The 57,671-nt window shown below is 72.4% G+C and carries 36 protein-coding genes and 1 pseudogene (1 of these 37 only partly in view); 25 read left to right on the forward strand and 12 right to left on the reverse strand.

What is annotated here, in order from left to right; translation table 11 throughout:
- The 3 genes from ACFYXC_RS24605 to ACFYXC_RS24615 all read left to right on the forward strand — a co-directional run.
- On the forward strand, nt 1-1,185 hold the 3' portion of the coding sequence (locus tag ACFYXC_RS24605) for an ATP-binding protein (protein ID WP_388911510.1). 939 nt of this gene lie to the left of the window's left edge; only the last 1,185 of its 2,124 coding nucleotides appear in the window; its start codon lies off the left edge, out of view; it ends in the stop codon at nt 1,183-1,185.
- Nucleotides 1,186-1,344: 159 nt separating this feature from the next.
- Nucleotides 1,345-3,063, forward strand: coding sequence for a PucR family transcriptional regulator (locus tag ACFYXC_RS24610; RefSeq protein WP_389554053.1), 1,719 nt, complete (start codon nt 1,345-1,347; stop codon nt 3,061-3,063).
- A gap of 189 nt (nt 3,064-3,252) precedes the next feature.
- Nucleotides 3,253-4,698, forward strand: coding sequence for an aldehyde dehydrogenase family protein (locus ACFYXC_RS24615; RefSeq protein WP_389554054.1), 1,446 nt, complete (start codon nt 3,253-3,255; stop codon nt 4,696-4,698).
- Nucleotides 4,699-4,705: 7 nt separating this feature from the next.
- Here ACFYXC_RS24615 and ACFYXC_RS24620 read toward each other — a convergent pair whose 3' ends face one another.
- Nucleotides 4,706-7,561, reverse strand: a complete 2,856-nt coding sequence (locus ACFYXC_RS24620) for a glycoside hydrolase family 3 C-terminal domain-containing protein (RefSeq protein WP_389554055.1) — start codon at nt 7,559-7,561, stop codon at nt 4,706-4,708.
- A gap of 382 nt (nt 7,562-7,943) precedes the next feature.
- On the opposite strand from ACFYXC_RS24620, the gene ACFYXC_RS24625 reads away from it, so the two are divergent.
- The 5 genes from ACFYXC_RS24625 (at nt 7,944) to ACFYXC_RS24645 (ending at nt 14,660) form a co-directional block, all read left to right on the forward strand.
- Nucleotides 7,944-9,626, forward strand: a complete 1,683-nt coding sequence (locus ACFYXC_RS24625; RefSeq protein WP_389554056.1) for an extracellular solute-binding protein — start codon at nt 7,944-7,946, stop codon at nt 9,624-9,626.
- 97 nt (nt 9,627-9,723) lie between these two features.
- Nucleotides 9,724-10,692 carry an ABC transporter permease gene (locus ACFYXC_RS24630; RefSeq protein WP_388911513.1) on the forward strand — a complete coding sequence of 323 codons (969 nt, stop codon included), beginning with the start codon at nt 9,724-9,726 and terminating at the stop codon, nt 10,690-10,692.
- Entirely contained in the window at nt 10,689-11,657 is a 969-nt protein-coding gene (locus ACFYXC_RS24635; protein ID WP_389554057.1) for a carbohydrate ABC transporter permease, read from the forward strand. Before ACFYXC_RS24630 ends, ACFYXC_RS24635 begins: the two co-directional genes overlap by 4 nt.
- A gap of 117 nt (nt 11,658-11,774) precedes the next feature.
- Entirely contained in the window at nt 11,775-13,763 is a 1,989-nt protein-coding gene (locus ACFYXC_RS24640; RefSeq protein ID WP_389554058.1) for a beta-galactosidase, read from the forward strand.
- A gap of 183 nt (nt 13,764-13,946) precedes the next feature.
- Nucleotides 13,947-14,660: a hypothetical protein gene (locus ACFYXC_RS24645; protein WP_389554059.1), complete on the forward strand. Its 714-nt coding sequence runs from the start codon at nt 13,947-13,949 to the stop codon at nt 14,658-14,660.
- Nucleotides 14,661-14,735: 75 nt separating this feature from the next.
- Here ACFYXC_RS24645 and ACFYXC_RS24650 read toward each other — a convergent pair whose 3' ends face one another.
- Entirely contained in the window at nt 14,736-16,817 is a 2,082-nt protein-coding gene (locus ACFYXC_RS24650) for a TIM-barrel domain-containing protein (RefSeq protein WP_389554060.1), read from the reverse strand.
- Nucleotides 16,818-16,967: 150 nt separating this feature from the next.
- Nucleotides 16,968-17,981 carry a LacI family DNA-binding transcriptional regulator gene (locus ACFYXC_RS24655; protein ID WP_388911427.1) on the reverse strand — a complete coding sequence of 338 codons (1,014 nt, stop codon included), beginning with the start codon at nt 17,979-17,981 and terminating at the stop codon, nt 16,968-16,970.
- Between the two features lie 364 nt (nt 17,982-18,345).
- Between ACFYXC_RS24655 and ACFYXC_RS24660 the strand changes: the two genes are divergently transcribed.
- From ACFYXC_RS24660 to ACFYXC_RS24695, 8 genes are all read left to right on the forward strand, one after another.
- Nucleotides 18,346-20,292: an acyl-CoA dehydrogenase family protein gene (locus ACFYXC_RS24660; protein WP_389554061.1), complete on the forward strand. Its 1,947-nt coding sequence runs from the start codon at nt 18,346-18,348 to the stop codon at nt 20,290-20,292.
- A gap of 203 nt (nt 20,293-20,495) precedes the next feature.
- Nucleotides 20,496-23,234 carry a preprotein translocase subunit SecA gene (gene secA / locus ACFYXC_RS24665; protein ID WP_389554084.1) on the forward strand — a complete coding sequence of 913 codons (2,739 nt, stop codon included), beginning with the start codon at nt 20,496-20,498 and terminating at the stop codon, nt 23,232-23,234.
- A gap of 170 nt (nt 23,235-23,404) precedes the next feature.
- The gene (dxr, locus tag ACFYXC_RS24670) at nt 23,405-24,730 is read left to right on the forward strand and encodes a 1-deoxy-D-xylulose-5-phosphate reductoisomerase (protein WP_389554062.1); all 1,326 of its coding nucleotides are present in this window, start codon (nt 23,405-23,407) and stop codon (nt 24,728-24,730) included.
- The gene (locus ACFYXC_RS24675; RefSeq protein ID WP_388911437.1) at nt 24,727-26,031 is read left to right on the forward strand and encodes a M50 family metallopeptidase; all 1,305 of its coding nucleotides are present in this window, start codon (nt 24,727-24,729) and stop codon (nt 26,029-26,031) included. Before dxr ends, ACFYXC_RS24675 begins: the two co-directional genes overlap by 4 nt.
- Before the next feature lie 167 nt (nt 26,032-26,198).
- Complete coding sequence (gene ispG, locus ACFYXC_RS24680; protein ID WP_388911440.1) at nt 26,199-27,356, forward strand: flavodoxin-dependent (E)-4-hydroxy-3-methylbut-2-enyl-diphosphate synthase; 1,158 nt, start codon at nt 26,199-26,201, stop codon at nt 27,354-27,356.
- 268 nt (nt 27,357-27,624) lie between these two features.
- Nucleotides 27,625-28,473: a GNAT family N-acetyltransferase gene (locus tag ACFYXC_RS24685; RefSeq protein ID WP_388911444.1), complete on the forward strand. Its 849-nt coding sequence runs from the start codon at nt 27,625-27,627 to the stop codon at nt 28,471-28,473.
- A gap of 123 nt (nt 28,474-28,596) precedes the next feature.
- On the forward strand, nt 28,597-29,175 hold the full coding sequence (locus tag ACFYXC_RS24690; protein WP_388911447.1) for a GNAT family N-acetyltransferase: 579 nt from the start codon (nt 28,597-28,599) through the stop codon (nt 29,173-29,175).
- Nucleotides 29,176-29,290: 115 nt separating this feature from the next.
- Nucleotides 29,291-30,988, forward strand: a complete 1,698-nt coding sequence (locus ACFYXC_RS24695) for a proline--tRNA ligase (protein ID WP_389554063.1) — start codon at nt 29,291-29,293, stop codon at nt 30,986-30,988.
- Nucleotides 30,989-31,033: 45 nt separating this feature from the next.
- On the opposite strand, the gene ACFYXC_RS24700 is transcribed toward ACFYXC_RS24695, so the two are convergent.
- The 3 genes from ACFYXC_RS24700 to ACFYXC_RS24710 are packed head-to-tail and all read right to left on the reverse strand — an operon-like array spanning nt 31,034 to nt 33,019.
- A complete protein-coding gene (locus ACFYXC_RS24700; RefSeq protein ID WP_389554064.1) occupies nt 31,034-31,927 on the reverse strand; it encodes an aminoglycoside phosphotransferase family protein in 894 nt (297 codons plus the stop codon).
- Between the two features lie 28 nt (nt 31,928-31,955).
- Nucleotides 31,956-32,456 carry a ferritin-like domain-containing protein gene (locus tag ACFYXC_RS24705; RefSeq protein WP_389554065.1) on the reverse strand — a complete coding sequence of 167 codons (501 nt, stop codon included), beginning with the start codon at nt 32,454-32,456 and terminating at the stop codon, nt 31,956-31,958.
- The gene (locus tag ACFYXC_RS24710; protein ID WP_389554066.1) at nt 32,453-33,019 is read right to left on the reverse strand and encodes a hypothetical protein; all 567 of its coding nucleotides are present in this window, start codon (nt 33,017-33,019) and stop codon (nt 32,453-32,455) included. The genes ACFYXC_RS24705 and ACFYXC_RS24710 overlap by 4 nt, the downstream gene beginning before the upstream one ends.
- A gap of 208 nt (nt 33,020-33,227) precedes the next feature.
- Between ACFYXC_RS24710 and rimP the strand changes: the two genes are divergently transcribed.
- The 9 genes from rimP (at nt 33,228) to ACFYXC_RS24755 (ending at nt 46,141) form a co-directional block, all read left to right on the forward strand.
- On the forward strand, nt 33,228-33,737 hold the full coding sequence (gene rimP / locus ACFYXC_RS24715) for a ribosome maturation factor RimP (protein WP_389554067.1): 510 nt from the start codon (nt 33,228-33,230) through the stop codon (nt 33,735-33,737).
- A gap of 2 nt (nt 33,738-33,739) precedes the next feature.
- A complete protein-coding gene (nusA, locus tag ACFYXC_RS24720) occupies nt 33,740-34,774 on the forward strand; it encodes a transcription termination factor NusA (protein WP_388911465.1) in 1,035 nt (344 codons plus the stop codon).
- A 113-nt stretch (nt 34,775-34,887) separates the two neighbouring features.
- A complete protein-coding gene (locus ACFYXC_RS24725) occupies nt 34,888-35,169 on the forward strand; it encodes a YlxR family protein (protein ID WP_389554068.1) in 282 nt (93 codons plus the stop codon).
- Between the two features lie 162 nt (nt 35,170-35,331).
- The gene (infB, locus tag ACFYXC_RS24730; protein WP_389554069.1) at nt 35,332-38,517 is read left to right on the forward strand and encodes a translation initiation factor IF-2; all 3,186 of its coding nucleotides are present in this window, start codon (nt 35,332-35,334) and stop codon (nt 38,515-38,517) included.
- A gap of 369 nt (nt 38,518-38,886) precedes the next feature.
- On the forward strand, nt 38,887-39,183 hold the full coding sequence (locus ACFYXC_RS24735) for a DUF503 domain-containing protein (RefSeq protein WP_388926804.1): 297 nt from the start codon (nt 38,887-38,889) through the stop codon (nt 39,181-39,183).
- Nucleotides 39,184-39,242: 59 nt separating this feature from the next.
- Nucleotides 39,243-39,740: a 30S ribosome-binding factor RbfA gene (gene rbfA / locus ACFYXC_RS24740; RefSeq protein ID WP_388926801.1), complete on the forward strand. Its 498-nt coding sequence runs from the start codon at nt 39,243-39,245 to the stop codon at nt 39,738-39,740.
- Complete coding sequence (gene truB / locus ACFYXC_RS24745) at nt 39,737-40,642, forward strand: tRNA pseudouridine(55) synthase TruB (protein ID WP_389554070.1); 906 nt, start codon at nt 39,737-39,739, stop codon at nt 40,640-40,642. The genes rbfA and truB overlap by 4 nt, the downstream gene beginning before the upstream one ends.
- Nucleotides 40,643-41,428: 786 nt before the next feature.
- Nucleotides 41,429-45,046, forward strand: a complete 3,618-nt coding sequence (locus ACFYXC_RS24750) for a trypsin-like peptidase domain-containing protein (RefSeq protein WP_389554071.1) — start codon at nt 41,429-41,431, stop codon at nt 45,044-45,046.
- A gap of 135 nt (nt 45,047-45,181) precedes the next feature.
- Nucleotides 45,182-46,141, forward strand: a complete 960-nt coding sequence (locus ACFYXC_RS24755; RefSeq protein WP_388926791.1) for a bifunctional riboflavin kinase/FAD synthetase — start codon at nt 45,182-45,184, stop codon at nt 46,139-46,141.
- Between the two features lie 135 nt (nt 46,142-46,276).
- On the opposite strand, the gene ACFYXC_RS24760 is transcribed toward ACFYXC_RS24755, so the two are convergent.
- From ACFYXC_RS24760 to ACFYXC_RS24785, 6 genes and pseudogenes are all read right to left on the reverse strand, one after another.
- Nucleotides 46,277-47,302: an oligopeptide/dipeptide ABC transporter ATP-binding protein gene (locus ACFYXC_RS24760; RefSeq protein WP_388926811.1), complete on the reverse strand. Its 1,026-nt coding sequence runs from the start codon at nt 47,300-47,302 to the stop codon at nt 46,277-46,279.
- 731 nt (nt 47,303-48,033) lie between these two features.
- Nucleotides 48,034-49,026 (reverse strand): annotated as a pseudogene (locus ACFYXC_RS24765) (ABC transporter ATP-binding protein); the annotation flags it as partial.
- Nucleotides 49,023-49,964: an ABC transporter permease gene (locus ACFYXC_RS24770; protein ID WP_388926807.1), complete on the reverse strand. Its 942-nt coding sequence runs from the start codon at nt 49,962-49,964 to the stop codon at nt 49,023-49,025. The gene ACFYXC_RS24770 and the pseudogene ACFYXC_RS24765, both read right to left, overlap by 4 nt.
- 23 nt (nt 49,965-49,987) lie before the next feature.
- Nucleotides 49,988-51,055: an ABC transporter permease gene (locus ACFYXC_RS24775; protein ID WP_389554072.1), complete on the reverse strand. Its 1,068-nt coding sequence runs from the start codon at nt 51,053-51,055 to the stop codon at nt 49,988-49,990.
- A gap of 93 nt (nt 51,056-51,148) precedes the next feature.
- The gene (locus ACFYXC_RS24780) at nt 51,149-52,990 is read right to left on the reverse strand and encodes an ABC transporter substrate-binding protein (RefSeq protein WP_389554073.1); all 1,842 of its coding nucleotides are present in this window, start codon (nt 52,988-52,990) and stop codon (nt 51,149-51,151) included.
- Nucleotides 52,991-53,357: 367 nt separating this feature from the next.
- Nucleotides 53,358-57,413, reverse strand: coding sequence for an SCO5717 family growth-regulating ATPase (locus ACFYXC_RS24785; protein ID WP_389554074.1), 4,056 nt, complete (start codon nt 57,411-57,413; stop codon nt 53,358-53,360).
- Nucleotides 57,414-57,671 lie beyond the last annotated feature (258 nt).

Below are 57,671 nucleotides of genomic sequence, written 5' to 3' on the forward strand. Positions count from 1 at the left end.
GTCGTCCGGCCGCTCGCCGAGTCGCTGTGCCTGCACGCGCTCGCCGGACGGGCGGCCGTGGTCGTCGTCGGCGCCGCGGGGGCGGGGGTCGGCCCGGTGGACGCGTACGACGTCGTGGTGCGGATCGGCAACCCCGAGTCCGTGTACGACCTCGACCTGTACGGCGGCACCACCGACCCGGACGAGGCCGCGGCCGTGCTCGCCGAGGCACTCGTCGGTGATCTCGCCGACCCGCACCCCGGCGGGGACAGCCGGCGCTCCACCACCGTGCTCGCCCAGCTGCTCGGACCGTACCGGGCCGTCCACGGACACTTCCCGTCCGTGCCCGAGCTGCGGCAGCTCCTCGACGGCGCCCCCGGCCCGCTCGCGGCACTGCGCGACGCGCTCACCCGGAGCGGGCAGGAGTCGCTGCTGCGGGAACTCGACGCGCGGGAGCGGCAGCTGGCCCATCCCGGCGACGTGGGCGGGGTGCTCGCGGACCGGGTGGCACTGCTCGACCGGCCCGCCTTCGCCGGCTTCTTCGACACGTCCGGGCAGACCCGGCCCTTCTCGCTGCGCGCCCTCGACCATCCCGTACGCGTCCGGATCGACCTGCCCCAGCGCGGGCACGCCGACGCCTCGAAGATCCTGTCGCGGCTCGTGCTCGCCCAGTTCGCCGCCAGTGTCGCGGTGCGTGAGGACCGGTCCCTGTTCGCCTGCCTCGTGCTCGACGACGCCACCGGGGTCGTCACCCCCGAGGCCGTGCGCGGCATCCAGCGGCTGCGGTCCGCCAACGCCGGGGTCGTGATGACCCTGCGCACCCTCGACGACGCGCCCCGCCCGCTGCGGTCACCGCTGCTCGGCGCGATCGGGTGCCGGGTCGCGCTGTCCGGACTCACCCCGTGGGACGGGCAGGACTTCGCCGAGGTGTGGGGCAAGGAGTGGATCGAGGCGCGGGACGTCACCGACCGGCAGATTATCGCGGAGACACCGGCGGGCAAGGCCGTCCACATGCTGCGCCGGGTGATCACCGGTAACGCGCCCACCGCCCGGGCCGTGACCGTGCGGCAGGTCGAACGGGAGCGCTGGTCGGCGTCCGAGCTGGCGCACGCGGTGCCGGCCGGGCACGCGGTGCTCTCGCTGACCAGCGTGCGAGGGGAGCACGCGCCTCCGCTGCTGGTGGACCTGCGCGACCCGGGGAACTGAGCCGCGCCGCATCCCTCGGGGGCGTGGCGGGACGTCCGGACATATGGTCACCGGCCGACCGTACGGTGAGGCAGAATCGGCAGAGGCCGTTCATACATCACGGCCAAAAGATCACCCCGTCCGCGACCGTCGAAGAACCTGTGAAGACCTGAAGGCCCCATGCCCCCCACGCTCGCCTCGCTCGTCCATCACTCGGCGCTCAAGCTCACCGTGCGCGCGGGCCGGGACCGACTGGACACCCCCGTCCGCTGGGTGCACGCCAGCGAGCTCACCGACCCCGTGCCGTACATGGAGGGCGGGGAGCTGCTGCTCATCACCGCGCTCAACCTGGACGCCGAGGACCCCGACGCCATGCGCCGGTACGTGAAGCGGCTGGTCGGGGCGGGCGTGGCCGGGCTCGGATTCGCCGTCGGCGTGCACTACGAGCGGCTGCCCGAGGCGCTGGCCGACGCGGCGGCCGAAGAGGGACTGCCGCTGCTGGAGGTCCCTCGGCGCACCCCCTTCCTCGCCATCAGCAAGGCCGTGTCCGCGGCCATCGCCGCCGACCAGTACCGCGCGGTGACCGCAGGGTTCGCCGCACAGCGCGAATTGACGAAGCAGGCGCTGAACGACGGGCCCGAGGGCCTGCTGTCCGCGCTCGCCTCACAGGTCGACGGCTGGACCGCGCTGTACGACGCCTCCGGTGCCGTCGTCGCCACCGCGCCGGACTGGGCGGGGCGCAGGGCCGCCCGGATCGTCGCGGACGTGGAGCGGCTCCGGGAGCGGCCCGCGCCCGCGAGTTCCGTCGTCGGCGGCGGCCGTGCCGGGGGAGCCGACGGGGCCGGCGGCGCGGACGACGAGGACCGGGTCGAGCTGCACTCGCTGGGGACCGGACGGCGGGCCCGTGGCGCGCTCGCCGTCGGGACCGCGGCCGCGCTCGGTACGGCCGAGCGGTACGCCGTGCACTCCGCGATCGCCCTGCTGACGCTCACCACCGAACGGTCCCGGTCCCTGTACGCCGCCGAACAGCGCATCGGGGCGGCCGTGCTGCGGATGCTGCTCGCCGGGCAGCCCGACCACGCCCGTGGGGTCGCCGGAGACCTGTACGGCGGACTGCTGGACGCGCCCTACCGGATGATGCTCGCCGAGGCCGCCTCGGCGTCCGCCGGGCGGGCCCGGGCCGGGGGCGGCGCGGGGAGCGGTGACGGCGCCGACACGGTCGGCACGGCGGACGCCGGGGCGGCCGCGGCCGCGCTCGCCGACGCCGGGGGCGACCTGGTGGCCGGGCTCGTCGAGGTCGTGGAGTTCGAGGCCGCCCGGTCCGGCGAGGCCGTGCTGGTCGTACCCGACGGGTCGCGCGTCGTGATCCTCGCCGCGGACGGGGGCGCGGTGGTCGCCGCCTGCACGCGGTACGCGGAGACCGTAGGGATCGCGCGGAGCGGCTCGGAGTCGGGGACGGACGAGGACGAACTGGTCGTGGGGGTGTCCGCGCCGGCCGGCCCCGTCGCCGCCGGGGCCGCCTACAAGCAGGCCGAGCAGGCGCTGTCCGTCGCCCGAAGGCGGGGGCGGGTGCTGGTCGAGCACGAAGAGGTGGCCATGGGGTCGGTCGTGCCGCTGCTCGCGGACGACGCGGTGCGGGCGTTCGCCGACGGGCTGCTGCGGGCGTTGCACGAGCACGACGCGACCGGGCGGGGGGATCTGGTCGCCTCGCTGAGGGCCTGGCTGTCGCGGCACGGGCAGTGGGACGCCGCCGCGGCGGATCTCGGGGTGCACCGGCACACGCTGCGGTACCGGATGCGGCGGGTGGAGGAGATCCTCGGGAGGTCGCTCGACGATCCGGACGTGCGGATGGAGTTGTGGCTCGCCCTGAAGGCGACGTCCGCCCCTGCGGGGGGCTAGGCCGGCCGCCCTCGGGTGAGGGTGCAGGTGGGTGGGGGCTGGGGTTTTGCGCAGTTCCCCGCGCCCCTGAGCGGGTGTCCCTGGGTGGGTGCCCCATACGCGGTGTCCGACGAAGTGGAGTGGGGCTGGGGAGCAGTGCTCCTTCCTGGACAAGTGGGTCCTTGGGGGCCTGGCCCTACCGTGGACTTCATGACTTCCAGCCATGCCTTCTGGGTCGCCGGGCGCCAGGTCGCCGGCGAGACCGCCTTCGATGTCACGTCGCCCTGGGACGGGCGCCTCGTCGGCAGGGTCGGCGTGCCGGGCGACGCCGACGTCGAGGAGGCCGTCGCGGCCGCGTACGCCGTGCGGGACGAGTTCGCCGCCACGCCGGCCCATGTGCGGGCCGCCGCCCTGGACCACGTGAGCAGGCGCCTCGCGGAGCGGACCGAGGAGATCGCCCGGCTCATCTGCGCCGAGAACGGCAAGCCGCTCAAGTGGGCCCGCGGCGAGGTCGGCCGGGCCGTGTCCGTGTTCCGGTTCGCGGCCGAGGAGGCCCGCCGGTTCAACGGCGGGGAGGCCCAGCGGCTCGACACCGACCCGGGTGGCCAGGGGCGGCTCGCCCTCACCCGGCGCTTCCCGAAGGGCGTCGTGCTGGGCATCGCCCCCTTCAACTTCCCGCTCAACCTGTGCGCCCACAAGATCGCCCCGGCCATCGCGGCGGGCGCGCCCATCATCCTGAAGCCCGCGCCCGCGACCCCGCTCAGCGCCCTGCTCCTCGGCGAGCTGCTGGCCGAGACCGGGCTGCCGGCCGGCTCCTGGTCCGTGCTGCCCGTCCCCAACGACAGGATGCCCGCGCTGGTGCGCGACGAGCGGCTGCCCGTCATCTCCTTCACCGGGTCCGACAAGGTCGGCTACGCGATCATGGACTCCGTACCGCGCAAGCACCTCACCCTGGAACTGGGCGGCAACGGGGCGGCCGTCGTGCTCGCCGACTGGGCGAGCGACGAGGACCTGGAGTGGGCCGCGACGCGTATCGCGACCTTCAGCAACTACCAGGGCGGGCAGTCCTGCATCTCGGTGCAGCGGGTCGTCGCGGACGCGTCGGTGTACGACCGGCTGCTGCCCCGGATCGTCGCCGCCGTCGAGGCGCAGGTGACCGGGGACCCGTCCGACGACGCCACCGACGTCGGTCCGCTGGTGAGCGAGGACGCCGCCAGGCGGGTCGAGTCCTGGGTCGAGGAGGCCGTCGGCGCCGGCGCCGAACTGCTCGCCGGAGGCAAGCGCGACGGTGCCTCGTACGCGCCGACCGTGCTGGCCGGCGTACCGGACGGAGTGACGATCGCCCGCGAGGAGGTCTTCGGGCCCGTCCTGACCGTGCAGAAGGTGGCGGGGGAGGCCGCCGCCTTCGCCGCCGTCAACGAGTCCGCGTACGGGCTGCAGGCCGGGGTGTTCACCCACGACCTGCAGACCGCCTTCCGGGCCCACCGGGCGCTGGAGGTGGGCGGTGTGGTGATCGGCGACGTCCCCTCGTACCGTGCCGACCAGATGCCGTACGGCGGTGTGAAGCAGTCCGGCGTCGGACGGGAGGGCGTCCGGTTCGCCATGGACGACTACACCTACGAGCGGGTGCTGGTCCTCACGGGGCTCGCCCTCTGAGGCCGGCTCAGCCGCCGAAGCCGATGTGCGCGAGGCGCAGCGGGCCGCGCAGTGTGACGTGGAGGTCGTGCACCTCGGCGGCCGGTGAACGGAGCGCGGCCGTGACGGTGGTGTAGGCGTACGGTCCCGCCGTGGGCCCGACGGCCAGGTGTGCGAGCGTCCGGCCGTCGCCCAGGGTGAGGTCGAGGCTCCCCCCGCCGGACACCTCGACCGTGACGGACCGGGCGCCCGCACCGAAGTCGCAGGCCCGGTAGGTCAGTTCGGCCGTGCCCTCGCCGGCCGCCGGGCCCGCCGGTGTCACCGCGTCGCCCGACAGTTTCGTACGGTCGACGATCTCGGCGTCCCGCTGCTCGTCGAAGTCGGCGGCGCGCAGGCCCTGTTCGAGGACCGGGCGGGGGGCGGCGGGTGTGCCGTCCAGCTCGACCGTCCCGCGCAGCCGGATGTCCTCGCTGGACGCGCCCACGAGGAACTCGTACGCACCGGGTTCCCGTCGCCAGGAACCGTGCGCGACGTCCCAGAACGCGAAGGCGGAGAGCGGCAGTTCGAAGGAGAGCCGGGCGGTCGCGCCCGGGGCGAGGCGGACGCGGCGGTGGGCCAGCAGCGCGCGGCGGGGGCGCGGGACGGACGGGGCCACCGGACGGCCGTAGAGCTGGGCCACCTCGTCGGCCGCCGTGCCGCCGCGGTGGGTGACGCTGAAGCCGACCCGCACGGAGTCCTCCCCTGCGTGCGCCGCGAAGTCCCCGTACTCGAAGGACGCGTACGACAGGCCGTGGCCGAACGGGAACAGCGGGGTGCCCTCGAAGTACAGGTACGTCTGGCGGCTGCCGATCACGTCGTAGTCGAGCAGGCCGGGCAGGTCGGCGTCCGAGGCGTACCAGGTCTGGGGCAGCCGGCCCGCCGGGGAGACGTCGCCGGCCAGGACGCGGGCGAGCGCGGTGCCCGCCGCCTGGCCGCCGTGGGCCGTCCAGAGGACGGCGGGGAGGTCCGTCGTGTCGATCGCGTAGGGGTACGAGGACGTGAGCATCAGGGCGGTGCGCGGGTTGGCGGCCCGGGCCGCGTCCAGCAGCCGTCGCTGGTGGGCGGGCAGGGCGAGGGTGCTGCGGTCCTGCGTCTCGCGGCCGTTGATGTGCGGGTCGTTGCCCGCGACCACGAGGACGACGTCCGCCGAGGCCGCCACGTGCGCCACCGCCGTCTCGCCGCGCTCCGTGATCTCCAGCTCGACGACCGCCGGGTTCTCGTCGGCAACCTTCACACCGCCGGCGGTGACAGAGACGTGTCGACCCGTGCCGAGGTGCTTCAGGAGGTGCTTGTCCCCATCGGAGTCATGCGGTTCCAGACGGAACGTCTCCTGGACGACCCAGCCGCCCGGCTGGTTTGCCGAGGCGCGGACGAAGCCGTCCTCGGCGACCGAGAGGTAGCGGCCGTCGGGAGCGCGGAGCGTGAGGACGCCCCCGCCCCAGTCGGCGAGGGCGAACGCGGTGCCGACGGCGTCGGTGGTCAGCGGCGGCAGGTCGGTCCGGCCCGCGAGAAGCGCCGGGTCCAGGGCGCCCCCGGCCCCGCGGACCTCGTCGCCCGCCCAGTCGGCCGGCGGCACGCTCAGATACGTACCGTCGGAGGTCCGCAGGCGTACGCGGTCCACGCCCTCGGCGAAGTCGACGCGGTCGGCGCCGAAGCGTTCGTAGAGGCCCTCCAGCGGTGTGGAGCGGTGGATGAGGGTGCCGCTGTACCAGTCGAGCTTGCACTCGTCGGCGAGGAGGCCGACCACCGCGATCCGGGCGCCCTCACGGGTGAGGGGCAGCAGACCGTCGTTCCTGAGCAGGACGACGGCCTGCTCCGCCGCCTCCAGGGCGAGAGCCCGGTGGGCCGGGGTGTCGAAGTCCGTGCAGTCGGCGTACGGGCCCTGGCCGGGATCGAACTCGCCCAGGCGGAAGCGGACCGCGAGCTGCCGGCGGACCGCCCTGTCGACGTCGGCCTCACCCAACAGGCCCTGCTCCAGAGCCCCTTGCACCCGGCGGATGATCGTCGAGCTGTCCGTGCCGTGGTCCGTGAAGCTGTCGACGCCGGCGAGCAGCGCCGCCGCCGTGGCCTCCTCGTGGGTGGCGAAGTAGTGCTCGGAGTCGACGAGGTTCGAGGGCGCGCCCGCGTCGGAGCAGACCAGCAGGTCCTGGTCCGTCCAGGCGCGCAGGTGCTCGGCCAGGTACGGCGACACGTGGTTGGGGCGGCCGTTGACCAGGTTGTACGCGGGCATCACACCGGCCACCGAGCCCGCCTCGACCGTCTCCCGGAAGGCCCGCAGGTCGTACTCGTGCAGCACGCGGGGCCGCACGGAGCTCGACGCGGTGGCCCGGTCCGTCTCGTTGTTGTGCGCGAGCCAGTGCTTGAGGACCGGGGCCGTGCGCCAGTGAGCGGGATGGTCGCCGCGCAGACCGCGGGTGTACGCGGTGGCGATCGCCGAGGTCAGCTTCGGGTCCTCCGAGTAGCCCTCCTCGTTGCGGCCCCACAGCGGGTGACGCAGGAGATTCACCGTGGGCGCCCAGACGTTGAGGCCGACGCGGTCGTCGCGGGAGCGCATCGCGCGGACCTCGGTGGAGACCGCCTCGCCCACCCGGCGGACCAGTTCCTCGTTCCAGGTCGCGCCCAGCCCGACGGCCTGCGGGAACACGGTCGCGGGCCCCATCCAGGCCACTCCGTGCAGGGCCTCCTGGCCGGTGCGGAACGCGTTGATGCCGAGCCGCTCCACCACGGGCCCGAACTGGTGCAGCATCGCCACCCGTTCGGCCGGGATGAGCCGCGTCAGAAGATCGTCGACGCGCTTCGCGAACGGCAGCTGCGAGTCGCGGAAAGGCGGCGTTTGTGCAGTCACGCGAGGATCCCTTTACGGAGGACGGGGGGAGACGGCGAAAAGCTTTCGAAGCGCTTCGATGCTGATTCGACTGATGGCCGGGTGTCAAGACACCTCGACGCAACAACTCCGAATCTCCTCTGCCGTCACAGGGATTGCAGGTGCCCGGTGCGGGCCACGGATCCGCCGGGGAATGTTTGGAATCGACTCTTGTGCACCCCCGGGCGTTCACTTAACCTCGCAGCGACATCGAAGCGCTTCGACTGTCTTCGAACTGTCGAAGACGCCGCTCCCACGTGCGCATGCCTCCGGGGTCCGCTTCGGCTCGGCCGGTTCCCTTCGGGACCGCAGCCGACGGCCGCACCGGCGGGTGTCCCGCTGTGCGCCATGAAGGGTTGACGCAATGACGCCGAACACCTCCGCCCCCGGCCCCGGCCGGAGAAGCTTCCTGGCCTCGACAGCGGTCGCCACTGCCGCGGTGGCCGGCGGTATGCCGCTGCTGGCCGCCTGCGGCGGCTCCGACGGCGGCTCGAAGGAGGGCACGACCTCGGGCAAGGACGCGAAGAAGATCCTTCCCGCCTTCGTGGCGCAGAACGCCGTGACGCCGGACATCCCGTCGAAGAACGGGTCCTCCGTGGGGTTCACCGGCAAGCTCGTCCAGGACGAGCTCAAGACCTCGGTGTCCGGGAAGCTCGGCAAGGGCAGCACCATCAGGATCATGTCGCCGTTCTGGGGCTCACCGCCGAAGGGCGACAACCCCTACTACAGGGCGATGAACGAGAAGATCGGCGCGAACGTCGTCTGGCAGAACCAGGACGGCAACACGTACGACGAGAAGCTGGGCGCGGTCCTCGCCTCCAGCGACATGCCGGACGTCGTGGTGATCCCCGGCTGGAACATGGGCGGCAAGATCCCCAGCGCGATCATCAGCAAGATGGCCGACCTCGGCCCGTACCTGTCCGGCGACAAGGTCAAGGACTACCCGAACCTCGCGGCCGTCCCGACCGACGCCTGGCAGCGCTCCATCTTCGGCGGCAGACTGCGCGGCCTGCCGATGCCCAGCTCGTACGTCCCCAACATCGTGCCCTACTACCGCAAGGACATCTTCGACGACAAGGGGTACGAACTCCCCACGTCCGCCGCCGGGTTCCTCGCCCTGGCCAAGGACATCACCGCCGCCAGGGCGAAGGTGTGGGCCTGCGACGACATGAAGTGGACCGCCTTCAACATCTTCGGGGTGCTGTCCGGCAGCGAGAAGCCGCTCGGCTGGAACCGCGTCGACGGCAAGCTGGTCTACCGCGTCGAGACCGACGAGTACCTCGAAGCGCTGGAGTGGACGCGGAAGCTGTACTCCGCGGGCGTCGTCCACCCGGACGCCAGGGCACAGAACCAGGGCGACGCGGGGCTGCGTTTCACCTCCGGCGAAGTCCTCTTCTTCAACAACGACATCTCCACCTGGTGGGGCAAGACGACGGAACAGGCCACCCAGAACAAGAAGTTCCGCATCGACGGCATGGACATCTTCGGCCATGACGGCGGGGACCCCACCCTGTGGGCCGGTTCCCCCGCGGGCATCTTCGCCTTCGTCAACAAGAAGGCGTCGAAGGCCGTGATCCGTGACGTGCTGGCCGCCGCGAACGTCACCTCCGCCCCGTACGGCACCGAGGAGTACATGCTCACCAACTACGGGGTCGAGGGCACGCACTACACGGTCGAGGACGGCACGCCCACCAAGAACGACAAGGGCAACCAGGAGGTCCTGAACGCCTTCGTGATGCTGGCGAGCCCCGCCTCGACGATCGCGCACCCCGACCGGCCCGACATCGCCAGGGCCCAGGTCGAATGGCAGCAGCGGATGGGCGCCTTCACCAGGAAGTCGTCGTTCTACGGGCTCCAGATCATCGAGCCGGCCCGCTACACCAACCTGTCGAACGACTTCGAGCAGCTGGAGGACGACGTCGTCCGCGGCCGCAAGAAGATCGGTGACATGCAGCAGGCGGTGTCGGAGTGGAAGAGCCAGGGCGGCGACGGACTGCGGGACTGGTACGCGAAGCTGCTGGACGACAGCGGCTCCGCGCAGGGGTGACGAGGTGGCCCACAGCACCACTTCGCGCTCCGCCGCACCGGCGGACGCAGAGGTGACCGACACGGGGGCGACCGGCACGAAGGCGTCCGACGCCGGGGTGACCAGGGCCGAGCGGAAGGCCCTGAGGAGGGCGGCGAACGGCGGCACCCTCAAGGTCCGCCTCAGGCGGGACCGCACGCTGGTCCTGATGACCCTGCCGGCCGTCCTGCTGGTCCTCGTCTTCAACTACATACCGATCCTGGGCAACGTCGTCGCCTTCCAGGAGTACGACCCGTACGTCAGCGACAACGGCTTCGTCGCGATCTTCCACAGCCCCTGGGTCGGCGTCGAGCAGTTCTCCCGGCTGTTCGAGGACTCGGCCTTCTGGGACGCCGTCCGCAACACCCTCGTCCTCTTCGCGCTGCAACTGCTGCTCTTCTTCCCCGTCCCGATCCTGCTCGCGCTGCTCATCAACAGCGTGATCCGGCCCCGGGTGCGGGCGGTGTCCCAGGCGATCCTCTACCTGCCGCACTTCTTCTCCTGGGTGCTGGTCATCACCGTCTTCCAGCAGATCTTCGGCGGTGCCGGCATCATCGCGCAGACCCTGCGCAGGCACGGCCACCAGGGCTTCGACCTCATGACCGACCCGGGGATCTTCAAGTTCCTGGTGACGGCGGAGGGCGTCTGGAAGGACGCCGGCTGGGGCGTCATCGTCTTCCTCGCGGCGCTGGCCTCCGTCAGCCCCGACCTGTACGAGGCATCGGCGATGGACGGGGCCGGGCGGTGGCGCCGCATGTGGCACGTCACGCTGCCCGCGCTGCGCCCGGTGATCGCCCTGCTCCTCGTGCTGCGCGTCGGGGACGCGCTCACGGTCGGCTTCGAACAGATCCTGTTGCAGCGGGACGCGGTGGGGCCGGGCGCGGCGGAGGTCCTCGACACCTACGTGTGGTGGAACGGCGTCCGCAACCAGGACTTCAGCTACGCGGCGGCAGCGGGCCTGATCAAGGGCGTGGTCAGTCTCGGCCTCGTCCTCGCCGCGAACAAGGTCGCCCATCTCATGGGCGAGCAGGGGGTGTACAAGAAATGAGTGCCACGACCGTGACGGCGTCCGGGCAGGACCCGGGTTCGGCCGGCCGGGACCCGCGGCGGCCCGGCCGCTGGGCGGCCCCGCCGAGACCCGCCTGGGAGGAGGCGCCCGGCGGCGCCGGGCTCGCGGGCAAGGGCATCGTGCTGGTCGTCGCCTGCCTGGCCGTCCTGTTCCCGCTGTGGATCGTCGTCGTCACCAGCCTCTCGACGAAGCAGACCATCAGCGAGGCCGGCGGGCTGGTGGTGATCCCCCGCGGCGTCACCTTCATCGCCTACCAGGAGCTGCTGAGCGGCGGCCAGGTCACCCGGGCCACCGTCGTCAGCCTGGGCGTCACCCTCGTCGGCACGGTGTTCTCGATGACGGTGTCCGTCCTGTCCGCGTACGGGCTCTCGCGCATCGGGTCGGTCGGGCACCGCTGGTTCCTGATGCTGCTGCTCGCGACGATGTTCTTCGGCGCCGGTCTCATCCCCACGTACCTGCTGGTGCAGTCGCTGGGGCTGACTGACACGTACCTGGCGCTGATCCTGCCCAGCGCGGTCAGTGTCTTCAACATCCTGGTGCTGCGCGCGTTCTTCATGGGCATCTCGCGGGAGCTGACCGACAGCGCGCGGATCGACGGGGCGGGGGACTGGCGGATCCTGTGGCAGATCGTGCTCCCGCTCTCGCGGGCCGTCATCGCGGTGATCACGCTGTTCTACGCCGTCGGGTACTGGAGCGCGTGGTTCAACGCCTCGATCTATCTGAGCGACCAGGACATGATGCCGCTGCAGAACGTCATGATCCAGCTCGTGCAGAAGCAGGAACCTCCGGTGGGGCTGGGGCAGGCCATCAGGGCGGGCGAGCTGTCCGCGCTCGCCGTGCAGATGGCGGTGATGGTGCTGGCGCTGCTGCCGGTCGCGTTCCTGTCCCCCTTCGTCCAGAAGCACTTCAAGAAGGGGATGTTGACCGGCGCGGTCAAGGGGTGAGCCCGTGCCTTCGGCGCCGACCGGCGCAGGCCGTCTGCCGGCTGCGGGTTCCTCGTGGCCGGCCGCGCAGTTCCCCGCGCCCCTGACGGGGCGCCCCCCGACGGAACGAGGTGTGTCATGAGCGCGACCGGTGGGGACGGGCGGCCCGGGCTGGCCGATGCCACCCGCGGCCGGATCCTCTTCGGGGGTGACTACAACCCCGAGCAGTGGCCCGGGGAGACCTGGCACGAGGACGTACGCCTCATGCGGGAGGCCGGCGTCAACTCCGTCACCCTCGGGGTCTTCTCCTGGGCGAAGCTCGAACCCCGCCCGGGTGTGCGGGAGTTCGGTTGGCTGGACCGGCTGATGGAGCTCGTGCACGAGAACGGCATCGGGGTCGTCCTCGCCACACCGACCTCCTCGCCCCCGCCCTGGATGGGCCGGCTCCACCCGGACACACTGCCCCGCGACGAGGACGGCCGCACCGAGTGGTGGGGCGGCCGGCAGCACTTCTCGCACTCCAGCGCCACCTACCGCCGCTACGCCGCCGCCATCACCGAGGACCTGGCCGCCCGCTACGGAAGCCACCCCGCGCTCACGATGTGGCACATCAACAACGAGTACTGCACCTACGACTGGGGCGACGAGGCGGCCGGCACCTTCCGCCGCTGGCTCCAGGACAGGTACGGCACACTCGACGCGCTCAACACGGCCTGGGGCACCGCCTTCTGGAGCCAGGGCTACGGCGACTGGCAGGAGATCCTGCCGCCCCGCCACGCCCACTACCTGAACAACCCCACCCAGGTGCTCGACTTCAAGCGCTACACGTCCGACATGCTCCTGGAGTGTTACGCCGCCGAACGGGACATCGTCCGGCGGCACTCCCCGGGCATCCCCGTGACCACCAACTTCATGCCGCTGTGGGCGGGCCAGGACGCCTGGACGTGGGCGCGGCAGGAGGACGTCGTCTCCGTCGACCTCTACCCGGACCCGCGCGACCCCTTCGGCGCACAGGACGGCGCGCTCGTCCAGGACCTGACCCGCTCCCAGGCCCGCGGGCCGTGGATGCTGATGGAGCAGGCCGCGGGTCCCGTGAACTGGCGTGGCGTGAACCACCCCAAACCGCGCGGCCTCAACCGGCTCTGGTCCCTCCAGGCCGTCGCCCGGGGAGCGGACGCCGTCTGCTACTTCCAGTGGCGGCAGTCCCGGCAGGGCGCGGAGAAGTTCCACTCGGGCATGGTCGGCCACGCGGGGGAGCAGGGCCGCACGTACCAGGAGGTGCGACAGCTCGGCGCCGAACTCGCGCGCATCGGAGCGGAGGTGACCGGCCGCCACTCGTCCGCCGAGGTGGCCGTCCTCCACGAGTGGAACGCCTGGTGGGCGGGGGCACAGGACGGCCGGCCCTCCCGCGAGGTCGACCTCCCGCGGGTCCTGCGGGCCTGGCACCGCGCCCTGTGGGAGTCCCACGTCACCACGGACTTCGCGCACCCCGAGCACGACCTGTCCGGGTACCGGCTGGTCGTCGTGCCGCAGCTCTACCTGCTCACCGACACCGCGATCGACGGCCTCGTCGCGTACGTACGGGGCGGGGGCACCCTGGTCTGCGGCTTCCTCACCGGGATCGCGGACGAGGACGACCGGGTGCGGCCCGGCGGCATGGACGCGCGGCTGCGGGAGCTCTTCGGCATCCGCGTCCTGCACGAGTGGTGGCCGCTCGATCCCGGCGAGCACACCGAGTGCGAGGGCTTCCGCGGCACGCTGTGGTCGGAGGAGATCGAGGCCGGGGACGCCGAGACGCATTCCCGCTACAAGGGCGGCGAACTCGACGGACTGCCCGCCGTGCTGCGCAGGGAGCGCGCCTGGTATGTGTCCACCCTGCCCGAACCCGACGCGCTGCGCGCGCTGCTGGCGGGCGTCGCCGCGGAGGCCGGGGTGCGCCCGGTGCTCGACGGGCTGCCCGCGCGGGTCGAGGCCGTACGCCGGGGCGACCTGCTCTTCGTCCTCAACCACGGACGTGAACCGGTCACGGTGGCGGTGCCCGGGACGTACCGGGACCTGCTCGGGGGCCGGCCGGTGACGGACTCGCTCGAACTGGGCCGGTACGGGGTGGCGGTGCTCGCTCCATGAGCGTCGGCACCGGTGCCGACGGCACCCCTCGCCCGGCCGGCCGGAACCCCGGCCCACCACTCCCTCCGGAGCGCGGCGGCACTCCCCCGCGCGCCGGAGAGGGCCGCGGCCTCACCCCGGGGCCGCGGCGGACGCACCGCACATCCACCCCCCCCACATCCCCCCACCCATGGAAGGGACACCATGGCAACACGCTTGATGAACAGGGTCACCAAGGCCCTGCTGGCCCCCACGCTCGCCCTCGGCGCCACCGTCGGCCTGGCCTCCGCCCCCGCCTCCGCCGCGGTCTGGAACACCTGCGACCAGTGGGGCAACACGACCCTGAACGGCTACACGCTCTACAACAACATCTGGGGCTCCGGCGCCGGCAGCCAGTGCGTCTGGGCCAACTCCGGCACCAACTGGGGCGTCTGGGCCAACCACCCCGGCACCGGCGGCATCAAGTCGTACCCCAACTCCAAGAAGGTGATCAACAAGCCGATCACCGCGATCGGCTCGCTGTCCAGCAGCTACGACGTCACGGTCCCGTCGGGCGGCGCGTACAACACCTCGTACGACATCTGGGACACCGACTACGACTACGAGATCATGCTCTGGGTCAACTACAACGGGGCCGTCGGTCCGCTCGGCACCGCACAGGGCAACGTCACCCTCGGCGGCCACACCTGGTCCGTCTACAAGGGCAGCAACGGGGCCAACGAGGTCTTCTCGTTCCTGCGCACCTCGGACTCGAACTCCGGCACCGTCGGCATCCTGCCGATCCTGAAGTGGATCAAGGACACCAAGGGCTGGATGGGCAACGAGACCATCGGCGACGTCCAGTTCGGCTACGAGATCACGTCCTCGTCCGGTGGTCTGGACTTCGTCACCAACAACCTGACCGTCAGCAGCAGTTGAGCCACCCGCGGCGCAGGTGACCGTGCGGCCGGCCCCCTCCGGGGAGCCGGCCGCACCGGCGTCGTGCCCCGGCGGCTACTCCACCACGGGCAGCCGCGCGTCGTCCCGCAGGAACAGCGGGATGCGGTCCAGCGGGGCGTCGACGGTCACGGCCGCGCCGCCGCGGTACGACTCGCCGGTCCACGCGTCCGTCCACCGCGCGCCCGCCGGGAGGTACGCCGTACGGACCGTCGCCCCCGCCGTGAGCACCGGCGCGACCAGCAGGTCCCGGCCGAAGAGGTACGCGTCGTCCACCGACCAGGCCGCCTGGTCCTCGGGGAACTCCAGGAACAGCGGCCGCATCACCGGCAGCCCCTCCTCGTGGGCCTCACGCATCACCGCCAGCACGTACGGCTTCAGACGCTCACGCAGGTGGAGGTACTTCTCCAGGATCGGCCCGGCCACCTCACCGTACGACCACACCTCGTTCGGGCCGCCCGTCATCTCCGGACCGAGCGGGGTGCCCGGGTCGCGGAAACCGTGCAGCCGCATCAGCGGGGACAGCGCGCCGAACTGGAACCAGCGGATCATCACCTCGCGGTACGCCGGATCGTCCGGGTCGCCGCCGTGGAAGCCGCCGATGTCGGTGTTCCACCAGGGGATGCCGGACAGCGAGGTGTTCAGGCCCGCCGCTATCTGGCGGCGCAGGGTCGCGAAGTCGGTGCCGATGTCGCCGGACCACAGCGCGGCGCCGTAGCGCTGACTGCCCGCCCACGCCGAGCGGTTGAGGGTGACGACCTCGGTCTCGCCGGCCGCCAGCATGCCCTCGTGAAAGGCGCGGGCGTTCTCGCGCGGATACATGTTGCCCACTTCGAGGCCGGGGCCCGCCCAGTAACGCAGGTTCTCCTGGAAGCCAGGCTTCAGCTCCGGCTCGCAGGCGTCCAGCCAGAAGGACGTGATCCCGTACGGCTCCAGGTAGTTGTCCTTGATCTTCGACCAGAGGAACGCGCGGGCCCCGGGGTTCGTCGCGTCGTAGAAGGCGACCTGGACGGTGGAGGCGACCTCCTTGTCCGGCCAGTCGGCGTGCGCCATGGGGCCGTACTGCGTGCCGATGAACCAGCCGCGCTGCTCCATGAGCCGGTGGTTCTCGGAGAGCGGGGAGACGGACGGCCAGACGGACACGACGAGCTTGATGCCGAGCTCCGTGAGCTCCCGCTGCATCGCCGCCGGGTCCGGCCACTCCGCGGGGTCGAACTTCCAGTCGCCCAGGTGCGTCCAGTGGAAGAAGTCGCAGACGATGACGTCGATGGGCAGGCCGCGGCGCCTGTACTCCCGGGCCACAGAGAGGAGTTCCTCCTGGGTGCGGTAGCGCAGCTTGCACTGCCAGAAGCCGGCCGCCCACTCGGGCAGCATCGGCGTACGGCCGGTCACCGCGCTGTACCGGCGCTGCGCGTCGGCCGGCCGACCCGCCGTGATCCAGTAGTCGATCTGCCGCGCCGAGTCCGCCACCCAGCGCGTGCCGTTGCCCGCGAGCTCGACGCGGCCGATCGCCGGGCTGTTCCACAGGAAGGTGTAGCCGCGGCTGGACGTGAGGACCGGGACGCTCGCCTCGGCGTTGCGCTGCACCAGGTCGAGGACGGCGCCCTTCTGGTCGAGCAGGCCGTGCTGGTGCTGCCCCAGGCCGTACAGCTTCTCGCCCTCGTACGCCGCGAAGCGCTGCTCCAGCCGGTGGTACCCGTTGCCGACGGAGGTGTGCAGACGCGGGCCCGGCCACCAGAAGTGGGCGCGTTCCTCGGCGAGGAGTTCGCTCCCGTCGTCGGTGCGGACGAAGCGGACCAGCCCCTCGGTGTCGATCTCCACGGTCAGCGCGCCGACGGTCAGCAGGCCCCGCCCGCCCTCGATCTTGAGGGTGGTGGCGCCGGCGGCGGGCGGCTCGTCGAGCACGGCCGCGGGCAGGCCCTCCAGGACGGGCCCGCCGAGCCTGGCCCTCACCCGGATGGCGTCCGGGCCCCACGGCTCGACGCGTACGGTCTCCTGGCGGCCGCTCCACTCCAGCGCGCCGCCGCGCTCGCGGAACGTGCCGACGGTGGGGGAGGACTGGGCGAGACCGGCGGAACCGGAGCCGGACTGTCCCGGCTGTCCGGTCGGCCCGGGCTGGATCTCGGCAGGCTGATTCATACGGGGTGCTCCTGGAGGAAGGAGTGGCGACAGGACCCGACGGCATACGTGCGGGGCGGTGCCGGTCGGTGCGGTGCGGTGTGGTGCTCGGCGGTGCGGCCGGTCGGGGAGCGGCCGGCGCCCGGGTACGGGCGGCCCGGGTACGGCCGGTCAGGGGGTGGCCGGGGCCGGGCCCGTGCTCGCCCGGACCGTCAGCTCGGGCGCGATGAGGACGACCTCGTCCTCGCCGCGCCCCGCTAGCTTGGCGATCAGGTGCTCCACCGCGTTGCGGCCCATCTCCTGGGCGGGGATGGCGACCGAGGTCAGCCGCACCGACGCCTGGACGGCGACCTGGTCCGGGCAGATCGCGATCACCGACACGTCCTCGGGCACGGCCCGGCCCTGCCGGCGCAGCAGCGCGAGCAGCGGCTCGACCGCGGACTCGTTCTGCACGACGAAGCCGGTGGTGCCGGGGCGCTCGTCGAAGACCCGCGCCAGGGTCAGGGACATGGCGTCGAAGCCGCCCTCGCACGGGCGGTGCAGCACCCGCAGGCCGAGCTCGCGCGAGCGGGTCCTGAGTCCGTCGAGCGTGCGCTCGGCGAACCCCGTGTGCCGCTCGTACACCGCCGGTGCCTCACCGATGACAGCGATGTCACGGTGTCCGAGCGTCGCGAGGTGTTCGGCGCACAGGGCACCCGTCGCACCGAAGTCCAGGTCCACGCAGGTCAGGCCGCTGGTGTCGGCGGGGAGCCCGATGAGGACGGACGGCTGCTCGGTGTCCCGCAGCAGCGGCAGCCGTTCGTCGTCCAGCTCGACGTCCATCAGGATCATCGCGTCGGCGAGCCCGCTGCCGGTGACCCGGCGCACGGCGTCGGGGCCCTCCTCGCCGGTGAGCAGCAGCACGTCGTACCCGTGGGCGCGCGCGGACGTCGTCACCGCGATGGCGATCTCCATCATCACGGGTACGTACATGTCCGTGCGGAGCGGGATCATCAGCGCGATGATGTTGGAGCGGTTGCTGGCCAGCGCCCGCGCTCCCGCGTTCGGGTGGTACCCGAGCACCTGGATGCTCTGTTCGACCCGCTCCCTGGTGCCCGCGGAGATGGACCGCTTGCCGCTGAGGACGTAGCTCACCGTGCTCGCCGAGACTCCGGCGTGCTGGGCGACCTCGGCGAGGGTGACCATCCGCTCTCCAAGCTTTGTGTGAAGCGCTTCGACAGGGCGCGTCGGGGGTGAGGGGGAGTGTGGGTGGCTCGACAGTAGCTTGACGGGAGGTGGGTGTCCATAGGTTGTCGAAGCGCTTCGACTCCGTCGGTGCCGGGAGTGCCCACCGGGGTGGGGGACGGGGTGGGGTGGCGGGTGCCGGTTCGGTGGGGGTCGAGCGCGCAGTTCCCCGCGCCCCTGGGCAGGCGGCCCTGCTGTGCCCCGAACGGTGCGCCGGGGGTGGTGGGTGGGGTCGGAATCAGGTACATACGGACCAGTAGCACCGGTCGGTAAGTATGCGGAAAGTGTTGGAAAGTATCAGACCAGGATCCCTATTCGCGGCGAGGTGAGCCTCTTGTCCGCAACACCCCCCCAGCCCGCTGTCACCGAACGTGAGGCCCGTCAGGTCGCCGAGGCCGCGCGGGAGCAGGACTGGCGCAGACCCAGCTTCGCCAAGGAGCTGTTCCTCGGCCGTTTCCGGCTCGACCTGATCCATCCCCACCCGATGCCCCCCGACGAGGACGCCCGCCGTGGTGAGGCGTTCCTCGCCCGGCTGCGCGACTTCTGCGAGACCAAGATCGACTCCGCGCTCATCGAGCGGGAGGCCCGGATCCCCGACGAGGTGATCAACGGGCTCAAGGAGCTCGGCGCCCTCGGCATGAAGATCGACACGAAGTACGGCGGCCTCGGTCTGACGCAGGTCTACTACAACAAGGCGCTCGCCCTCGTCGGTTCGGCGAACCCGGCGCTCGGCGCGCTGCTCTCCGCGCACCAGTCGATCGGCGTACCGCAGCCGCTGAAGATCTTCGGCACCCAGGAGCAGAAGGACGCCTTCCTGCCGCGCCTGGCCCGCACCGACATCTCCGCCTTCCTGCTCACCGAGCCGGACGTGGGCTCCGACCCGGCGCGGCTCGCCACCAGCGCGGTGCCGGACGGGGACGAGTACGTCCTAGACGGGGTGAAGCTCTGGACGACCAACGGCGTGGTCGCCGACCTGCTGGTGGTGATGGCACGGGTGCCGAGGTCCGACGGGCACAAGGGCGGCATCACCGCGTTCGTCGTGGAGGCCGCGGCCGAGGGCGTCACCGTCGAGCACCGCAACGCGTTCATGGGGCTGCGCGGCCTGGAGAACGGCGTCACCCGCTTCCACCGCGTCCGGGTACCCGCCGCGAACCGCATCGGCCCCGAGGGCGCCGGCCTGAAGATCGCCCTGACCACGCTCAACACCGGGCGGCTCTCGCTGCCCGCCATGTGCGTCGGCGCCGGCAAGTGGTGCCTGAAGATCGCCCGCGAGTGGTCCTCCGTGCGGGAGCAGTGGGGCAAGCCGGTCGCCCACCACGAGGCCGTGGGCGCGAAGATCTCCTTCATCGCGGCGACCACGTTCGCCCTGGAGGCCGTCCTCGACCTGTCGTCCCAGATGGCCGACGAGGACCGCAACGACATCCGCATCGAAGCCGCCCTGGCCAAGCTGTACGGCTCCGAGATGGCCTGGCTGATGGCCGACGAACTGGTCCAGATCCGCGGCGGCCGCGGCTTCGAGACCGCCGACTCGCTCGCCGCCCGCGGCGAACGGGCCGTCCCCGCCGAGCAGGTGCTGCGCGACCTGCGCATCAACCGCATCTTCGAGGGCTCGACGGAGATCATGCACCTGCTGATCGCGCGGGAGGCCGTCGACGCGCACCTCTCCGTGGCCGGCGACCTCATCGACCCCGACAAGTCCCTCAAGGACAAGGCGAGGGCGGGCGCGAACGCCGGGGTCTTCTACGCCAAGTGGTTCCCCAAGCTCGTCGCGGGCCCCGGCCAACTGCCCCGCTCCTACGCGGACTTCCACCCGGCGGGCCATGTCGACCTGTCCGGCCACCTCCGGTACGTGGAGCGCTCCGCCCGCAAGCTCGCCCGGTCCACCTTCTACGCCATGTCCCGCTGGCAGGGCCGGATGGAGACCAAGCAGGGTTTCCTCGGCCGGATCGTCGACATCGGCGCCGAACTGTTCGCGATGAGCGCCACCTGTGTGCGCGCCGAGCTGCTGCGCACCACGGAGGCGCACGGCCGCGAGGCGTACCAGCTCGCGGACGCCTTCTGCAGCCAGTCCCGCGTCCGGGTAGAAGAGCTCTTCGGCCGCCTGTGGTCCAACACCGACGACCTGGACCACAAGGTCGTCAGGGGCGTCCTCGGCGGCGCCTACACCTGGCTGGAGGACGGGATCGTCGACCTGTCGGGCGAGGGCCCCTGGATCGCCGACGCCACCCCCGGCGCGTCCGGGAAGGAGAACGTCCACCGCCCCATCCGCTGACCTTCGCCCCAGGAACGCACTGCTGTCCCCGTCGCCGTCCTGCTGCTTGCCGCACGGAAACCGTGCGCCGACAATGAGCGCGATGGCGAACGGGGACAATTCACGCGCCACAGTGTGGAACTCCCCGTGGACGCGAACCGTGGCATTCCGTGGGGGCGATTCCCGTGCCGGTACTCGGTCTCGACAACATCACCGGCCGGATCATGCGGGCCGGCGAGGGAAGGCTGCTGCGCAGGCTGCAGCGCACGGCCGAACAGGTCGGCTCCCTCGAAGCGGAGTTCGAGCAGCTCACCGACGAGGAACTCCAGGCGCTCACCCCGGAGTTCAAGGAGCGGTACGAGGCCGGGGAGAGCCTCGACGACCTGCTGCCGGAGGCGTTCGCCGCCATGCGCGAAGCCGCCCGCCGCACCCTCGGCATGCGCCACTTCGACGTACAGCTGATGGGCGGCGCGGCCCTCCACCTCGGCAACATCGCCGAGATGCAGACCGGCGAGGGCAAGACCCTGGTGGCCACCCTGCCGGTCTACCTGAACGCCCTGACCGGCAAAGGAGTCCACCTCGTCACCGTCAACGACTACCTCGCCCAGCGCGACGCCGACTGGATGGGCCGTGCCTATCGCTTCCTCGGACTGTCCGTGGGCGTCATCAAGACCGGGTCGACCCCGGCCGAGCGGCGCGCGCAGTACGCCTGCGACATCACCTACGGCACCAACACCGAGTTCGGCTTCGACTACCTGCGCGACAACATGGCCTGGTCCAGGGACGAACTCGTCCAGCGCGGCCACCACTTCGCAATCGTCGACGAGGCCGACTCGATCCTCATCGACGAGGCGCGGACCCCGCTGATCATCTCCGGTCCGGCCGACCGGCCCACGCACTGGTACGAGGCGTTCGCCAGGATGGTCACCCGGATGCGCGGAGTCGCCGTCCAGGACGAGAACTTCACCACGCCGGCCGACAAGGAGCGCCTCGCAGGCATGCGCGCCACCCACGACTACGAGTACGACCAGAAGAAGCGCACCGTGGCGATCCTCGACCGCGGAGTCGAGTTCCTCCAGGACCAGCTCGGCATCGACAGCCTCTACGAGTCCGACCACACGTCCCTCATCGGGCACCTGAACAACGCGCTCAAGGCGAAGGAGCACTTCAGGAGGGACAAGGACTACGTCGTGGTGGACGGCGAGGTCCTCATCGTCGACGAGCACACCGGCCGCATCCTCGCCGGCCGCCGCTACAACGAGGGCCTGCACCAGGCCATCGAGGCGAAGGAGGGCGTGACGGTCAAGGACGAGAACCAGACCCTCGCCACCATCACCCTGCAGAACTTCTTCCGCCTGTACGAGAAGCTCGGCGGGATGACCGGCACCGCCATGACCGAGGCCGCCGAGTTCCACCAGATCTACCAGCTCCACGTGGTGCCGATCCCCACCAACCGGCCGATGGCCCGCGCCGACGACCCGGACCAGATCTACCGGACCGTCGACGCCAAGTACACGGCGATCCTCGACGACATCGCCGACAAGCACGAGAAGGGCCAGCCGGTCCTGGTCGGCACCACCTCCGTCGAGAAGTCCGAGCTCCTCGCCGCCCACCTGCGCGGGCGCGGTATCCGGCACGAGGTGCTCAACGCGAAGAACCACCGGCGCGAGGCGCAGATCGTGGCGCAGGCCGGCCGCCGGGGCGCGGTCACCGTGGCCACCAACATGGCCGGCCGCGGCACCGACATCATGCTCGGCGGCAACCCCGAGGCCATGGCGCTCGCGGAGCTGGACCGGCGCGGCCTCACACCGGAGGAGAACCCGGACGAGCACCGGGAGACCCTCGCCCGGATCAAGGAGTCCGTCGCGGCCGAGCACGGCGAGGTGAAGGAACTCGGCGGGCTGTACGTCCTGGGCACCGAGCGCCACGAGTCGCGCCGCATCGACAACCAGCTCCGCGGCCGCTCCGGCCGCCAGGGCGACCCCGGCGCCTCCCGCTTCTACCTCTCCCTGGAGGACGACCTGATGCGGCTGTTCCGCGCCCAGGTCGTCGACCGCGTGATGTCGATGGCGAACGTCCCCGACGACGTCCCCATCGAGAACAAGATGGTCACCCGGGCCATCGCCTCCGCCCAGTCCCAACTGGAGCAGCAGCACTTCGAGTCCCGCAAGGACGTGCTGAAGTTCGACGAGGTGCTCAACCGGCAGCGCACCCTCATCTACGCGGAACGCCGCCGGGTGCTGGCCGGGGAGGACCTGCGCGAACAGATCCTCCACTTCATGGACGACACCATCCGCGCGTACGTCGCCGTGGAGACCGCCGAGGGCTTCCCCGAGGAGTGGAACCTGGAGCGGCTGTGGAGCGCCTTCGAACAGCTCTACCCGGTGGGCGTCACCGTCGAGGACCTGGAGGACGCCGCGGGCGACCGGTCCGACCTCACCGCGGACGGACTCGCCGACGCCGTCATCGACGACATCCACGCCCGCTACGAGCAGCGCGAGGCCGAGCTCGGCGCGGAGACCCTGCGCGACCTGGAGCGGCTCGTCGTGCTGTCGGTCCTGGACCGCAAATGGCGCGAGCACCTCTACGAGATGGACTACCTCCGCGACGGCATCGGCCTGCGCTGGACGCTCGGCCGGGAGCCGATCGTCGAGTACGAGCGCGAGGGCTACGACATGTTCGTCGCCATGAACGACGCCATCAAGGAGGAGTCGGTCGGGTACGTGTTCAATCTGGACGCGTCCGGCAAGGCCGCCGGTCAGGAGGGTCTGGAGGTCGGTCGGCGCACCGACGGGCTGCACTTCAGCGCGCCCACGCTGGATACGGCGGAGGGGGTCGTCGAAGGGGACTTCGAGCCTGCCGACGCCGTGCCCGCGCCTTCGGCGGAGGGGGCGGCCGACGCGAAACCCCGGCCCCGCCGGGCCGCCGCCAAGTCCCGGAGCCGTCGCAAGCGCAAGAGGTAGAGGGCTTGCGGGTCAGGAGGCGACCGCGGGCCGGTGGGGGTTTGTCGCGCAGTTCCCCGCGCCCCTCAGGAGGCGCCCGGCGCCCGCGGAGGGCCCCGTGCGCCCCTGACAGGGCACCGCAGGGGGCGCCCCCGTCCCCTTCGCCGTGGCGTTGCGGCAACAATGGGGGGATGAGTGACCGTCCAGCGCCCCTCGCCAATCCGCATCTCGTCTTCGATCCCGTGGACGGAGGCCGGGATGTCGTGATCCTCGGTTCCACCGGATCGATCGGCACCCAGGCCATCGACCTCGTGCTGCGCAACCCCGGCCGGTTCCGGGTGACCGGGCTCTCCGCGGCGGGCGGGAAGGTGGGCCTGCTCGCCGAGCAGGCCCACCGGCTCCGCGTCCGGACCGTGGCCGTGGCGCGCGAGGACGCCGTACCGGCCCTGCGTGCGGCCCTGTCCGCGCGCTACGGGCCCGGGGAGCCCCTTCCCGAGGTACTCGCCGGAGCGGACGCCGCCACCCACCTCGCCGCCTCCGCCGGCCACACCGTCCTGAACGGCATCACCGGCTCCATCGGGCTCGCCCCCACCCTCGCCGCCCTTGAGGCGGGCCGCACCCTCGCGCTCGCCAACAAGGAGTCGCTCATCGTCGGCGGCCCCCTGGTGCGGGCGCTGGCCGCGCCGGGACAGATCATCCCCGTCGACTCCGAGCACGCCGCCCTGTTCCAGGCGCTGGCCTCGGGCACCCGGGCCGACGTACGCAAACTGGTCGTCACCGCCTCCGGCGGCCCCTTCAGAGGACGTACGAAGGCCGAGCTGGCCGACGTCACCCCGGAGGACGCCCTCGCGCACCCCACCTGGGCCATGGGTCCCGTCATCACCGTCAACTCGGCGACCCTCGTCAACAAGGGACTCGAAGTCATCGAGGCGCACCTCCTCTACGACATTCCCTTCGACCGCATTGAGGTGGTCGTGCACCCGCAGTCGTATGTCCACTCGATGGTGGAGTTCACGGACGGATCGACGATGGCCCAGGCGACGCCCCCCGACATGCGGGGACCGATCGCCATCGGTCTCGGCTGGCCCGAACGCGTCCCCGACGCGGCCCCCGCCTTCGACTGGTCGAAGGCGTCCAGCTGGGAGTTCTTCCCCCTCGACGACGACGCGTTCCCGTCGGTCGGGCTCGCCCGGCACGTCGGGGAGCTCGCGGGCACGGCCCCCGCGGTGTTCAATGCGGCCAACGAAGAATGCGTGGACGCGTTCCTGAACGGCACCCTGCCGTTCAACGGGATCATGGAGACCGTCACGGAGGTCGTCGCCGAGCACGGGACTCCCCCGACCCCGGCTTCGCCCGATCGGGGGGACCCCCACCGTACGGGAACCTCGCTCACCGTCGCGGACGTCCTCGAAGCGGAGACCTGGGCGCGCGCCCGGGCCCGTGAACTGACAGCACGGGCCACAGCCCGGACGACAACCCACACGACAGCCATGACAACGGCGGAGGCCCGTGCATGACGACCCTGATGATGATCCTCGGCATAGTCGTCTTCGCGGTCGGCCTGCTCTTCTCGATCGCCTGGCACGAGCTGGGACATCTCTCCACGGCCAAGCTGTTCGGCATCCGCGTGCCGCAGTACATGGTCGGCTTCGGCCCGACGATCTTCTCGCGCCGCAAGGGCGAGACGGAGTACGGGGTCAAGGCCATCCCGCTCGGCGGCTACATCCGCATGATCGGCATGTTCCCGCCCGGCCCCGACGGCCGGATAGAGGCCCGCTCCACCTCACCGTGGCGCGGCATGATCGAGGACGCCAGGGCGCAGTCCTTCGAGGAACTGCAGCCCGGCGACGAGAAGCGGCTCTTCTACACGCGCAAGCCGTGGAAGCGCGTCATCGTGATGTTCGCCGGCCCCTTCATGAACCTGATCCTCGCCGTCGCGATCTTCCTCGGCGTGATGATGACCTTCGGCGTCCAGACCCAGACCACCACGGTCGGCAAGGTCTCCGACTGCGTCATCGAACAGAGCGAGTCCCGGTCCGCGTGCCAGAAGGGCGACACGCCCGCGCCCGCCAAGGCCGCCGGCCTCCGGGGCGGTGACAAGATCGTCGCGTTCAACGGCGAGAAGGTGACCGACTGGTCGACCCTCCAGTCCGACATCCGCGCCAACCCGGGCAAGGACGTCACCCTGACCGTCGAGCGCGACGGCAAGCAGCTCGACCTCGGCGCACACCTGATCCGCAACCAGGTCAGCAAGACCGACGGCGACGGCGGCTACGTCGAGGGCAAGTACGTGTACGCCGGCTTCCTCGGCTTCACGCCCGCCTCCGGCATCGTCCAGCAGTCGTTCGGGCAGTCCGTGGACCGCATGGGCGAGATGATGCAGAACGGCGTCGAGTCGCTGGTCGCCCTGCCGTCCAAGGTCCCCGCCCTGTGGGACGCGGCCTTCGGCGACGGCGAGCGCGAGGCGGACTCCCCGATGGGCGTGGTCGGTGCGGCGCGCGTCGGCGGCGAGGTCTTCACCCTCGACATCCCGCCGGAGAACCAGATCGCGATGATGCTGTTCCTCGTCGCCGGCTTCAACCTCTCCCTGTTCCTGTTCAACATGCTCCCGCTGCTGCCCCTCGACGGCGGGCACATCGCGGGCGCCCTGTGGGAGTCGCTGCGGCGCAACGCCGCGAAGGTGCTGCGGCGCCCGGACCCCGGCCCGTTCGACGTGGCGAAGCTGATGCCCGTCGCGTACGTGGTGGCCGGGATCTTCATCTGCTTCACGATCCTGGTGCTGATCGCGGACGTCGTCAACCCGGTGAGAATCTCCTAGTCATACCCCGTTCATGACGGCCGGACACGATGTGTGTCCGGCCGTCCCTTATCGGATGGTCGTGTCCGGGGAATGTGCTCCCGCCTGCGGGGGTGCCGTAATCTCGATGACTGGAGCCCGTCAGCTTTCGGGACCGACCGAATCCTTACCTTGGGGTTGCACAGCAGATGACTGCGATTTCACTCGGCATGCCGTCCGTTCCGACCAAGCTCGCCGAGCGCCGCAAGAGCCGGAAGATCCAGGTCGGAACCGTGGCAGTGGGCGGAGACGCGCCCGTCTCGGTGCAGTCGATGACGACGACGCGTACGTCCGACGTCGGCGCCACGCTCCAGCAGATCGCCGAACTGACCGCGTCCGGCTGCCAGATCGTGCGGGTGGCGTGCCCCACACAGGACGACGCGGACGCGCTGGCCACCATCGCCCGCAAGTCGCAGATCCCTGTCATCGCGGACATCCACTTCCAGCCGAAGTACGTGTTCGCCGCGATCGACGCCGGCTGCGCCGCCGTGCGCGTGAACCCCGGCAACATCAAGCAGTTCGACGACCAGGTCAAGGAGATCGCGCGGGCCGCCAAGGACACCGGCACGCCGATCCGCATCGGGGTCAACGCCGGCTCCCTCGACAAGCGCCTGCTCCAGAAGTACGGCAAGGCGACACCCGAGGCGCTCGTCGAGTCGGCGCTGTGGGAGGCGTCGCTCTTCGAGGAGCACGACTTCCGGGACATCAAGATCTCGGTCAAGCACAACGACCCGGTCGTCATGGTCAACGCCTACCGCCAGCTCGCCGCCGCCTGCGACTACCCGCTCCACCTCGGCGTGACCGAGGCCGGCCCGGCCTTCCAGGGCACGATCAAGTCGGCGGTCGCCTTCGGGGCGCTGCTCAGCGAGGGCATCGGCGACACCATCCGCGTCTCCCTCTCGGCCCCGCCGGTCGAGGAGATCAAGGTCGGCATGCAGATCCTGGAGTCGCTGAACCTCAAGCAGCGCCGCCTGGAGATCGTCTCCTGCCCGTCCTGCGGACGCGCCCAGGTCGACGTCTACAAGCTGGCCGAGGAGGTCACGGCGGGCCTGGAGGGCATGGAGGTCCCGCTGCGCGTCGCGGTCATGGGCTGCGTCGTGAACGGCCCCGGCGAGGCCCGCGAGGCAGACCTCGGCGTCGCCTCCGGCAACGGCAAGGGCCAGATCTTCGTCAAGGGCGAGGTCATCAAGACGGTCCCGGAATCGAAGATCGTCGAAACGCTGATCGAGGAAGCGATGAAGATCGCGGAGCAGATGGAGGCCGCCGGCATCCCCTCCGGGGAGCCGTCTGTGTCGGTCGCGGGCTGAGGATTCAGTCTGCGGGTGCGTGGGGGCTGGTCGCGCAGTTCCCCGCGCCCCTGGGTAGTTCAGCCGGTCCGGCGTCTTGGGTGGTTCAGCCCGTCCGGCGTTTGAGGACGAGCGCGGAGCGCGACAGCGGGGGTCTGGGGGCGCAGCCCCCAGGGAAGGGTAGAGGCGGCGGGGGCGAGGAAAGCCGGCCAGCCCCACCGGGCGGCACACCACACCGCCGCCAGGTACAGTGCGGAGATCAGCAGACCTGATGGTGAAGGCCCCGCACGTGTTGACGCAGACAACCACCAGAGTCCTCGACCCGAGCGACCTGGACGCCGCGCTCGCCGTCCTAGACCGCGAGCCGGTGGCGAACGCCTTCGTGACCTCCCGCGTACAGGTCGCCGGCCTCGACCCCTGGCGCCTCGGCGGCGAGATGTGGGGCTGGTACGAGGACGGCATGCTGACCTCCCTCTGCTACGCGGGCGCCAACCTCGTCCCGATCTGCGCCACCCCCCGGGCCGTCCGCGCCTTCGCGGACCGCGCCCGCAGAGCCGGCCGCCGCTGCTCCTCCATCGTCGGCCCCTCCGAGGCGACGGCCCAGCTCTGGCGCCTCCTGGAACCCAGCTGGGGCCCGGCCCGTGAGGTCAGGCCGCACCAGCCCCTGATGGTCGCCGACCGGCTGCCCGCCGACATCACCCCGGATCCGTACGTCCGCCGCATCCGCAAGGACGAGATCGAGACGATCATGCCGGCGTGCGTGGCGATGTTCACGGAGGAGGTCGGTGTCTCCCCGCTCGCGGGCGACGGCGGCCTGCTCTACCAGGCGAGGGTCGCCGAACTCGTCGGCAGCGGACGCTCGTTCGCGCACGTCGACCGCGACGGCCGGGTCGTCTTCAAGGCCGAGATCGGCGCCGCCACGACACGCGCCTGCCAGATCCAGGGTGTCTGGGTCGCCCCCGAGTACCGCGGCAGGGGCCTCGCGGCCCCCGGCATGGCCGCGGTCCTGCGCTACGCCCTCGCGGACGTCGCCCCGCTGGTCAGCCTCTACGTCAACGACTTCAACACCGCGGCCCGGGCGACCTACCGCAGAGTCGGCTTCCAGGAGACCGGCGCGTTCATGAGCGTCCTGTTCTGAGCCGGCGGCCCGCGCCCCTGAGAGGGGCGCGGGGAACTGCGCGACCAGCCACTTCCGGCCCGCACCCGGAAGGCGACCCCGGCCCGGCCCACGCGGTGGGGACACCCCAGGTAGTCTCCGCACATGCTGCGCTTCCCCGGTCAGCCCGGTCAGGGCCCGCTCACCCCCGAAGACATCGTCATCGGCCCCCTGGACCTGGCCACCCGTATCGACGAGGCCCTGAACGTCCAGGCCGTCGCCTTCGGACTCGGCGCGGACGAGGTCGCCGTACGACGTCAGATCGTGCTCCGGCACCTCACCTTCCCCGGCGCCCGCGCACTCGGCGCGACCACCCCGGACGGACGGCTCGCCGGCTTCGTCTACGGCATGCCCAACGACCGCGCGCACTGGTGGTCCACCGTCGTCGAGCCCTACCTGCGCGGCCGCGGACACGACGAATGGCTGGACCACTCCTTCGTGATCACCGAACTGCACGTCCACCCGGACTTCCAGAACCGCGGGGTGGGCCGCGCCCTGATCACCACCATCACGGACGGCGCCGCCGAACCGCGCTCGATCCTCTCGGCCATCGACACGGACAGCCCCGCCCGCGGGCTGTACCGCTCGCTCGGCTACCAGGACCTCGCCGTCCAGGTCCTGTTCCCCAGCGCACCGAAGCCGTACGTGGTGATGGGCGCCCCGCTGCCCCTCGAACGCCGCTGACGCGTCCCTCCCGTACCGCTCTTCCCCAGGTCCGCCGATAACGGATTTCGGCGACGGCGACCGCCCGGCTAACCTCCTAGCCATCATCTATAAGCAGCAGCAGGAGTCGAGAACCATGGCCCAGGTCCAGCGCATGTCCCGTTTGATGGTCAAGACACTGCGTGACGACCCGGCGGACGCCGAGGTGCTCAGCCACAAGCTGCTGGTGCGCGCCGGCTACGTCCGCCGGACCGCCGCCGGCCTGTGGTCCTGGCTGCCGCTGGGCAAGAAGGTGCTGGCCAACGTCGAACGGGTGGTCCGCGAGGAGATGGACGCCATCGGCGCCCAGGAGGTCACGCTGCCCGCCCTGCTGCCGAAGGAGCCCTACGAGGCGACCGGCCGCTGGGAGGAGTACGGCCCCGAGCTGTTCCGCCTGAACGACCGCAAGGGCGGCGACTACCTCCTCGGCCCGACCCACGAGGAGATCTTCACCCTCCTGGTCAAGGACCAGTGCACGTCCTACAAGGACCTGCCCGTGATCCTCTACCAGATCCAGAACAAGTACCGCGACGAGGCCCGCCCCCGCGCCGGCATCCTGCGCGGCCGTGAGTTCCTGATGAAGGACTCGTACTCCTTCGACACGGCGGACGAGGGCCTCGCCGAGTCGTACGCCCTGCACCGTGAGGCGTACCAGAAGATCTTCGCGCGTCTCGGTCTGGACTACCGCATCTGCGCGGCCACCGCGGGCGCCATGGGCGGCTCCAAGTCGGAGGAGTTCCTCGCCCCGGCCGCCGCCGGCGAGGACACCTTCGCGGACTGCCCGAACTGCGACTACGCCGCCAACACCGAGGCGATCACCCACCCGCTGACGCCCGTCGACGCGGCCGGGGTCCCCGCCCTGGAGGAGATCCCCACCCCCGACACCCCGACCATCGAGACGCTCGCCGCGTACCTGGAGGTGCCCGCCTCCGCCACCCTGAAGAACCTGCTGGTCAAGGTGGACGGCGAGATCGTCGCGATCGGGGTTCCCGGTGACCGCGAGGTCGACATGGACAAGGTGGAGGCGCACTTCGCGCCCGCCGCCGTCGAACTCGTCACGGCCGAGGACTTCACCGGCCGCGACGACCTCGTGCGCGGCTACGTCGGCCCGCAGGGCCTGGAGAAGGTCCGCTACCTCGCCGACCCCCGCGTCGCCCCCGGCACCGCCTGGATCACCGGCGCCAACAAGGAGGGCGTGCACGCGAAGAACGTCGTCGCGGGCCGTGACTTCGAGGTCGACGCGCACGTGGACGCGGTCGTCGTGCGCGAGGGCGACCCCTGCCCCGTCTGCGGCACCGGTCTCACGCTGGACCGCGCCATCGAGATCGGCCACATCTTCCAGCTCGGCCGCAAGTACGCCGACGCCCTCCAGCTCGACGTGCTCGGCCAGCAGGGCAAGCCGGTCCGCGTCACCATGGGCTCGTACGGCATCGGCGTCTCGCGCGCGGTCGCCGCGCTCGCCGAGCAGCACGCCGACGAGCAGGGCCTGGTCTGGCCCGCCGAGATCGCCCCGGCCGACGTCCATGTCGTCGCGGCCGGCAAGGCCCTCCAGACCGAGCTGGCCCTCGACGTCTCGCGGAAGCTGGGCGAGGCGGGCGTACGGGTGCTCGTGGACGACCGTGCGGGCGTCTCGCCCGGCGTGAAGTTCACGGACGCCGAACTCATCGGCGTACCGCAGATCCTGGTCGCCGGACGGCGCTCGGCCGACGGCGTCCTGGAGCTGAAGAACCGCCGCACCGGCGAGCGCGAGGAGCTGACGGTGGACGAGGCCGTCGCCCGCCTCACGGCGAAGTAGTCCGCACACCGGGGGGCCGTCCGGGAACGGCCGACCCCCCGGGGCCTACAGCCAGGCGGCGAACTCGAGCAGCAGCTCGGCGTCCCTCGGCCGGCCCACGCGCCGGGCCCGTACGCCCGACTCCACGGCCCGGAACAGGGTCCAGCCACGCAGCCGCTCCTGGTCCACGTCCAGGGACTCCGCGAGGCGCTTCACCCGGCGGCGGGTGGTGGAGCCGCCGGACGGGGAGGCGATCAGGTCCTCGACCCGGTCGCGGACCAGCCGGGCCAGGTCGAAGGCGCACTCGCCGACCACGGGATCCGGTCCGACGGCCAGCCAGGGGCTGCGGTCGCCCGCCAGGACCTTGCTCTGCCGGAAGGTGCCGTGCAGCAGGCGGGCCCGCGGCGGGGACGCCAGGAGCTCCGCACGCACCGCGAGGGCCGCGTCGACCAGCGGCACCGCCTCGGTGTCGGCGCCCGCCCGCATCGCCTCGGCCTGCCGTCCCGTCCGCTCGGCCACGGTCTCGAAGACATGGTCCGCGGGCGGCTCGACCCACAGCCTGCGCAGCGCCCCGGCCGCCTCCAGCATCGACCTGGCCTCCGGCAGCGACCGCACCGACACATCGGGCTGCAGCCGCTCCAGCAGCAGGACGCCCTCGGTGCCGGCCGGCTCCAGGAGACGTACCGCACCCCGGCCGTCCCAGTGCGCCAGCGCGGCCCGCTCGCTCTCGGGGCGGGCCCGGCGCGGCGCCAGCTTCAGGACGGCGGGAGTGCCGTCCGGCAGCCGGACCAGGACCACCAGACTGCTGCGCCCGCCGGGAACCTGCACACGCTCCGCGGTCGACTCGCGTAGCACGACGGCCTGCTCGGCCGCCTGCGGCAGCTTCTCCAGCCAGTCGTCACCGCTTGGTGCCGTCTCGCCGAGCGCCTTCACCAGGCGCGGCGGCGGTTCGAAAGCCATGCGCGAGTCGTTCCCTTCCCTGGACGCGTTACGAGGACGGTGTCGCCGACGCGGTGGCGGTGGCCGACCGCTCGGCGAGACCAGGGAAGGCTACGCTCTCGCCGCGCCAGCGCACCGCGCGCACCGCGGCCTCCCGCAGGGCCAGGGCCGCCGCCCTCCGCCGTTCGCCCTCGGTGGCCCGGACGAGGTCGGAGTACACCCCGGCCACCCGGTCCTCCAGTTCGGCGGCGAGCCGCAGGGCCGACTCCGAGTCCGTCACGGAGAACGGCAGCGCATACGCGGCAGCCGCCGGCTCGGGCTTCCCGCCCAGGTCGCGCACGGTGCGCGCCAGCTCGTCCCGGCGCGCCCGGTGCCCGTCGTACGCGGCCCGCGCCTCGGTCCGCCGTTCCTCGCGGATCCTGCCGCCCACGACGCCGTAGCCGTACACGGCGGCATGCTCGGCCCCGAGCGCGGCCTGCGTGGCCGTCAGCTCCGCCGAGTTCTTCGACTGCGCCTGCACCTGCGCTCCAGCCGTGCCGGACCTGTTCACTTCATGTCCTCCGTCAGCAGAAACGCGTGCGCCCCGCCGGCCGCCGCCACCGAGGCCAGCAGCCGGGCCAGCTCTCCCGGCACGCCGAGCAGCGCCTTCATCCGCCGGTCGGCCAACTCGCGCTCGGCCGCCGCGAGTTCGCCGCGGGCCTCCTTCTCGCTCGCCGGCACCGAGGGGGAGGGGGACGGCGAGGCACCCACGGCGGGCTCGGCGGAGGAGCCCTCGGTGGAGCCCCCGGACGGGGTCGCCGCCGCCCGCCCGCCGCCCCCGAACGCCTCGGCGTGCCGCACGACCTCCGCCAGCAGCGGCGTCAGCCGGCCGCTCAGCGCGGGGTGCGCGGCGAGGACGGCCTCGTACCGCCGGGCGAGTCGCTCGCTGTCGCGGGCCGCACGCGCGCGTGCCCGCACGGCGGCGGGCGAACTCCCCTCACCGCCGGTCCCGGAGGTCGAGTCGGAGCCGGAGCAGCCGGTGAGCAGCGCGGCGGTGCCCGCCCCGGCGGCCCCGGCGAGCAGACTCCTTCGGCGCGGCCCCGAAGGGGTGCGCGACGGCAGGGTGAACGGCACGGCAGACGTCCTCGTCAGGGCTCGTACGGACGGAAAGGGGCGGCAGGCCCTTGATCACGGTACCTGTGTACCGCTCCGGCACCCACCAGCGGCGCCGGGCCGCAGCCGGGCGGGCCGCGGTGGACGGCAACACCCCCTGGGACCGGATACCCTTTGACCTGACACGCGACCTACCCACAACAGCACACGCGGCCGAGGAGTCACCCGGATGAGCACCACCCAGAGCGAGAGGCTGCGAGAGCTCCTGGAACCGCTCGTCAGCTCGCAGGGACTCGACCTCGAAGAGATCGCAGTGGACTCGGTGGGCCGTAAGCGTGTGCTGCGCGTCGTCGTCGACTCCGACGAGGGAGCCGACCTCGACGCCACCGCCGATGTGAGCCGCGCGCTCTCGGCGAAGCTCGACGAGACCGACGCCATGGGCCAGGGCGAGTACACCCTGGAGGTGGGAACGCCCGGCGCCGAGCGCGAGCTCCGGGAACACCGCCACTACGTCCGGGCCACCGGCCGTCTCGTGAAGTTCCAGCTGGGAAACGGTGACGAACTGGTCGCCCGGATCATGACCGTCGAGGACGAGGGCATGGACGTCGAGGTGCCCGGCGTGAAGGGGCGCAGGCCCACCGCCAGGAGGCTCGCCTTCGAGGACGTCGCCAAGGCGCGCGTCCAGGTCGAGTTCAACCGCAAGGACACGAAAGACATGAAGGAAGAGGAGGAGGCGTAGCCGTGGACATCGACATGAGTGCCCTGCGGGGTCTGGTGCGGGAGAAGGAGATCTCCTTCGACCTGCTGGTCGAGGCGATCGAGTCGGCCCTCCTCATCGCCTACCACCGCACCGAGGGAAGCCGCCGCCACGCGCGCGTGAAGCTCGACCGGGAGACCGGTCATGTGACCGTGTGGGCGAAGGAGGACCCGGACGACCTGGAGGAGGGGCAGGAGGCACGCGAGTTCGACGACACCCCGTCGGACTTCGGCCGGATCGCCGCCACCACCGCCAAGCAGGTCATCCTCCAGCGTCTGCGGGACGCCGAGGACGACGCGACGCTCGGCGAGTACGCGGGCCGCGAGGGCGACATCGTCACCGGTGTCGTCCAGCAGGGCCGCGACCCGAAGAACGTGCTCGTCGACATCGGCAAGCTGGAGGCCATCCTGCCCGTGCAGGAGCAGGTCCCCGGTGAGTCGTACCAGCACGGCATGCGACTGCGGTCGTACGTCGTACGGGTGGCGAAGGGCGTCCGCGGTCCGTCCGTGACGCTCTCCCGCACCCACCCCAACCTGGTGAAGAAGCTCTTCGCCCTGGAGGTGCCGGAGATCGCCGACGGGTCCGTCGAGATCGCCGCCATCGCCCGCGAGGCCGGCCACCGCACGAAGATCGCCGTCCGGTCCACCCGGTCGGGCCTGAACGCCAAGGGCGCCTGCATCGGCCCCATGGGCGGCCGCGTGCGCAACGTGATGGCCGAGCTGAACGGCGAGAAGATCGACATCGTCGACTGGTCGGACGACCCCGCGGACATGGTGGGCAACGCGCTCTCCCCGGCCCGGGTCTCCAAGGTCGAGGTCGTCGACCTCGCGGCCCGCTCCGCGCGCGTGACGGTCCCGGACTACCAGCTGTCGCTGGCGATCGGCAAGGAAGGGCAGAACGCCCGGCTCGCCGCCCGGCTGACCGGCTGGCGCATCGACATCCGCCCGGACACCGAGCAGACGGGTGACCAGGGCGGCGACCGGCCCGGAGACCGGCAGGCGGACCGGGCCGGCGAGTGACCGGGGAATAGATCCAAGCCGCGAGTGGTTTGGATCACGACAGTTTCGTCCGCGGCAACTGTTCGATACGTGCCCCAAAGGGGTGAGGTCGGTGCAGGGAGGTAGACTTAAGAGTGTCTGGCCGGACGCATGCCCGAGCATGCCCTGAACGCACCTGTGTGGGGTGCCGGGAGCGAGCGGCCAGGACCGATCTGCTGCGTACTGTGGCGAGCGAGGGCGAATGTGTCCCCGATCCTCGCGGTACGCTGCCCGGCCGGGGTGCGTATGTACACCCCGCCCTGGTCTGTCTCGACCTGGCGGTCCGCCGCCGGGCGTTCCCGCGGGCGCTGCGTGCCCCGGGTCAGCTCGACACAAAGGCGTTGCGCCGGTACGTCGAGCGGACAGACAGTTGCTGAGCAGGCAACACCGTAAGGAGTGTCGCGCGGAACCCCGCGCGGCCCTGGTACCCCGCGAGTTGGAAGTAGGTCGAGATTGCGATGAGCACTCGATGAGCACGCGATGAGTACGCCCATGAAGTAGCGACGGTCCGGACGCAACCCGGACCTAAAAGGAGCGAAGTGGCTAAGGTCCGGGTATACGAACTCGCCAAGGAGTTCGGGGTGGAGAGCAAGGTCGTCATGGCCAAGCTCCAAGAACTCGGTGAATTTGTCCGTTCGGCGTCCTCGACGATCGAGGCGCCCGTAGTACGCAAGCTGACCGACGCCCTCCAGCAGGGCAACGGCGGCGGCAAGCCCGCCCCGCGCAAGGCATCGCCGGCCAGGCCCGGCGCGCCCTCTCCGGCGCAGGCGGCCCGTCCGGGTCCCGCGGCACCGCGCCCGCCGGCCCCGAAGCCGGCCGCCGCCGAGAAGCCCGCGGCCTCCGCGGCTCCGGCGGCCCCGGCCTCCGGTACGCGTCCGACGCCGGGCCCCAGGCCCGCGCCGAAGCCCGCCCCGGTGTCCCCGGCCCCGGCCGCGCCCGAGTTCACGGCGCCGCCCGCGGCTCCCGCCGCTCAGGCTCCGGCGGCGGCCCCGGCCCCGGCTGCGAACCCGCGTCCGACCGGTGCCCGTCCCGGCGCCCCGAAGCCCGGCGTCCGTCCGGCCGGCCCCGCACAGGGCGGCCAGGGTGGTCCCGGCCAGGGCCGTGGCGAGCGCACCGACCGCGGCGACCGTCAGGGCGCCCCGCGTCCCGGCGGCCAGGGCACGCGTCCCGGCGGCCGTCCCGCCGGACCGCGTCCCGGCAACAACCCCTTCACCTCGGGTGGCTCCACCGGCATGGCGCGTCCGCAGACGCCCCGTCCGGGCGGCGCCCGTCCCGGTCCCGGTGGCCCCGGTGGCGCCGGTGCTCCGGGTGGCGCTCCGCGTCCCCAGGGCGCGGGAGACCGCGGTCCCCGTCCGCAGGGCGGCCCCGGCGGCGCTCCGCGTCCCGGTGGCGGTCCCGGTGGTGCCCGTCCTACCCCGGGCGGCATGCCCCGTCCGCAGGGTGGTCCCGGTGGCGCTCCGCGTCCCGGCGGCGGCCCCGGCGGTAACCGTCCGAACCCCGGCATGATGCCGCAGCGTCCGGCTGCGGGCCCGCGTCCCGGCGGCGGTGGCCCCGGTGGCCGCGGTCCCGGTGGCGGCGGCGGTCGTCCCGGCGGTGCCGGCGGCGGTCGTCCCGGTGGCGGTGGCTTCGCCGGCCGTCCGAGCGGTCCCGGTGGCGGCGGTGGCGGCTTCGCCGGCCGTCCCGGTGGTCCCGGTGGCGGTGGCGGCGGTTTCGCCGGCCGTCCGGGTGGTCCCGGTGGTGGCGGCGGTGGCCGTCCCGGCTTCGGCGGTCGTCCCGGTGGTCCGGGTGGCCGTGGTGGCACACAGGGCGCCTTCGGCCGTCCCGGTGGTCCCGCGCGTCGCGGTCGCAAGTCGAAGCGGCAGAGGCGCCAGGAGTACGAGGCCATGCAGGCCCCGTCGGTCGGCGGCGTCATGCTGCCTCGCGGCAACGGACAGTCCGTCCGCCTGTCGCGCGGTGCCTCGCTCACCGACTTCGCCGAGAAGATCGGCGCCAACCCGGCGTCGCTCGTCGGCGTGATGATGAACCTCGGCGAGATGGTCACCGCCACGCAGTCCGTCTCCGACGAGACGCTGAAGCTCCTCGCGGACGAGATGAACTTCGTCCTCGAGATCGTCAGCCCCGAGGAGGAGGACCGCGAGCTGCTCGAGTCCTTCGACATCGAGTTCGGCGAGGACGAGGGTGGCGAGGAGTTCCTCGTCGCGCGTCCGCCGGTCGTGACCGTCATGGGTCACGTCGACCACGGTAAGACCCGCCTCCTCGACACCATCCGCAAGACGAATGTCGTCGCGGGCGAGGCCGGCGGCATCACCCAGCACATCGGTGCCTACCAGGTCGCCACGCTGGTCAACGACGAAGAGCGCAGGATCACCTTCATCGACACCCCGGGTCACGAGGCGTTCACCGCCATGCGTGCCCGTGGTGCCAAGTCGACCGACATCGCGATCCTCGTGGTGGCGGCCAACGACGGTGTGATGCCCCAGACGATCGAGGCGCTGAACCACGCCAAGGCGGCCGGTGTGCCGATCGTGGTCGCGGTCAACAAGATCGACGTCGAGGGTGCCGACCCGACCAAGGTGCGCGGTCAGCTCACCGAGTTCGGTCTGGTGGCCGAGGAGTACGGCGGCGACACGATGTTCGTCGACATCTCCGCCAAGCAGGGCCTCAACATCGAGAGCCTGCTGGAGGCCGTGGTCCTCACCGCGGACGCCTCGCTCGACCTGCGGGCCAACCCGGAGCAGGACGCGCAGGGCATCGCGATCGAGTCCCACCTCGACCGCGGCCGCGGCGCCGTCGCGACCGTCCTGGTCCAGCGAGGCACCCTGCGGGTCGGCGACACCATGGTGGTCGGCGACGCGTACGGCCGTGTCCGCGCGATGCTCGACGACAAGGGCGAGAACGTGGAAGAGGCGGGTCCCTCGACCCCGGTCCTCGTCCTCGGTCTCACCAACGTCCCGGGCGCCGGCGACAACTTCCTCGTCGTCGACGAGGACCGCACGGCCCGCCAGATCGCCGAGAAGCGCGCGGCGCGTGAGCGCAACGCCAACTTCGCCCGGCGCGGAGTCCGGTTCTCCCTGGAGAACCTGGACGAGGCGCTCAAGGCCGGTCTGGTGCAGGAACTCAACCTCATCATCAAGGGCGACGCGTCCGGTTCGGTGGAGGCCCTCGAGTCCTCGCTGCTCCAGCTCGACGTCGGCGAAGAGGTCGACATCCGCGTCCTGCACCGCGGTGTGGGTGCGGTCACCGAGTCGGACATCGACCTGGCGACCGGATCCGACGCCATCGTCATCGGCTTCAACGTCCGCGCCGCGGGCCGCGCGGCGCAGATGGCGGAGCGCGAGGGCGTCGACGTCCGCTACTACTCGGTGATCTACCAGGCCATCGAGGAGATCGAAGCGGCCCTCAAGGGCATGCTCAAGCCGGAGTACGAAGAGGTCGAGCTCGGCACGGCGGAGATCCGCGAGGTCTTCCGCTCGTCCAAGCTGGGCAACATCGCCGGTGTGCTGGTCCGCTCCGGCGAGGTCAAGCGCAACACCAAGGCGCGGTTGCTGCGCGATGGCAAGGTCATCGCGGAGAACCTCACCATCTCCGGTCTGCGTCGCTTCAAGGACGACGTCACCGAGATCCGCGAAGGGTTCGAGGGCGGTATCAACCTCGGCAACTTCAACGACATCAAGATCGACGACGTCATCGCGACGTACGAGATGCGCGAGAAGCCGCGCGCGTAACGCCTGCGGCTCGGCTCGACCGTGTGGGGTTGGTCCACAGGAACTGCTTCCTGTGGACCGGCCCCCACGGGGTTTTTCGCCCCCGCCGCCCCTTCCCGTCCCGTCCCTGGGGGCTGCGCCCCCAGACCCCCCTGTCGCGCTGCGCGCTCGTCCTCAAACGCCGGACGGGCTGGTTTTTCAGCCCGTCCGGCGTTTGAGGACCGGGGGGTCGGGGGCGGAGCCCCCGAGGAAGTGACGGGAATGGGTAGGGGCGGCGGGGGCGAAACCCCGTCGAGGGGGACCAGGGGTTCGGGGTACCGTTCACGTGCCCCGGCAGGAGCCTGGCCGGGCCATCTACCCCGTACCGGCGGGACATCCGGACACACACATATGTACGTGGGGACTCTGTCCTTCGACCTGCTCCTCGGCGACGTACGGTCGCTCAAGGAGAAACGCTCCGTCGTCCGCCCGATCGTGGCCGAACTCATCCGCAAGTACGCGGTGAGCGCGGCGGAGGTGGAGCACATGGACCTCCACCGCAGGGCCGTCATCGGACTGGCGGTGGTCTCCGGGGACACCGGGCACCTGACCGACGTACTCGACCGGTGCGAACGCCTGGTCGCCGGGCGTCCCGAGGTGGAACTGCTGTCCGTGCGACGGCGGCTCCACGGGGAAGACGACGAATGAGCGTGCGGCGGCAAGGATCGCCCGTACACGGATCAGCAAGGAAGTAGGGAGACGGACCAGTGGCCGACAACGCGCGGGCGAAGAGGCTGGCGGACCTCATCCGAGAGGTGGTTGCCCAGAAGCTGCAGCGTGGGATCAAGGACCCGCGGCTCGGTTCGCATGTGACCATCACGGACACCCGGGTCACCGGGGACCTCCGGGAGGCGACCGTCTTCTACACGGTGTACGGGGACGACGAGCAGCGTGCGGAGGCCGCAGCCGGCCTGGAGAGCGCCAAGGGCGTGCTGCGCTCGGCCGTCGGCGCGGCGGCGGGCGTGAAGTTCACCCCCTCGCTCACTTTCGTGGCGGACGCCCTGCCGGACACCGCCAAGACCATCGAGGACCTGCTCGACAAGGCACGGGCCAAGGATGCCCAGGTCCGCGAGGTCTCGGCCGGCGCCACCTTCGCCGGTGAGGCCGACCCGTACAGGAAGCCGGAAGACGACGACGAGCCCGAAGACGTCACGGACGCCGACGAGACGGACGCCGACGAGACGGGCGGCGACGCCGCCAAATGACGCAGAAGCAGCAGACGCCCGACGGCCTTGTCATCGTCGACAAGCCGTCGGGCTTCACCTCGCACGACGTGGTCGCCAAGATGCGCGGGATCGCGAAGACCCGCCGCGTCGGCCACGCGGGCACCCTCGACCCCATGGCGACGGGCGTGCTCGTCCTCGGCGTCGAGAGGGCGACCAAGCTCCTCGGTCACCTCGCGCTGACCGAGAAGGAGTACCTGGGCACCATCCGGCTCGGGCAGAACACCCTGACGGACGACGCCGAGGGCGACCTCACCTCGTCGGCCGACGCCTCCAAGGTGACCCGGGACGCCATCGACGCCGGGATCGCCGAGCTCAGCGGCGACATCATGCAGGTGCCGTCCAAGGTCAGCGCCATCAAGATCAACGGCGTGCGCTCGTACAAGCGGGCGCGTGAGGGCGAGGACTTCGAGATCCCGGCCCGGCCGGTACGGATCTCGTCGTTCGCCGTGTACGACGTCCGGGAGGCCGTCGCCGAGGACGGCACGCCCGTCCTGGACCTGATCGTCTCGGTGGTGTGCTCCTCCGGTACGTACATCCGCGCCCTCGCCCGTGACCTGGGCGCCGGCCTCGGTGTCGGCGGCCATCTGACGGCGCTGCGGCGCACCCGCGTGGGCCCGTACAAGCTCGACGCCGCCCGGACTCTCGACCAGCTCCAGGAGGAGCTGACCGTGATGCCGGTCGCGGAGGCCGCCACGAGCGCGTTCCCCCGGTGGAACGTGGACACGAAGCGCGCGCAGCTGCTGACCAACGGCGTGCGGCTGGAGATGCCCGAGGAGTACACCGGGGCCGGGGCCGTCGGGGTGTTCGACCCCGAGGGGCGGTTCCTCGCGCTGGTGGAGGAACAGAAGGGCAAGGCCAAGAGCCTCGCCGTCTTCGGCTGAGGTGATTCCCGACCGGCCCCGGTCCGGCGGATCACTCCGACCGCTTGGGCGGTCGGTGCGGTCGGTGCGGTCTGCGTGCTTGAGGTGGTCGTGACGGCCGTAACGGTCGTGGAGCGGCGTCCACGGGGTCGCCCGTGTGCGCCGCTCCACTGTTCCCCCTGGGTTCCCCCATCCAGAGGTGTATCCATCCGCCGTCCCACATTCACCCGTCCGGCCAGGCGCTCGGAGTGAACCGGGGGAGCGGAAGGGGGCTTGTTGGGCCCGCGAGCTGTCGCGTCCGATCATCGGGCGCCTACCGTCGGAAATCGAAGCGCCGAAGGCACGGTACGGCGCGCGCGGCGGGGAGGTTCGGAGATGGCGGGACGGGACCCGGAGGCCGGGGGCCGTCATCGGACACCGGCCGTCTCAGCCCCCGGCACGGCTGACGAATCCGGCGCGCCCCGGCCCGGGTCTGGCGCCGGGTCCGGGTCCAGGGCCGGGGCCGGGGCACCATCCGGCCGGCCCGAGGAGCCGCTGCCCGCGGCCGCCGGGGAAGCGACGGCTTGGACCGTGGGCGTGTCGGCCTGGGCCGGAGCGGGAGTGAGCGGGTCCGGGGCTGTGCCGTCCCGGGAGGGTGCGGCGCGGGTCCGGTCCGGGGATGTGTCGGTCTGGGCCGGAGTGGGGGCGAGTGGGTCCGGGGTTGTGTCGTCCCGGGAGGGTGCGGCGGGGGTCTGGGGCGAGAACGTGTCCGCCTGGGGTGGTCCGGGGTCGAACAGGGGCGGGACAGCGACCGTTCGGGTCGGTGCGGTGCCGAGCGCGGCCGGCAGGGTGCCGGGGTGGGGCGCCGTGGTGTCCGGCCGTCACCCGGACGCGTCGGACCGGTGCGTCGACGCGGCGGAACAGGGCGCGGACGCCGCCGCGCGGCGCGTGGAGGCGTTCGACCGGAGCCTCGTGCGGATCCGCGATCTCGCCGGGCGCCCCCGCGGCACCGGGTTCGTCGCTGATCACCACGGCACCGTCGTGACCAGCCACGAGGCGGTCGACGGCCTTCCCGGCCTCGTTCTGGACGCGCCCACGGAAGGCCGCGTCCGCCCGGTCCCGGCCGACTCGGTCACCGCTCTTCCGGCCCTCGGCCTCGCCCTCGTCCACTGCGACGGCCTCGCCCCCGGCCTCGACCCGCTCCCGGTCACCGTCCGGAACCGCGTGGAGACCGGCACGTACGTCCGTATCGCGGCGGGCGGCTGGCGGGAGGCCCGCGTACTGGGCTCGTCCGCCGTGACGTACACCGCGACCGACCGCTCCCATCTCCTCCACGACGCACTGGAGCTGGCGATCGGCACGGCCGGCCGCGACGCGCTGCGGCCCGGTGGCGGGGCGACCGGCGGGCCCGTCATCGACGCGGAGACCGGCGCGGTGGTCGCCGTCCTGGGCACGGCCCTCCACTCCGGCCGACCGCCCGGCGGCTTCGCCGTGCCGCTGCTGCCCTCCGGCGGCACCGCTCCGGACGGCCCCCTCGCCGAACTGCTGGCCCGCAACGCCTCGACGGTGCCCGCCTACGGCGCCGACCTCAACCTGGCCGGCGTACTGGAGCTCACGGCCACCGTCGCCTCCCCGCCCTGCACCGGCGGAGTCACGCCCGTCGAACGACCCACGGTCGCAGCGGAGTTCACCGCCTTCACCGAAGGTCCGTACGGCGTCCTCGGGCTCGTCGGCGCGCCCGGCAGCGGCCGTACGACGGAGCTGGCCGCCCTGGCCGCCCGGCGCAACCAGGGCGCGGAGCCCGCTCCCACCCTCTGGCTGCGCGGCGCCGACCTGCTGGACACCGACGCCTCGGTGGCCGACGCGGCCCGGCGGGCGCTGCGCCGGGCAGGGCGGATCGTGGCAGCCGCGGAGGCGGTGGGCGGGCCGGGCCCGCTCGGAGACGTCGGGCCCGAGCGGCTGGCCCGCCTCGCCGGGGACGCCGGGCGGCCCCTGCTGCTTCTCCTCGACGGCCCCGAGGAGATGCCGCCGGGCCTCGCCGACCGCCTGCCCGAGTGGGCCGCCGGTACGGCCGACTGGCTGCGCGAGCACGGGGTGCGGCTCGTCGTGGCCTGCCGGGACGAGTACTGGGAGCAGGCGGGGGTGCGGTTCCCGCCGGAGCTGCTGTACGGGCCGCGGGGTGCCGGGGACGGGGCGGGCGCCGGGTCGCCCGCCTGCGTACGCCTCGGGGACCTGGAGGAGGACGAGGCACGCGAGGCACGGACCCGGCACGGGATTCCGGAAGGGGCACTCGGCGGAGCCGACGCGCGGCATCCGCTGACGCTGCGGCTGCTGTCGGAGGTGCGGGCCGCGCTGCCCGGCGACCGGCCCGGCCGGGTGGCGCGGGACGAGGTCTTCGCCGCGTACCTCGACCTGATGTGTCTGCGGGTGGCCGTCCGGCTCGCGGCGGCGAACGGGCTGCGCGGGACGGCGGTGCGGCGCCTCGCGGCCAGGGTCGCGGGGCAGGTGCACGTGGCGGCCCGGCGGTGTCTGGGCCCGGGGGAGGGAGAGCTGGACCAGGCGGCGTTCGAAACCCTGTTCCCGTGGGGGCCGGTGCCCGACCGGCGGCTGGGCGGGTGCACCGGGTGGGCCTCCGCCGTGCTCACCGAGGGCCTGCTCGTGCCGGCGGGGGACGGCTACCGCTTCGCCCACGAGGAGTTCGCCGACTGGATCCAGGGCCTGCACCTCGACCTGGACACGGCACTGGGATCACTGACGCACCACGACGGCCCCGACCGTGCCGGGCACTTCGTCGTCCCCCGTCACCGCATCGGGCCCGTTCTGCAGGCACTGCTGCTGGTGCCGCGTCAACACGGGGGCGACCACCTCACCCTCCGTCTGCGTGAGCTGCTCCGGGTGATGGACGGCCTCGTCACAGGACCCGACGCCGACGCCGACGCCCATGCCCATGCCCATGCTGGTTCTGGTTCCGGTTCTGGTTCTGGAGCCGGAGCCAACGCCGACGGCTGGTGGCCCACCCGGCTCCTGCGTGGCGTACTGCTCCGCGTACCCGACGCGACTCCGTATCTGGGCGTGCTGCGGCACCTCGCCGAGCGTGTGGTGACGTGGCGGGCCGAAGGGCGGCCCGTGCCGGGGGAGTTCGGCCCCGGATTCTGGCTCGCGCTCTCCCTGCCGCAGGCACACCGCTTCGACCTGCTGAGGCGGCTCGTCGTGGCGGACGAGGCGCCGCCCGCCACCGAACCGCGCTACCTGGACTCCGTGGCCGCGCTCCTCGCCGCCGACCCGGCCGGCGTACAGCCGCTCCTGACCCACTGGTTCGACGACGACCGTCCGCTGCCCGCGACCCCCGACGCCACCGTCGCGACCGCCGCCCAGGTCCTGTTGCACACCCACCGGCACCGCGCCCCGGACGATCTCACCGAGGCGCTGGTCGACAGCGGGCACGCCCGCGCGGACGAACTGCTGGACGTTCTCGCGGAGGAGGAGCCCTCCGCGCTCTGCCGCGCGGTCGCGCGCTGGGTGCACGATCAGCGCCCGGCCCGGCGGACGGCGGCGGCGACGTACGCGCTGCGGGCCGCCGCGCACGTGCGCGGCGAGACCGACCGCGAGCTGGTACGCCGTACCGCGCTCGCGCTGCTCGCCCGCCCCGGCGACTGCACCCTGCACGGAAGCGCTCTGGCACTTCTGGTCAGTGATCCGCACACCCGCGCCCGCCACCTGCCGCAGGCCCTGGCCCGGTTCAGGGCCGCCGACCCGCGGCTGCCGGCGAGCGCGCTGGCCGCCGCGCTGGCGACGCACCCGGACCCGGTGCTCGCCGCCTTCCAGGACCGACTGCGGCAACCGGACGACGGGACGGTGCTGCGCACGCTCGCCGAGATGACGACACCGGCGCTCGCCCACCGCGTCGCGGCGCTCGTGCACGAGGCCGAGGAACGGCGCCCGGAGACGGCGGCCCACCTGGCGGCGCACGTCGACCGGCGGCTGGCACACGGACCCGGCGCCCGAGCGGTCCTCCGGCCCCTCGTCACCGCACTTCTCGACGGGGGCGGGCCGCACCTGCGGGCCACGCTCGCCGAGGTGTTCGCGGCGCCGGGCACGCCCCGGTCCCGCCCCCTGCGGCACGAGTTCCTGGACCTGCTGCTGACGCGCGAGCACGATCCGGTGGTGCTGGCCGCGCTCGTACGGGCCGCCGGGGAGGGCGCCGTCGACAACGGCGAGGACCACACCCGCGCCCTGCTGCACACCGTGGGCGGCCTGCTCGTGCGTACCCCGGACGGTGCCGCCCGCTTCGACCGCGCGCTCGTCGACCTGGGCCGCCGGGTGCCCGGCTTCGCCCCGCTCGTCGTCCGCTGGCTGACCGCCACGCCCGAGGACTGGTCCACCCTGGTCGGACCCGGCACGGGCCGCATGATCGAGCACCTCGCGGAGGTGCGGGTCCCGGTGTGACCCCCGGCCCGCGCCGCCGTCACGTGCCACCGGTCACAGGGTCCATGCCGATGCGGGCCGAGAGGACGCGGCATGGCACCCTTAGAGCTGCGTATGAGGCAGACACGGACACAGGTTCGACGAGGAGCGGTCACAGTGCAGCGCTGGCGTGGTTTGGAGGACATCCCCCAGGACTGGGGGCGCAGCGTCGTCACCATCGGCTCGTACGACGGCGTCCACCGCGGGCATCAGCTGATCATCAGGCATGCCGTGGACCGGGCGCGCGAGCTGGGCGTTCCCTCGGTCGTCGTCACCTTCGACCCGCACCCGAGCGAGGTCGTCCGCCCCGGCAGCCATCCGCCGCTGCTCGCCCCGCACCACCGCCGGGCCGAACTGATGGCCGACCTGGGCGTGGACGCGCTGCTCATCCTGCCCTTCACGACCGAGTTCTCGAAGCTGTCGCCCGCCGAGTTCGTGGTGAAGGTCCTCGTCGACAAGCTGCACGCCAAGGCCGTCGTCGAGGGCCCCAACTTCCGCTTCGGGCACAAGGCCGCGGGCAACGTCGCCTTCCTCGCCGAGCAGGGCAAGACGTACGACTTCGAGGTCGACGTGGTGGATCTGTACGTGACCGGTGAGGCCGGCGGCGGTGAGCCCTTCTCCTCGACCCTCACCCGGCGGCTGGTCGCCGAGGGCGAGGTCGAAGGGGCCCGTGAGATCCTCGGCCGCCCGCACCGCGTCGAGGGCGTCGTCGTCCGTGGCGCCCAGCGAGGTCGTGAACTCGGCTTCCCCACGGCCAACGTCGAGACGCTGCCGCACACCGCGATCCCCGCCGACGGGGTGTACGCGGGCTGGCTGCACGCGCAGGGCGAGGCGATGCCGGCCGCGATCTCGGTCGGGACGAATCCGCAGTTCGACGGGACCGAGCGGACGGTCGAGGCGTACGCCATCGATCGGGTGGGGCTCGATCTGTACGGGCTGCATGTCGCCGTCGACTTCCTGGCCTTCGTGCGCGGGATGGCGAAGTTCGACTCCATCGAGGGGCTGCTCGAGGCCATCTCGGACGACGTGAAGCGGTCCCGGGAGCTTGTCGCCGCGTACGACGCCGACGCCGGGTGACTGTAGGCACGCCGTCCGTGACGCGTCGCGTCACGCCACGTCGTGCCGTGGGGGCCGGTCGGGTGCGTCGTTCGTCCGCGGGCCCGGTGGGGGCCTGTCGCGCAGTTCCCCGCGCCCCTGACGGGGCCCTGCTTGCTAGGGAGCGGCCTCGGCTCTCGTTCGGGCCCAGTGGCAGGCCACCTGGGAATCGCCGGTGCCGTTCAGTATCGGCAGGTCCTCCGTACGGCAGGCGGTCGCGACGCCCGCCCGCTCGGCCTCGCCCGTCGCCAGGATGTGACAGCGGGCGTGGAAGCGGCAGCCCGCGGGGACGCGGGACGGGTCCGGGGGCTCGCCGGTCAGCACGACCGGGTCGCCGGGAGCCTCGGGCAGGACCGACAACAGCGCCTGCGTGTACGGGTGCTGCGGCGCCCGCAGGACGTCCTCCACCGCTCCCGTCTCGATGATCCGGCCGAGGTACATCACCGCGACCCGGTCCGCGATGTTCCAGGCGAGCCCCAGGTCGTGGGTCACCACCAGGGCGGACAGGCCGAGTTCGGCGCGGAGCCGTAGCAGCAGGGCCAGGATCTCGCCGCGTACCGACGCGTCCAGCGAGGCCACCGGCTCGTCCGCGACGATGAGTTCGGGCTCCAGGACGAGCGCGCCCGCGATGACGACACGCTGGCGCTGGCCGCCCGAGAGTTCGTGCGGATAGCGCAGGAAGAACCGCTCGGGCGGCCGGAGTCCCGCCCGCGAGAGGGCTGTTGCCACCGCCTCGCGCTCGTCGCCCGGGTACGCGTGGATACGCAGCCCCTCCGCCACCGCGTCGTAGACGGTGTGCCGGGGGTTCAGTGAGCCACTGGGGTCCTGGAGGACCAGCTGGACCCGCTTGCGGTACGCCTTGAGGGCGCGCGAGGAGTAGTCGAGGGGCCGGCCCGCGAACGTGACCCGGCCTGCCGTCGGCGGGACGAGTCCGAGCAGCGAGCGCGCCAGCGTCGTCTTGCCGCACCCCGACTCGCCGACCAGCGCGACGATCTCACCGGCCCGGATGTCGAGGTCCACCCCGTCGACGGCACGGGCCCGGGCGGACTCACCGCGCCGGGCGGAAAAGGTCACCCGAAGCCCCTCGGCGCTCAGCAGCGGCCCGGAGGCCCGCGCCCCCGCCGAAGACTCCGACGCACTCACCGTCACGACCCACCCCTCACTTCTCCATTACCGTCCAGGGGCCCCACGGGCCCGGCGGGCCGCACGGGCCTGGCGGGCCGCACGGAATCGGCCGACCCCAACGGCCCGGCTGTCTCCAACGGCTCGTCTGTCTCCAACGGCTCGGCCGGCCCCGGCGGCCCCGGTGGATCCGCGGAACCTGCGAGCTCGGCCGAACCGGGTGGTTCCGCAGACCCTGCGGGGTTCGCCGGGGCTGTGGGGATCGTATGAGCCGCGAAGCTCGTCGGGTCCGCCTGACCAGGCGGCCCCGCGAGGCCGGCAGCCTCCGCAGGGCCGGCCGGAGCCGCCGACCCTGCGGGACCCGCCGACCCTGCGGGAGCCGCCGACCCTGCGGAACCTGCCGACCCTGCGGGAGCCGCCGACCCTGGGGGATCTGCCGACCCTGCGGAACCTGCCGACCCTGCGGAACCTGCCGACCCTGCGGAACCTGCCGACCCTGCGGGACCCGCCGACCCTGCGGAACCCGCCGACCCTGCGGAACCTGCCGGGTCCGTGGAACCTGCCGGGCCTGCGGAACCTGCCGGGTCCGCGGAACCTGCCGACCCCGCAAGGTTGGCCGGAGTCGCCGACCCCGCCGACCCCGCCGACCCCGCCGACCCCGCCGACCCCGCGGGACCCGCCGGGCCCGCCGACCCCGCAGAGTCCGCAAGGCTGGCCGGAGCCGCCGGAGCCGCCGGAGCCGCCGGAGCCGCCGGAGCCGCCGGAGCCGCCGGAGCCGCCGGAGCGGCGTGTACGCAGGCCGCTCGGTGGGACGGAGTGGTCGGGCGGAGCGGCTGGTCCTCTACGGCGCACGTGTCCAGTGCCACCGGGCACCGTGGGTGGAACGTGCAGCCGGACGGCAGCGCGGCCGGGTCCGGCGGATCTCCGGGCAGCCCGCGCGGCGCGAACCGGGACGCGGGGTCCCCGATCCGCGGGAAGGCCGCCGACAGCGCCTGCCCGTACGGATGCCGGGCGTCCTCGTACACCTGCCGGGCGGGCCCCTCCTCGACCACCCGCCCCGCGTACATCACCGCGAGCCGGTCGCAGGTGTCGGACAGGACCGCCAGGTCGTGGCTGATCATGACGAGGCCGAGTTCCTGCTCGGAGACGAGCTGTTGCACGAGCCGCAGGATCTGCGCCTGGATCATCACGTCGAGCGCGGTGGTCGGCTCGTCGGCGACGACCAGCCGGGGACCACAGGCCAGCGCCATGGCGATCATCACGCGCTGCCGCTGTCCGCCGGACAACTCGTGCGGGTACGCGGACGCCCGCGCCGCCGGCAGACCCACCTGCTCCAGGAGTTCGCCGGTCCTGCGCCGCGCCGCCGCCGCGGTGGTCTTCTGGTGCAGCAGGACCGGCTCGGCGATCTGGTCCCCGACGCGGTGCACGGCGTTCAGCGAGTGCATCGCGCCCTGGAAGACGATGGAGGCACCGGCCCACCGGACCGCCCGTACCCGGCCCCACTTCATGGTCAGGACGTCCTCGCCGTCGAGCAGTACCTCCCCGCTCACCCGGGTACCGGCCGGCAGCAGCCGCAGCAGCGCGAGCGCCAGCGTGGACTTGCCACAGCCGGACTCGCCCGCGATGCCGACCTTCTGGCCCGCGTCCACGGTGAGGTCCACGCCGCGCACGGCGGCCACCCCGCCCGCGTACGTCACCTGCAGGTTCCGCACCTCCAGCAGGCGCGGTGCGGTCGGCGCACTCAACGCGTCACCCCCAGCTTGGGATTGAGGACGGACTCCACGGCCCGGCCGCACAGCGTGAACGCGAGGGCCACGACGGCGATCGCCACACCCGGCGGCACGAGGTACCACCACTTCCCGGCGCTCACCGCACCCGCCTCGCGCGCGTCCTGCAGCAGACCGCCCCAGGAGACGACCGTCGGATCGCCGAGGCCGAGGAAGGCGAGTGTCGCCTCGGCGAGGATCGCGGAGGAGATGATCAGGGTGGTCTGGGCCAGCACCAGCGGCATGACATTGGGCAGCACATGCCGGGACATCACGTGCCAGTGCCCGCCGCCGAGGGCCTTCGCGCGCTCGATGTACGGCCGTGACTCCACGGCGAGGGTCTGCGCACGCACCAGCCGGGCCGTCGTCGGCCAGGTCGTGACACCGATCGCCAGGATGATCGTGCCCAGCGACCGCGACAGCACGGTCGCGAGCACGATCGCGAGCACCAGCGTCGGCATGACCAGGAACCAGTCCGTGATCCGCATCATCACCGTGGCGAACCAGCCGCGGAAGTGACCGGCGGTGATGCCGATGAGCGCGCCGATCGCGACCGAGAGGACGGCCGCGAGAAGGCCCACGAGCAGCGAGACCCGCGACCCCCACACCACGAGCCCGAGCAGGCTGCGCCCGAACTGGTCGGTGCCCAGCGGGAAGTCGGCGCTCGGGCTCTCCATGGGCCGCCCCGGCGCCTCGGTCACGCTCTGCACGTCGGAGCCGACGGTCAGCGGTGCGGTGAGCGCGACCAGGGCGAAGAGCGCGAGCACGCCCAGCCCGAGGAGTCCGGAGCGATGGGCCCGGTACCGTGCCCAGAACCGGGCGGCGGAGGCGCGCCGGCGCCGGCGCGCGAGGGAACGGGGGCCGGCCTTCGCCGGGACCGGCCGGGACGTCACCGGCTCGTCCGGGCCCGTCGTCATCGGCTCGTCCGGGTCTGTCGTCGTCATCGGGCCACCCGGGGGTCGAGCAGGGGATAGACCAGGTCGGCGAGGGTGTTCATCACGATCACCGCGGCGGCGAAGACGAAGAACAGGCCCTGCACCAGCGGGAGATCGGGCACGCTCAGCGCCTGGTAGAAGAGCCCGCCGAGACCGGGCCAGGAGAAGACCGTCTCGACGAGGATCACGCCGGCCACGGTCCGGCCGAGGTTGATGGCGACCAGCGTCATCGTCGGCAGCAGCGCGTTCGGTACCGCGTGACGCCGGCGTACCAGATCGTCCCGCAGCCCCTTGGCCCGCGCGGTCGTCAGATAGTCGCTGCCCATCTCGTCGAGCAGCGCCGAGCGAGTGACCAGCAACGTCTGCCCGTACTCGACCGCCACCAGCGTCACGACGGGAAGGACGAGGTGATGGGCGACGTCCAGGACGTACGCGAAGCCCTCCTCGCCGCCGGACTCCATGCCGCCCGTCGGGAAGAGGCCCGGGACCGGCCCGACCCCGACCGAGAAGACGATGATCAGCAGCAGGCCCAGCCAGAACGACGGGATCGAGTAGAGGGTCAGCGCGAGACCGGTGTGCAGGCGGTCACCGAGGCCGCCGTTGCGCCAGGCGGCCCGGGTGCCGAGGAAGACGCCGATCGCCGTGTAGAGGACGAACGACGTGCCGGTGAGCAGCAGTGTGTTCGGCAGCGCCTCGCTGATCTTGTCGATGACCGGCGCCCGGAACTGGTACGAGGTGCCGAGGTCACCGGTGAGCGCCTTGCCGCAGTAGTCCGTGAACTGCTCCCACAGCGGCAGATCCAGCCCGAACTCCCGCCGGTAGGCGCCCAGTTGCTCGGTCGACACCTGGCGACCGCCCGTCATGAACTTCACCGGGTCGCCCGGGATCAGCCGGAACAGGAAGAAGCTGGTGACCAGGACGGCGAGCAGGGAGACGGCCGCGCCGCCCAGCTTCCCGGCCACGTACCGGGGGTACGCGGTGCCGCGTCCCCGTGCTCCGCGGCCCGCCGGCGGCCCGGCCCCGGCCGGACCACCGGTCCTCCCGACCAGCGAGGGTGTCGCTTCAGCGGTCATGAACGGCTCTCATCCCAGCGGTCATGAACGGCTCTCGTCGCTCGGCCACGCTCGGCTGATGCGGCGGTGCGCCGCACGGTCGGACAAGGGGTCCTACTCGCGGTCCTCCGCGGTGGCGCGGCGGCGCATCGCGAAGAACACCCCGAGACCCGCGAGGACCACGACGCCCGCGACGATGCCGATGATGACGCCTGTCGGGCTCGAGTCGTCGGAGGACTCGCCGGAGGCGGCCGGAGTCGCCGACCACCAGCTCCAGTAGCCGTCCTGGCCGTAGATGTTGCCCGCGGCCTCGGGCATCCTCGTGATCGACGCGATCTGGTCCGTGCGGTATGCCTCCACCGCGTTCGGGTACGCCATGACGTTCATGTACCCCGTGTCGTACAGCCGCGACTCCATCTGCTTGACGATGTCCGCCCTCTTGGCGGCGTCGTACTCGGCGAGCTGCCGGCCGTACAGCTCGTCGAACTTCTTGTCGCAGATGAAGTTGTCGGTCGCGCCGATGTCCTTCGGCGTCGCCGGGAGGGCCGCGCAGGTGTGGATGGACAGGACGAAGTCGGGGTCCGGATTGACGGACCAGCCGTCGAAGGCGAGGTCGTACTCACCCGCGAGCCACGGGTCGCTCACGTTGTCCCGGCAGTCGAGCGAGACACCGATGCCGAGCTTGCCCCACCACTCCTGCAGGTACTTCCCGACCGCCTTGTCCTGCGGGTCGGTCGCGTGGCAGAGGACGCGGTAGGTGATCGGTCTGCCGTTCTTCCCGACCCGCCTGCCGTCACCGTTCTTCCGGTACCCGGCCTCGTCGAGGAGGCGGGCCGCCCCGTCCGGGTCGTACGGGATCCGCTGGCCGTCCGCCGGTTTCCAGAAGTACGGGGCGAAGCGCGGCGGGATGTAGCCCTCGCCCTCCTCCGCGTGTCCCTGGAAGACCTTGTCGACGACGGTCCGGCGGTCCACGGCCATGAACAGTGCCCGGCGGACCTTCTGGTCGAGCAGCGACTCATGACCGTCGCCGAACTTCTGGCCGTTCTTCGCACGGGCGCCAGGGTTGGTGGCCAGTGCGTAGAAGCGGCGGCCGGGCGCGTCGTTGACGGTGACGTTCTCCTGGCTCTTCAGCGCATCGGCCTGTGCGGGGGTCAGGCCGGAGACGAACGACACCTCGCCCTTCTGCAGGGCCGCGACCGCCGCGTCACCGTCCTTGTAGTACTTGAAGACCAGCTCGTCGAACTTCGGAGCCCCGCGCCAGAACGACTTGTTGGGCTTGAGCCGTACGTAACTGTCGGCCTTGTATCCCGTCAGGACGAACGGGCCGTTGCCGACGACGGGGAAGTCCTTGTCGTTGTTGAACTTCGAGAAGTCGTCGACCTTCTCCCAGACGTGCTTGGGCACGATCGGCACGTCCAGCGCGGCCATCGTGGCCTGCGGTTTCTTCAGCCGGATGACCAGTTCGGTCGGGCTCGGCGCGGTCACCTTCTCGAAGTTGGCGACGAAGCTGCCGTTCGCGGTGGCCGCGCCCTCGTCGGTCATCATCGTGTTGAACGTCCACGCCGCGTCCTCGGCGGTGGCCTGCCTCCCGTCCGACCACTTCGAGTTGTCGCGGATGGTGTAGGTCCAGGTCAGCTTGTCGGCGGAGGGTTCCCACCTGGTGGCCAGACCCGGGACCGCGTGGTTGTCCTTCGGGTCGTAGTTGGTCAGGTACTCGTACGTGAGCCGGTGCAAGCTCGTACTGACCAGCCGCGCCGCCAGGAACGGGCTGAGCGAGTCGACGCTCTGCGCCACCGCGACCGTGAGGACCTGTCTGCCGCTCTCCGCCTCGGCCTGCTGGGGCGCCGGGTTGAGCGGGGTCACGAAACCGACCGTGAGGGTGAGGGCGGCGGCGCCCGCGACCGCGAGGAGTCGGCGGACGGTGCCCTTCGTGCCGTACTGGTCGTGTGTGTCCATGGCTCGCTGACCTCACGTCATCACTCGCACGGAGATGGGCTGTCGGCTGTTCGCTCCGGTGACCGCGGCCGGGTTGATGTGAGTGTCTATCAGCGCCGGTCGGCATGCGTCAACGGCCGGTGTACCCCATGTGGCCTGCGGAAATAACGAGTTGACCCGGATTTCACGGACATTGGTCCAGTCCGGTGAAGAGCGCCTGGTCGGAGAGTGGCGGCGCGGAACAGGGCTGGTACGGCGGTGTTTCGGCACCGGGCGCGCGGACCCGTCCGACGACATGCCGAGGGCCCGCGCCGGGTGGGTACGGGGCGGGCCCTCGGCAGGCGACGACGGCCGGCGATTCGGCCGTACGGATGACCTGCGCGGTCGCTTACTGGTGGGGCGGCGGGGGCGGAGGGGTCTGCCCCTGGGAGTCCTCGCCGCCCTGGTCGGCCTGCGGGGGCTGGTGGGGCCCGCCCGGCTGGAACGGCTGCCCCGGAGCCGGAGCCGGAGCCGGAGCCGGAGCCGGATTCGGAGCTTGGCCGGGTGCGAATGCGTTGGGGTTGAAGGGCTGGCCCGGCGCGGGTGCGGCCGGGGGCTGCTGGAAGGGTGCGCCCGGCTGGGGATGCCCGGGCTGCTGGTGCGGCTGGTGCTGCGGAGGCTGCGCGTAACCGCCGGGCTGCTGGGGCGGGGCTCCGTGCTGCGGGTACGGCTGGCCGGGCTGCGGCTGCGGCGACTGCTGCTGCGGCGGCTGGTACGGCTGTCCCGGCTGCGCGGGCTGGCCCTGCTGGGGGAACTGCCCCGGCTGCTGTCCGCCCGGCACCGGCTGGCCCGGGTAGTGCTGACCCGGGTAGTGCTGCCCCGGCACGGACGGGTCGGGCTGACCCGGAAGCGGCCGGCCAGGAAGGGGCTGGCCGGGCAGCGGCGGGGCGGCGACCGGCGGCGGGTTGCCGTCCGACGTCCACAGTCCCTGCGACTGCTGGTGCCGCGCGATGTCCTCCGCGACCAGCGCCGACAGGTTGAAGTACGCCTCACGCACCTTCGGCCGCATCATGTCGAGATTGACCTCGGCACCCGCCGCCAGGTGCTCGTCGAACGGGACGACGATCACGCCCCGGCAACGCGTCTCGAAGTGGCTGACGATGTCGTCCACCTTGATCATCTTTCCGGTCTCGCGCACCCCGGAGATGACGGTGAGGGACCGCGACACCAGGTCCGCGTAACCGTGCGCCGAGAGCCAGTCCAGCGTCGTGCTGGCGCTGCTGGCCCCGTCGACGGACGGCGTCGAGATGATGATGAGCTGGTCGGCGAGGTCGAGGACACCGCGCATGGCGCTGTAGAGCAGGCCCGTACCGGAGTCCGTGAGGATGATCGGGTACTGCTTGCCGAGCACGTCGATAGCGCGCCGGTAGTCCTCGTCGTTGAACGTCGTGGACACGGCCGGGTCGACGTCGTTGGCGATGATCTCCAGTCCCGACGGCGCCTGTGAGGTGAACCGCCGGATGTCCATGTACGAGTTGAGGTACGGGATCGCCTGGACGAGGTCACGGATGGTGGCCCCGGTCTCGCGGCGCACCCGGCGGCCGAGCGTACCGGCGTCCGGGTTGGCGTCGATGGCGAGGATCTTGTCCTGCCGTTCGGTGGCCAGCGTGGCGCCGAGGGCGGTGGTCGTGGTCGTCTTGCCCACACCGCCCTTGAGGCTGATGACGGCGATCCGGTAGCAGGACAGCACCGGCGTGCGGATCAGTTCGAGCTTGCGCTGCCGCTCTGCCTCCTCCTTCTTTCCCCCGATCTTGAACCGGGAGGAAACGGCGGCGGGCCGGCCGCTCTTCGCCTTCTGCTTCTTGTTGTTGAGCAGCCGGTCCGAGGACAGCTCGACGGCCGCCGTGTAGCCGAGTGGCGCGCCCGGGTTGGTGCGCTGGCGCTGATCGTGCTGCACGGGCTGCGGCCAGGCGGTGCCGCTACGGGGATCGACGGGCGCCTGCTGTTCCGGCTGGGGCTGGGACGGCGGCAGAGGTTGGGACTGGGGCGGCTGGTAGGGCTGGCCCTGCTGGGGGAACGGCTGCGCGGCGGACCGGGGCGCGGGAGGCTGGGGCGCCTGCGCGGCCGGCTGCTGCGGGAACCCGTAACCCCCGGGCTGCGCGGCCGGGTGGGAAGCCGGGTCGGGCGTGCCGGGCTGCGGGAAGCCGTAACCGGGCTGCGGGGCCGGCGAGTTGGGCACGTCCGGGGTCGGGGCGCCCGGCTGGGGGAAGGCGGGACCCGCCTGCTGCTGGGCAGGGGCGGGCACGCTCTGGGCCGGAGCCGCGGGCTGCGGGAACCCTTGGCCGGGAGCCTGCGCGGGCATGTTGGGAGCCGCCGGGGCCGCCTGAGCCGCCGGTTGGCCGGGAGCGGGCTGAGCCGGTGCTGGGTGGACCGGTGCCTGCTGGACCGGTGCCTGCTGGACCGGCTGGGCCGGAGCGGGCTGCGCGGCAGTCGGCTGTGGGGCGGCGGGCCCGGACTGTGGAAAGCCGTATCCGCCGCCCTGGGGACCTGGGCCAGGACCCGAACCCGAGGCGGCCGGACCCGAAACCGGGCCCTGCGCCGGAGGCGCGGTCGGGAAGCCGGCCTGCGGCTGCTGCTGCGGGTGCGGCAGACCCGGGGCCGCCTGCGCCGCCGCCGGAGCGGTACCGGGAACGCCGTCCTGCGGCGCCGGAGCCGTACCCGGAGCACTGAACTGAGGGAATCCGTAACCGCCCGGCTGTCCGGGAGCCGCCGGAGCGCCGGTGACGGGCGCCGGAGCCGATGCCTCGGCGGTCGGCGAGGACGCCGGGACGGCCGACGAACTCTCGGGGGCAGCGGCAGCGGCAGCGGCAGCGGGGGCCTCGGGCGTGCCGGGCGCACCGGGCGTGCCGGGATGGGCGGGCCAGGCCGGCGGTGACGGCTGCGGCGCCTGCGGCTGGAACGGTTGCCCCTGCGGCGGCGCGGGCGGCTGAGCCGGGGTCTCCGCCTGCGGCCGTCCGCCCTCACCCTCCGCCGACGTGGGCCACTGGCCGGCCGTGGCGGGAGCGGCGGGCTGGTACGACGGCGGCAGGGGAGGCAGTCCGCCCTGCGGCAGCGGCGGCGGGGTCCACGCGGGAGGCGTGTCCCGCACGGCGTCGGCCACGTCCGCGGCGGGCTCCGGTACGGCGTCCCGCGGTGCCGCGTCCTCGGGCCCGGCGTCCTCGGGTCCGACGTCCTCGGGTCCGACGTCCTGGGGCTGCGCGTCGTGGGGCTCGTCCCCGCTCGCCGCGGGCGGCGCGTCCTGCGGCCCGGAGTCCGTCACGGGTAGGGAATCGCCGGGGGCGTCGTCGGAGTTCTGTGCGGTGTCGTCAACCGGGTGCGGTTCGACGACCTCCGCGAACGTCTCAGCGACCTCGCCCCGGTCCCCGTCCCTGGTGCCACCTCCGCCCCCGGCCGCGTCGGCGTGCTCGCTCTCGTCCTCGTGTCCGTTCCCGTCGGCGGTGACGGACGGCGCGGGCGCGTCCTGCGGGGAGGCTCCCTCGGCCGTCCCGGCCTCTCCCGCCTCCTCGGCGCCGTCGTCCACGTGGTCGTCGTCCTCGGACTGGCGCCCGAACGCGACCTGGACGATCTCCGCGTCGGTGCCGTCCCCGACGTGATCGGCGCCCGGGACGTCGTCGGAGGCGGCCGCCTCGTCCTGGACCGGAGCCCCGGCCGCCGGACCGGAGGGCTCCGGCGCGGGCCGTGCCTCGGCCTCGGCCCGTTCCGCGGCCTCCCGCTTCAGGGCGGCAGCGGAGATCCGCATCGTGGCGCCGCTCTCGATGTCCCCGCTGCCGCCCTCGGCCTCACCGTGGGCCCGCGCAGGCTGCGGAACATCGACCGGGGGAACCGGCGGTACGTCGGCCGGGGGAGCCGGGGGCGCGACCGGCGGGGCGGGGGGCGCGACGGGCGGGGTCCACTGCCCCTGCTGCCCCGCGAGGTTCGGCAGGTCCGGCACGACGGCAGGCCCACCCGTACCGCGGTTCGGCGCCTCGGGAGCGCCGCCCTGCGGCTCGTACCCACTGCCCACAGGCAGCTTCGGAACGGCGACCGGTCCTCCGACGGGAGGGACGGGAGCCGCGGCCGGCGGAGTGAAGGGAGCCCCGGGACCGAACGAGGGCACCCCCGGAAGCCGAGGGCCGAAGGACGGCGCGACCGGAGCCTGCGGGGCCACGGGCACCGTGCCGCTCGGATCGCCCGCACTCCGCTCCGCCTCCGCGGCCGCCTCTTCTTCCTCCGGCTCGTCCGTCTCGTCCGCCTCGGCGGCCGGGGACGCCGCGTCCGAACCGCCCGACGCGTTCTGCGTGTACCAGGCGGGAGGGGCGTAGTCGATGGTGAACTCGCCCGTCGTCTCGACGGCGGACTCCGCGTCGGACTGGTCATCGCCGGGTGTGGCCCAGCCCCCGCGGATCCCGTCCCGATCGCTGTTCACAATTCCTCCTGGTGTGGTCGAGCACCCTCGTACCGAGCTCGGGGCGACCGTTCTCGTCGTCCGTGGCATTCCGATCCGCCCCGGATCCCCCTGTGACGCGGCGGTCCCGTCCACGGGTCCTGCTGCCGCGCCCACCCCAGCCTAATCACCGCAACCACCCCCACGGCAGGCCCGTCCACCCCTCCGGTCCCGCCCAGTACGTCACAGCCTGCCCAGAGGTGGCGTACGAACTGCCTTGTGCGAAAGGCAAAGTGGACA

Origin of the sequence: Streptomyces sp. NPDC002701 (assembly GCF_042889045.1) — a bacterium.
GTDB lineage: Bacteria > Actinomycetota > Actinomycetes > Streptomycetales > Streptomycetaceae > Streptomyces.

Coding starts and splice junctions, on each gene's coding strand:
- ACFYXC_RS24610 (WP_389554053.1), top strand. CDS start 1,345: ATGCCCCCCACGCTCGCCTCGCTCGTCCATCACTCGGCGCTCAAGCTC.
- ACFYXC_RS24615 (WP_389554054.1), top strand. CDS start 3,253: ATGACTTCCAGCCATGCCTTCTGGGTCGCCGGGCGCCAGGTCGCCGGC.
- ACFYXC_RS24625 (WP_389554056.1), top strand. CDS start 7,944: ATGACGCCGAACACCTCCGCCCCCGGCCCCGGCCGGAGAAGCTTCCTG.
- ACFYXC_RS24635 (WP_389554057.1), top strand. CDS start 10,689: ATGAGTGCCACGACCGTGACGGCGTCCGGGCAGGACCCGGGTTCGGCC.
- ACFYXC_RS24640 (WP_389554058.1), top strand. CDS start 11,775: ATGAGCGCGACCGGTGGGGACGGGCGGCCCGGGCTGGCCGATGCCACC.
- ACFYXC_RS24645 (WP_389554059.1), top strand. CDS start 13,947: ATGGCAACACGCTTGATGAACAGGGTCACCAAGGCCCTGCTGGCCCCC.
- ACFYXC_RS24650 (WP_389554060.1), bottom strand. CDS start 16,817: ATGAATCAGCCTGCCGAGATCCAGCCCGGGCCGACCGGACAGCCGGGA.
- ACFYXC_RS24655 (WP_388911427.1), bottom strand. CDS start 17,981: ATGGTCACCCTCGCCGAGGTCGCCCAGCACGCCGGAGTCTCGGCGAGC.
- secA (WP_389554084.1), top strand. CDS start 20,496: ATGCGGGCCGGCGAGGGAAGGCTGCTGCGCAGGCTGCAGCGCACGGCC.
- dxr (WP_389554062.1), top strand. CDS start 23,405: ATGAGTGACCGTCCAGCGCCCCTCGCCAATCCGCATCTCGTCTTCGAT.
- ACFYXC_RS24675 (WP_388911437.1), top strand. CDS start 24,727: ATGACGACCCTGATGATGATCCTCGGCATAGTCGTCTTCGCGGTCGGC.
- ispG (WP_388911440.1), top strand. CDS start 26,199: ATGACTGCGATTTCACTCGGCATGCCGTCCGTTCCGACCAAGCTCGCC.
- ACFYXC_RS24690 (WP_388911447.1), top strand. CDS start 28,597: ATGCTGCGCTTCCCCGGTCAGCCCGGTCAGGGCCCGCTCACCCCCGAA.
- ACFYXC_RS24695 (WP_389554063.1), top strand. CDS start 29,291: ATGGCCCAGGTCCAGCGCATGTCCCGTTTGATGGTCAAGACACTGCGT.
- ACFYXC_RS24700 (WP_389554064.1), bottom strand. CDS start 31,927: ATGGCTTTCGAACCGCCGCCGCGCCTGGTGAAGGCGCTCGGCGAGACG.
- rimP (WP_389554067.1), top strand. CDS start 33,228: ATGAGCACCACCCAGAGCGAGAGGCTGCGAGAGCTCCTGGAACCGCTC.
- ACFYXC_RS24735 (WP_388926804.1), top strand. CDS start 38,887: ATGTACGTGGGGACTCTGTCCTTCGACCTGCTCCTCGGCGACGTACGG.
- truB (WP_389554070.1), top strand. CDS start 39,737: ATGACGCAGAAGCAGCAGACGCCCGACGGCCTTGTCATCGTCGACAAG.
- ACFYXC_RS24770 (WP_388926807.1), bottom strand. CDS start 49,964: ATGACGACGGGCCCGGACGAGCCGGTGACGTCCCGGCCGGTCCCGGCG.
- ACFYXC_RS24775 (WP_389554072.1), bottom strand. CDS start 51,055: ATGACCGCTGAAGCGACACCCTCGCTGGTCGGGAGGACCGGTGGTCCG.
- ACFYXC_RS24780 (WP_389554073.1), bottom strand. CDS start 52,990: ATGGACACACACGACCAGTACGGCACGAAGGGCACCGTCCGCCGACTC.